The organism is Streptomyces sp. NPDC052109, from assembly GCF_040680195.1.
GTDB lineage: Bacteria > Actinomycetota > Actinomycetes > Streptomycetales > Streptomycetaceae > Streptomyces.
Window position 1 is genome coordinate 1 of the sequence record NZ_JBFAWF010000033.1, and the last position, 57671, is coordinate 57671.

Here is a 57671-nt window from a genome sequence, read left to right on the forward strand (position 1 = left end):
TCGCCGCGAGGAGTTCCTCCCGGGAGGCGAACCGCCGGTAGACCGTGCGGCGGTCCACCCCCGCCTCCCCGGCGATACTCGCGATGCTCGCGCCCCCCTGTGCCGCGTCGGCCCTCACGCCCCGAACAGGACTGCTTTGCGGAGGAATCAAGGCCTGCCATCTCATACATGTGTCGCTAGACCAGCGAAGTGCTACATTGGAGTGACAGTTAGCAAGTTCTCCGAGAGGGAGAGAGCACGTGATCATCTACGACCGGCTCTTCGTCGGGGGTTCCTGGGCAGAACCGAGTGACCCTGACCTGCTCGACATCGCCTCGCCGCACGACCAGTCTGTGGTCGGCCGCGCCGCCCAGGCACAGCCGAGGGACATCGACCGTGCGGTGGCCGTGGCGCGGGCCTCGTTCGAGGCGGGCGTGTGGCGATCCACGCCGCCGTCGGAGCGGATCGCGGCCCTGCGGCGGTTCAACGCGCTGCGCGAGGAGAACGCGGAGAAGATCGCGCGACTGATCTCGCTGGAGAACGGATCGGCGGGCTGGTTCACCCGGGCCGGGCAGCCGGGCCTCACCCGGCAGGCCAACGCCTATCTGAAGGCGGCGGAGGAGTTCGGCTGGGAGGAGGTGCTGGTGCCCTCCGACCCGGCGTCCCCGGTGCGCAGTGTGGTGCGCCGTGAGGCGGTCGGCGTGGTGGCCGCGGTGATCCCGTGGAACTCGCCGTTCTCCTCGGCCACGTCCAAGATCATTCCTGCGCTGGTCGCGGGCAACTCCGTGGTCCTGAAGGTGTCTCCGGAGAACTCGCTGAGCATGGGCTTCCTGGCCGAGCTGCTGGAGCAGGTGGGCCTGCCCGAGGGGGTGATCAGCGTCCTGCCCGCGGACCGGGAGACCAGTGAGTACCTGGTGTCGCACGAGGAGGTCGACAAGATCGCCTTCACCGGCTCGACGCGAGCCGGGCGGCGCATCGCCTCGATCGCGGGCGAGCAGCTCAAGCGGGTCAGCCTGGAGCTCGGCGGAAAGTCCGCCGCGATCGTCCTCCCCGACGCCGACATCGAGAAGGCGGTCGCGGGCGTGAAGTTCGGCTCGCTGCTCAACAACGGCGAGTCGTGCATCGCCCAGACCAGGATCCTGGCCCCGCGCAGCCGCTACGAGGAGGTCGTGGCCGCGCTGAAGGAACTGGTGGAGTCGCTGAAGGTGGGCGACCCGGCCGACCCCGACACCTTCATCGGCCCGATGATCCGCCCCGACCAGCAGGAGCGGGTGCGCAACTACATCCGGCTCGGCATCGAGGAGGGTGCCCGCCTGGTCACCGGCGGCCCGCAGATCCCCGAGGGCCTGGAGAAGGGCAACTACGTCACGCCCACCGTCTTCGCGGACGTCGACAACGCCATGCGCATCGCACAGGAGGAGATCTTCGGCCCGGTCCTGGTCGTCATCGCCTACGACGACGAGGACGACGCCGTCCGCATCGCCAACGACTCCGAGTACGGCCTCTCCGGCGGCGTCTGGTCCTCCGACGAGGCGCACGCCCTGGACGTCGCCCGCCGCGTCCGCACCGGCACCGTCACGGTCAACGGCGCCTCCCTCGCGTTCGACGGCCCCTTCGGCGGCTTCAAGGCGAGCGGCATCGGCCGCGAGTACGGCGCCGTCGGCCTCGGCACCTACACCGAGTACAAGACCATCACCCTCTGACCACCGTCGTAGGACACCCACCACGGACAGATCCGCCGGCGTCGGCAGGTGGCCGGCTGCCTGCCGCCGGCGTGGCGTTTCCCGTTGTCCCGCGGGAGCTGTGACGACGACGCTTCCCAGGCTTCCCGCCGTGCCCTGCCGTGCCGCACCGGCCGCGTCCCGCACGGAGACGACGAGACCGCGACGGGCCACGGCCGCTCGTCACCTCACGACCCGGTAGCCGGAATCAGCCATCGACCCAGTACCGGCCGTCCTCTCCGATCGTGATGCTCCGGCAGTCCGGATCCTGGCAGACGGCCCGCCGGGCGGCGCACCGCCCACCGCGACGACCCCGGGACCGGGCCCAGCCCTGCGGCGCCTCCGATCACACCGGCGGCAACGGGGCCGGCAAGTCGACACCGCTCGCGGTGCTCGCCGGACGTCTCCCGGCCGAGGGCGAGGTGCGCAGGCGGCGCCCGCTGACGGCGGGACTGCCGGCCCAGGACACCGTGTTCGAGCGACTCGAGCGCACGGTCCGCGACACCTACGAGCTGTCCCTGGGCCCGCGCCCCAGCCGCTCCTGCTCGACGAGCCCACCAACCACCTGTCCCCCACCCTGTGCGCCGAGCTGGAGACCGCGCTCGGCCCCGGCCCCGGCGCGATCGTCCTCGCGAGCCAGGACCGCCGACTGCGCCGGCGGCGAACGCGCACGGCTGTCCGAGCAGTTGCAGGAAGAGCCCGTGGCCGCGAAGGCGAAGCCGACTCGCTCCGGAGCCGCGTCGCGCCGTCCGGCGTCGGCCGGTACCGCTCCGTCGGGGAGCACGGCCAGGGCCGGTGCGAAGGGGAAGTCGCGCCGTCCTCTGCTCGGTGATCTCCTGGCGGAACTGCTCGGCGACCACCAGGAGCCGCGCCTGGCCAAGGAGGTGCGGGACGAGCTCATCGAGAGGTACCCGGACCGCAGCCCGACGCCGCAGGTGGTGCGGAACACCCTCGAGTCCCTGGTCGCCAAGGGGCGCATCCGGCGTCACAAGCAGCAGCATTCCGTCACGTACACCCTCGTGAAGCCCGGCAAGGCCGGCTGACAACCGCGCTTGTCCCGTGGGCGGCGGTCCCGACCCCGGATCGCCAGTGTGTGGCGTGGCGACGGGGCCCGCCATGGGGCCCATGCCGTCGGCGGTCGGGGTGAGCACGAGTTGCTCCACGGCGGCCCTCGCCCGGGCCCCGTCCGACCCGCCAGGCGGTCGTAGGGTACAGGCTGTTCTGCCGGCCCGGTCGCCCTCTCGAAGGAGCTACAGTCCCAGGTCGAGGGCCAGGCACGAGTAGTACTTCCACGAGCCCTCGGGGTCGTACGCGGCGTTCACCCCACCGCTCGGCACGGCTTGGGTCTCTTCCGTCATGTCCTCGAAGCGAATGCGCTCGGGAAGCCGGCCGTACCGCGCACGCCGTGCCGCCGCGTCTGCGTCAATCGCGAGTTCCCTGTTCATGACCATTCTCCACTTCGTCGATCGTGGATCACGTCCCGCTCGTCTCTCCGGACGCCTCCAAGCATCACCGGCGCTCCGTCACCTGTCAAGACGGTGACGACTTTGCGCCGTCGAACATCCGCGGTTCGAGGTCACGGCGTCGACACTTACCCTGACCACACAGGTGTGTGGCCGGTTTCATGGACGCGGCCCTGATCGGCCCGGCGCGGGGCGGCGAGCGCCGCCGGCCGGCCTCCCGCGCGGGAGGGCGCGCACCTCGGTCAGGGAGGTCACCGGCCTTCTGCCCGCAGGCTTCCGTGAGCCCGCGGGCGCAGAGTTCTCAGTGCGGCCGGCCGGCGCCTGCAGGGGGTGCGTGTGAGATTGGAGTTGGCGGCCTCACACGCCCCGGCCGCCCGCGCCACCGTCCGCCGACGCGCCCGGCCGGGTCCGGGAGGCAGCACGACACGCGAAGCGGCACACCGCGGTGAACCTCACACGCGGCGCCTCTCGCGTGTCCGGTGCGCCGCCCGTACGGCAACCGCGCACCGGGCCACCTCAGCCGGTCCTGGCGGGTCGAACGCGGTCCCGGGGACAAGCACGACGAAGCTCCTGGTGGTCAGGGGGTGGTCTTGGTCCTCCCCCTCTGCCAGGAGCTTCATCGCTGCGCACTGCCTGAGCGCCTCACCTCGGAGGCGGCCCCGTGCGTGAGCCGTCTCCCGCGGTCGGCGGGATCAGCAGGGGAAGGTGCCGCTGTAGACGGCGTGTCCGTAGGAGGAGCTTCCGGAGCCGAAGCCGTAGATGCCGTCGTCGCTCCAGACCGCTTCGCGGAAGCCGTTGACGCAGGTCGACGTCGGCGCGATCGCGAAGCCCTCCAGGTTGTCGGTCGGCATGACGGCCGGGTTCGTGTAGGTCACGTCCGGAACGATCGCGCCGCCGGCGTTGATCTTCATGAACGTGTGCGTCTCGCCGCAGGTGTTGTCGCAGGTGGCGATGATGCGCTGGGTTCCCGCGTCGAACGACACGTCCATCACGGAGACTTCTCCGGTCGCGATCGTGCCGAACGTGGTGAACGTGCCGTCGGAGTTCAGGCCGTAGACGTGCAGCGTGCCGTCCCACTCCAGACCGGCGAAGAACAGACCCGACCCGTGCAGCGGGTAGTTCGCCGGGTTGTAGGCGGCGCCGGTACGCGGATCGACCCAGCCGTTCGCGGTCAGCCAGCTGTCCGGCACATAGCCGACGCCCTCGAAGCCCAGGTTGGCGTCGTCCTTGCTGCCGGTGTTGAGCTGCGGGAACTGCGAGGTCATGTCCCACTGGTGGATCGGCGTCAGCGTCGATCCGGTCGCGGCCGGGTCGAACTCCATGATCGTGTCCTTGGGGACCGTGTTGTTGGCGTTGTCGCGCTCGGAGGTCACGTAGATGTGACCGTTACCGCCGACCGTCAGGCCCTCGGAGTCCGGCTCGCCGGAGCCGCCCGCGAAGCGGATCTGCTTGCCGGTCGCGCTCCACGACGGGTCCGGGATCCACTTGCCGTTGCTCTTGACAAGCTTGTACAGCCAGCTCTTGTTCTTGGCGGCCCACAGCACCGACGGGTTCGCCGGATCGAACGCCAGGCCGCTGAGGTCCCGCCCTTCAGGGCCGGTGGACGTGGTGAACGCGCAGACGTTGTCGGCGATCGTGACGTCCGGCCCACCCGGCCACGCCAGGGTGCCCGCCGGAGTGGAACCCGTACCGGTGGGCGCCTCGGGCGTGCAGCCGCTGGTGAGCGAGCCGCCGCCACCCAGCAACTGGCCGGGCTGACCGCCACCACCGCCACCGCCGCTGCCCGAGCAGGAGTTCGCGCTGCCGAGCGTCGCGGTCGTGGAGGTCTGGAACCAGCCGGTGCCGTTGGCGCAGCGCTCGTCCGACGGCTTGGCGCCATCGGTCGCCCAAGTCACCGAGTCAACGGTGTTGCCGTTGTTGTCGAGGAGGAAGACCGAATCGCCGTCGCCCAGACCGAGGGTGGAGTTGAACGTGACGTAGCCGCCCGCGGGGATGCTGGTCGCGCTCGGCGAGGAGGACGAGATCGAGACCGGAGAGTGGCTGGTGTCGTTGTCGACGTACTTCCACGACCCGATGCCGACCGCACTCGTTCCGCCGTTGTACAGCTCCACGGTATCTGCGCCGTTCGAGGTGACCTCATTGATCCTTACCCGGTTCGCCGCCGGTACGGACGACGGGCAACCCGAGGCGTTCGAGGTGCCGAACGTGGTTGCCGAGGTCGTGGTCACCCACGCGCCGGTGCCGTCGCCACCGCAACGCGCCATCGCCGGCTTCGCCCCGTTGGTGGCCCACTCGACGCGGTCGACCACCGTGCCATCGGACGTGTAGATCACCAGCTTGTCCGAGTCACCGAGCCCCTTGGGCGAGTTGAAGGTGACGAAGCCGCCGGCCGGGATCGAGCTGGAGGACGGGCTGAAAGTCTGCGGCGAGAAGCTGTCGTCGGACATCTTCCAACCGCTGATGCTCACCGCGGTCGAGCCGGTGTTGTACAGCTCCACCGTGTCGTTGTTCGACGAGGTGACCTCGTTGATCCGAACGTTCTGGTAGCCGGCCGGGTCCGCGGCAGCCGCCGGATGGGCGGCGAGCACCCCGGTGACGACCAGTCCTGAAAGCGTCAAAGCCGCGGCGCACACAGAGGCGACGCCGGCACGCGAGTGTGAGGTAGGCACGAGACCGGACTTTGGTTAAACGACCTTGAAACAGCGTGTACTCGAGCTGAACGTCGCCTGCTGCCCACCGGTACGCCAGGGGCACACCGTCACCGCGCGACGGGACGGCACCGCCGAGGCGGTCAAAGAACACCGGCCTGGACCACACCGATCAACGTATGGGGGACCGGCTCTGCCCACGCGCCCTGCCGCTCGGCCCCCAAGTCCCCCGCGTCGTCGGCACGTCTGCCCGCGCACGACCCGTCGCCGTAGTCGGCACGGTACCGCGCCCCCTACCCCCGCTTCGGCCTGACAGCCCCTCTCGCGAAGCGGATGGGGTTTCCTCGGCCTGGCAGGCGTACGGGTACGACCTCAGCTGTCTGACGCCGCTGGGCAGCTGTCTACGGGCACGCCTCGGCCCGGAGCCAGGAGCGAAAGTGCGCTCGACCACCCACAGCGCCTCGCCCAGCCCGGAGCCGGGACCGACGGGCTACCGTGCCCCGCCCTTGCGCAACGACAGGCCCGCCGCGTCGGTTCGTCCGTGGGCCTCTCCGCGTCATGGTGGACTGCGCGGGCAGGTCCCGCACTTGGTGCCGCGGACGCGCGCGCCGGGGTCACAGCGCGTCCTCGCCCAGAGTGCGGAGGGCGGCGCGGGTGAGGTCGGCCTTGTTGCCGACCTGGAGTTTGCGGCGGATGCGTTCCACGTAGGTGTTCACCGTGGCTTTGCTGACGCCCATGCGCGTCGCGGTCTGGGCGTGAGTGAAGCCGCGGGCGATCCAGCGCAGCGCCTCCTCCTCGCGCGGTGCCAGCGACGGGCGTGGCCGGTCCGCGAGGGCAGGGATGCCGGTGAGGGCGCCGCAGGAGGCGTCTGCCTCCTCGGCGGCCTGAACCTCGGCGAGGTCGGTCTGGAGCAGGCCGGCCAACTGCGGGGAGAGTGCGAACCCGCCCGCGGCCACCGTCCGGAGCGCCGAGACCATCAGTTCGGGCTCGCAGTGCTTGGTGAGGTAGCCGCCGGCCCCCGCGCGGATCGCGCCGAGCACGTCACCCGGCCGTCGCGAGGCCGACATCACCAGCACCCTTGTGCGCTCGGCGAGTTGGGCGACGAACGGCAGTCCGGGCGTGTCGCCCTCGAGGTAGAGGTCGAGCAGCACGACATCCAAGGGCACGTCGCTCGAGGGCAGTTCGGCGGGGTGCGCCACCGCGCACACCACGTCCACCGACCGCGCGGCGCCGAGCAGCGTCTCGATGCCGACCCGAGTCACCGGATGGTCGTCCACGATCGCCACCCGCACCGCCGCCGCAGCGTCCACCGCCCCCGTCGCGTCCCCCACGGGTGCATCGTCCTCCACCATGTGAAGGGCTGTCCACCGCGAAAACAGGACGGCGCGCGGGAGCCCGCACGTGGATCGGGCTCCCTGCGCACCGCGGTCGCCTCCTCCCCCATGGGGTTCACGTGCCGCCGTCCGGAGCGTCACTCCCGGTCGCATCGCCGTGCGAGGCGCCGCCGTCCGAGGCACCGGCGGCCCGGTCGGGGCGCAGGAACTCGAACAGCCGCAGGATCGCGGCCAGTTCACCGATCACGAGGGTCACGTCCGCGCGCAGCGCCTCCGTCTGGCGCCGCTGGTCGGACACGGCGCGTTCCAGCCGCTCGATCCGTTCGAGCAGCGCGTCCCCGATCTCGTGTTCCGGTGGGCGGCGGCGTCGTCTCATCACCCGATCCTGCCGAGCTACGCACGCCGCGCACGAGTCGTACGGATGTCATGCGAAGGGACGACATGGCGCTTCGGTACGCCCCCGGCGGCCGCGCCGGCCCGGCCGCGGCCCCGGGTCTCGGGCCACCGGTCAGTCGCCGACCTGGCAGCGCGGGATGGACGTGGTGAACTGCCCGTCCGGCGCGGGGGTGGTGATGTAGTAGTCGTACACGTAGGAGCCGTTCTGCAGCTGGTCCCACACGTGGTACGGCAGGCCGTCGACGGTTCCCTCGCTCCACACCTGGCACACGATGCCGACGGTGGTGCCGTTGCCGTAGATCCAGCCCACCACGTTCCCGGGAGTCGGCGTGAACTGCTCGGCCAGCGTGCCGTCGGTGCGCCAGGTCTTGTAGTAGTACACGCTCGCCGCATCCGCACTGCCGGCGGACAGCGTGCCGGTCAGCACGGCGGCGGCAGTCACGGCCGCCGCCGCGAGCGCTCCCAGACGTCGGGTCATCGGGTATCTCCTCTTTTGTGGGATTGCGGGGGCGTTCCGCCGGCGCGGCACCGGTCGGTGTCACCGCCCTGTTGCCACTGTGCTGTGGCGCGGACCCGCGGTCATGTCGGGCGATGGCACCCCGCGAGGCCGCACGGAGGACGTCACCCGCGAACGTCGTCCAGGGCGTCGGCGGCGGCTGTCGTACGCGAACTTCCGTGTGACGAAACGAATGTGATGGCCCGTCGGACAGCGATGGTCCGGCTTTTCACCGACATGACGCCGCGGTCGGCCACCCCCGACGCTGGACCAGCCGACCCGGCCGCCCCGCGCGGCTCGCCGTGATGCCACAGGCGGCGGTCGGCGATCCCGTCCACGTCATCGAGGAGGTACCACGTGAGATCCGTCCACGGCACGCCCGGCCCCGCCGGCGCTCGGGCCCGGGGACTGCCGCTGCTGGGGTTGCTGTTGGCGCTGGCGGTCGCCCTGCCGCTCTGGACCCGGCCCGCCTCGGCCGCGGAGACGGCCGCCACTGCGTCACCGAAGCACGCGTCCACGACGTCCGCCGCGTCCAGGATGCCCACGAGTTCCTCGAGGTCCTCGACGTCGACGACGGCGGGGGTGTCCGCGACGGCCCGAGCGGCTTCGGCCCCCGTGACCGGCCGCGCCCGCCACATCGGTAACGACTACCCCTGGGAGACCTTCGGCCAGTTCGAGCACCAGGACCAGGGCACGGACCCGTGGCGGGAGTACTACGGCCAGTGCGACTCCTTCGCCGCCTGGAAGGTGTACGAGAACCTGCACGGCCCGGGCGCGGCACCACGTCCGGCGAGCTACCCGGCCCCCGGCTGGGCACCGTCCGACAGCTCCCTCAGCCCCGTCGACCAGGACACCTGGGGCAACGCCGGTGACTGGCCGGCCACCGCCCCCGCACACGGCGCGCGGGTCGACACCACCCCGGTGCCCGGCTCCGTCGCCGTCTGGGCCGACGGCACGCTGGGACCGGTCGGCCACGTCGCGTACGTGGACGACGTATACCCCGACGGCTCGATCACCGTCGAGAACTACAACCTGCATGTCAACGGCGAGTACTCGCGCTTCCACCTGCCCGCCGGAGGCGGCACGGAGACCAGCTTCGGCGCGACCTACCACATCCCGTGGCCCAGCGCCTTCGTCCACCTCGGCGACGGCCCGGCCACCGCGGCCGACGGCAGCGTCCTGCCGCCCGAGCCCGCGCCGACCGCCACCCAGTACGGCTACGCCTACTCCCCCGACGTGTCCCTGACCGGTCCAGGCTCACCCGACGCCCAGTTCGCCGTCAGCGGCGGCTGGCAGACACGCGCCGGGCACGGCGAGCTGGGCACGATGCGGTACATCGCGACCTCCGGTTCCACGACTCAGGGGCGGGCCACCGCCACCTGGAGCCCCGTCGGTCTGACGCCCGGCGTGTGCTACCGCATAGACGCCTTCGTCCCCGACAACTACTCCGACAATGCCGCCGCGCACTACACGGTCACCACCGGCGGCACCTCCGCCCAGGCTCGCGTCGACGAGAACGCGTTCACCAACGACTGGGCCCGCCTCGGCGTGTACCGCGCCGGGCCGTCCGGGGCGGTCACGGTCCAGCTCGACAACCGCGGCGCCGGCGGGCTCTACGTCGCCGCCGACGCCCTGCGGGTGTGGCAGCAGCCGGACTGCTGACGCGCACGGCTTCCCCACCACCACCTCCGCGATCCACCGCGCCGGATCGTCCGGCGCGCCCGAAAGGAGATGCACCATGCGCATCACGACCGCACGGAAGACCACCCGCCAGGCCGGAGACGACAACGGGACGGGGCCGGCGGCGCCGGCCGGGACGGGCAGGGCCGCGCGCCGAGCCGGCGGCCTGGTCCGCCTCACCGCCGCCCTGGCGCTGGCGACCGGATCGATCGCGCTGACGGCCGGTTCGGCACACGCCGCCACCGCGTACAAGGTGCAGGGCACCGACGGCACGCTCGCCGAGCAGAGCCAGCCGGCCACCAACCACTTCGTGCGCTGGCTCCACGAGGGCGACACCGTCAACGTGGTGTGCCAGGTCAACGACGGCGGCACCGACATCGGCGACGGGGGCACCTTCCCCTGGCAGAACAGCCGCACCTGGGACAAGCTGACCGACGGCACCTGGGTCTACGACCACTTCATCACCACCCCGCCGCAGGGCGCCGACGGCTACTCGCCGGGCGTCCCGCACTGCAACAGTTCCTCCACGCTCGACCCGAACGCCTACCCCTGGCGCGTGGGCCCGGACCAGTGGGTGAGCGACGGCCACGGCTACTGGGAGGGCGAGTGTGTCTCCTTCGCCGCGTGGGCGATACGCAGCGACGGCCGTCCGCACACCAAGAGCCCGGACTTTCTCGGCAACGCCAACCAGTGGACCGGCGCCAGTGTCTCGTCCACTCCGCACGTGGGCGACATCGCGCAGTGGGACCCCAAGGTGCACCAGGCGAGCGACAACGGGCACGTGGCGTACGTGGCCGCCGTCAACGGCGACGGCACCATCACCGTCTATGAGTACAACTGGCTGGACGCGTACGACGGTTACACCCTGCACCGGCTCAGTGTGCGCACGATTCCCGCCAGCGACCCGAGCCGCTATCTGCGGTTCTGAGGGCGCGCTCGTGCCCTGGGTGCCCCGGGCGGTCCGCGGCTGCGGATCAGCCCGGGGCGCCCGGGGTCCGGCGAGAGCCTCGGGTCCGTCGGGCGCCTCGGGTCCGGCGGGCCCCCTGATTCCCCGGCCCCACCAGCCCCACCGGCCCCACCGGCCCCACCGGTCCCTCCTCCGCCTCGTCGGCCTCGTCCACCTCGGCCGACCGGCTGATGGGCGCGCGCAACTCGACGCTGGTGCCCTCGCCGGGGGCCGAGTCGATCCGTACCGTCCCGCCGACCTCGGCGAGGCGGCCGCGGACCGAGTGGAACAGCCCGATGCCCTCCGGCCGGGCCGCACGGTCGAAGCCGCGTCCCTGGTCCACGACCCCGACCGCCACCTCGTCTTCCTCCACCGCCGCCCACAGTGTGGCCCGGTCGGTGGCCGCGTGCTTGACGACGTTGGTCAGCGCCTCGCGGCAGGCGGCGACCAGGGCCTCGGCGACACGGGCCGGTATCCCGGCGAAGCCACCCTCGGCACCGGGCGCCAGGGAGACCTCCACGGTGAGGCCCTGGCGCCCGCGCTCGCGGGCCAGGGCGTGCAGGGCGGCACCGAGGTCCCTGCCACCGGTGGCGCCGCTCGGCGCTTCGGGTCCGGCGAAGGGCGCGGTGCTCACCCCGTCCGGGCCGCTTTCGACCAGCCGCCGCAGCCAGCCGGCTTCCGCCCGCACCTGGTCCCGCATCCACGGATCGGTGACCCAGCTCCCGCCACCGAGGGCCTCCAGCGTCTGCAGCACCCGGTCGTGGAGCAGCCGCGAGGCCTGCGTGCGCTCGCTCAGCACCGCCTCACGCGCGGCCAGTTCGAGGGCGACGGCGCGGGAGGCGTCCAGTTCGGCGCCCAGTCGCCGCAGTTGGGACGCGACGAACCACACCACGGGCGCGACACCCAGGTAGCTCGCCGCGTTCGGCACGATGTTCCACCACGGCAGGCCGCTGCCCAGCCGGTCGCACACCGCATACACCGAGGCCAGACACACCGACGCGGCCAGCACCTGCGGCAGACGCCGCAGCAGTAGCCCGCACGCACAGGAACCCACCAAGGTGTACGGGTAGGCGAAGAAGCCCCACGAGTGCATGTACGGCCCCCTGACCACCGTGGCGTTGAGGACCAGGGCCGCGCAGCCCACGGCGAGGTCGCCCCAGCCGGTCCAGGGCCGCAGCCGTCGCCCATGGCGGAGTGTGGTCACGCCCAGCAGCGCGGACTGCGCGGCGAGCCCGGCGGCGAGGGCGACGGCCCCGTCGAACCTCCGCTCGCTGCCCGCGCCGGCCACCAGCGCGACGACGACGTTGAGCAGCGCCGCGGCCCTGCTTGCCAGCAGCGCCCACCCCTCCATCCGCACCACCCGCTGCCCCGCTTCACCCGGCGCCCGAGTCCCGCCCCGACCAGCCGCCCCCGCGCCGATTCCCCTCCTCATGGCGACCAGTGTGGGCCCTGGACGCGGAACCCGCTCCGATGCGGCGCTGTTGGGTGCCCAACCGGTCGGGTTCCCGTGGCCCGACAACGCGCCGTGCAGGAGCGAGCCGACCGGACCGCCACCCCGGAGCACACCGCCCGGCCGGCTCTCCGCGCCGGGGATGGGTGCGGAATCCGCCGGACTGATGACCTCGCTGACCGGCGCACTGGTCGTCTGACGCCGACCGGCGGAAATGTGAGTGGGTAGTGGTCCGGACACACCCTCAGGTCCCTGCTCGTCCGGTGCGGGCACCGCCGACGCGTCCTGACGGCGAAGACTGCCGGCCTGTGGATGTGCGCGGTCGCGGTCACGGCCGCCGGCTGGCTCGCCCTCGCCGGCGTCGGGCCACGGTCGCCCGGGACGGTGAGCTGCGCACCCACTTCGAAGGTCCGGTCCACCGAGAGGGCAGCACCCCCCGACGGCCTCCTCGACCTCATGCGCCGAGTGGGGTTCGACTTCGAAGCCGGCGGCAACGACCACCGGCAGGTTCATGAACAGCACCGGGAACGCGGAACCGGGCGCGGCATGAAACAGCACACGCAGCACCGCTTCGCCCTGCACCTACGCCCCCACCCGCGCGGACGCGCGACCTGTTCGCCTCGGATACACGAAGTTAACTCCGGCGACTCGAGGGTGAGACCGGTCCAGCCCACCATCGCAATACCTGTCGATCGACAGGTAACCCTCGACCGACCGGAGGTATGGTGATGAGCCGGCCCGAAATCCCCCGTGGGCAGAGCCCTGACGGCGGTGTCACGACCCTTGCCGCCCCCCTCGGCTACCAGCAGGAACTGCGCCGCGGAGTGGGCGGCTTCGCGTCGTTCGCCGCGGGCTTCTCCTTCGTGTCGATCCTCACCACCGTCTTCCAGCTCTTCGGACTCGGCTACGGTCTCGGCGGCGCGGCCTTCTTCTGGACGTGGCCGCTGGTCTTCGCGGGTCAGTTGCTGGTCGCGCTCTGCTTCGCCGAACTGGCGGCGCGCTGGCCCATATCGGGGGCGGTCTACCAGTGGTCGAGCCGACTGGCCGGCACCACGGTGGGCTGGTTCGTCGGCTGGATCATGATCATCGGGCAGGTCCTCACCGTCGCGGCGGCCGCCATCGCGGCGCAGGCCGTACTGCCGGGCATCTGGTCGGGGTTCCAGATCGTCGGCGGACCGGGCGCCGATCCCTCGGTCGGGTCCCCGACCGGCGCGCAGAACGCGGTGCTCCTGGGCTGCGTCCTGCTGGTGATCACCACGGTGGTGAACATCCTGGGCATCCGCCAGATGGCCGCGGCCACCAGCTTCGGCGTGACGGTCGAGATCATCGGTGTGGTCGCGCTGGTGCTGGCTCTGTTCTTCCTTCCCGAGCGCGGACCGCAGGTGGTGGTCCATGACACCGGCTGGGCCGGCCACGGTGGCTATGCCGGGGCCTTTCTCGCGTCCTCTCTGATGGCGGCGTACGTCATGGTCGGCTTCGACTCGGCGGGCGAGCTGGCGGAGGAGACCCGCAGTCCACGCCGGACCACGCCCCGGACCATCCTGCGGGCGCTGGTCACGTCGGGCGTCGGCGGGGCGCTGCTGATCCTCGCCGGGCTGATGGCGGCACGCAGCCTGGCCGACGGCAAGCTGGCCGCGGGCGGTCTTTCCTGGGTGCTCACCGACCGGCTCGGCGGGGTGCTGGGCCGGCTGCTGCTGTGCTGCGTGGCGGTCGCCGTGTTCGCATGCACCCTGGCCGTGCAGACCTCGGGGGCACGGATGATGTACTCCATGGCGCGCGAGGGCGCCCTGCCGTTCCACCGGCGCCTCGGAAAGGTCTCAGCCCGCACGGGCACGCCGGTCACCGCGTCGATCGTGGTCGGCGCCGGCGCCGCGATCGCGCTCCTGGTCGACGTCCGGCAGTCGGCGATCTTCACCGCCCTCTCCAGCCTCTGCATCGCCATGCTGTACCTGGCCTACCTGGGCGTGACGCTTCCGCTGCTCGTCGCGCGGATCCGGCACCGGGGCGCGGGCGGGCTTCCGCGCGGTGTCGACGAGACGGGGCGGCCCCTGTTCTCGCTGGGCCGCTGGGGAGTTGCGGTCAACGCGGCCGCGGTGCTCTACCAGGCCGGTATGACGCTCAACCTGATCTGGCCCCGCCCCGAGATCTACGACCTCACCGGCGACACGTGGTGGCTGCGGTGGAGCGCCCTGCTCTTCATCGGGCTGAGCCTCGCCGCCGGTGCCGTCTACTTCGTCGCCCGCCGGCTGCACCGCCGTATCGAGCTGAGGCACGTACCCCACACGCACACCGAGCCGCCCGCCGGGGCCCGCCCCGTCGCCGAGCCGGCCTGACGGATCCGGTGGCGGCGCGGGCGCCCCACCCACCGACGACCCACCGACGACCCACCGACGACCCACCGACGACCCACCGACGACCCACCGACGAGAGGATGACGGGACATCCATGACCACGCGCGATCTGCACCTGACCGACAGCGTCCGCAGCGCCCGCGACGACGCCCGTGCCCAGAGCGGCCAGGGCAGTGCGTGGATGCCGTACCTTCCGGCGTCCAGCAGCCCGTACCGCCCTCCGGGGGTGGAACCGGCGGCGCTGGTGTGGGCGGAGACGGTGGCACCCGGCGGCTACACGCACAAGGTCCTCGCCCGCGGCAGCCGACTGCGGTTCGACGACCCGACCGGTGACGCCTGTGCCCACCTGCTGCTCTTCAACGCGCTGGAACCGGTCGAGCGGCTCAACGTCGCCGACACCCTGAAGATCCCGTGGCAGGCCTACCTGGGTGAGAACCACCCGCTGCTGTCCGGTGACGGACGGGTCCTGGCCGTCGTCAGCGGTGACTCCTCGGGCCGGCACGACGCCTTCTGCGGCACCACCACCGACGCCTGGAACGAGCGCAAGTACGGCGACGCCCGGCCCGAGGGGCCGTCCCCGTCCGGCCGTTCCCTCTTCCTGAAGGCCGCCGCCAAGCACGGTCTGGGCCGACGCGATCTGCCGCCCAGCCTGTCCTTCTTCCAGGGCGTACGCGTCGAGGCGGACGGCGCCCTCGCCTGGCGGGGCGGCGCCGGCCCCGGCACGCACGTCGAACTCGTCGCGGAGATGCCCCTGCTGGTGCTGGTCGCCAATGTGGCCCACCCGCTGGATCCGCGCCCGGACTACGTCGTCGGGCCGCTGCGGGTGCACGCCTGGCGCGGCGCCCCGACCGGCCCGGACGGCCCGCGGTTCACCGCTGCCGCACCGGAACTGCGCCGGGCGTACCTGAACACCGTCGACTACTGCGAAGCCCGGGGGCTGTGACATGGCGACCACACGGATCGAGAACACCCCGACCGTCCACCCGACCGTCTCCGGCGGCACCCTCGCCTCCACCGTCCCGGTCGGCGCGGTGTACGCGGAGGGCTCCCGGCTGGAGCGGGGAGCGAGTCTCGTCGAGGGCACCGTCGTCCTCGACGAGACGGTGGCCCCCAACGCGCCCTGGTCGGCGGTGGTGAGGAAGGGGCACGTCCTGACGATCGTCGACGTCGGCGGCAACCAGTCGGCCGACTGCCTGCTCTACGACGCCGACGACCCCGAGGAGCGCTACAGCGTCCCCGACACGCTGGCCTGGCAGGGCAACGCCTATGTGCGTACCGGCACCGTGCTGCGCAGCAACGAGGGCCGCCCGCTGATGACCGTCGTCGCCAACGAGATCGACCGCCAGGACACCATCGGCGGCGCCTGCGGCAAGGAGTCCAACACCCTGCGCTACGGCCACCATGTGATGTTCCAGCACGGCTGCCGCGAGAACTTCCTCGCCGAGGCCGGCCGGCGGGGCCTCGGCGTGCGGGACCTCGTCTCCAACCTCAACTGGTTCATGAACGTGCCCGTCGAGGCGGACGGGGCGCTGGGCATCGTGGACGGCATGTCGGCGCCGGGCCGGCGGGTCGCGGTGCGCGCCGAGCGGGACGTCCTGCTGCTGGTGTCCAACTGCCCGCAGATGAACAACCCGTGCAACGACTTCAACCCGACCCCGCTGCGGATGCTCGTCGTGGACCCGGTTCCGGCCGCCTGCGGCCCACGGTCCGCGGCGGCCGTCCGCACTCCGGAGGGAGCCGCGTGACCCGTCCCGCCGCCGTTCTCGTCGCCAACCGCGGTGAGATAGCCCGCCGTGTCATCCGTACCGCGAGGAAGATGGGTCTCGGTACGGTGGCCGTCTTCTCCGACGCCGACCGGGCCGCTCCGCACGTCCGCGAGGCCGACCACGCGGTGCGCCTCGGTCCGGCGCCCGCCCGCGAGTCGTACCTGCGCGGTGACGCGATCATCGAGGCCGCGCTCGCCCAGGGCGCCGGGATCATCCACCCGGGCTACGGCTTCCTCTCCGAGAACACCGCCTTCGCCCGTGCCGTGGAGGACGCGGGCCTGAGATTCGCCGGGCCGACCGCCGACCAGATCACCGCGTTCGGCGAGAAGCACACCGCCCGCGCCCTGGCCAAGGCGGCCGGAGTACCGCTGCTGGCCGGGACGGAGCTGCTCGGGAGCGCCGAGGAGGCCGTCACCGCGGCCGGAGCGATCGGGCTGCCCGTGATGGTCAAGGCGACGGGCGGTGGCGGCGGCATCGGCATGCAGGCCTGCGCCACCACCGAGGAGGTGCGCGAGGCCTTCGCCCGGGTCGCGGCGCTCGCGGAGTCCCACTTCGGGTCGGCCGGGGTGTTCCTGGAGCGCCTGGTGCGTCCCGCCCGCCATGTCGAGGTGCAGGTCTTCGGCGACGGCACCGGCCGGATCGCCGTCTTCGGCGACCGCGACTGCTCGCTGCAGCGCCGCAATCAGAAGGTGATCGAGGAGGCCCCGGCCCCGGCCCTGCCCGGCCGTGTGCGCGCACTGCTGCACGACTCCTCGCGCCGGCTGCTCGCCTCGGTCGGCTACCGGGGCGCGGGGACCGTGGAGTTCGTCTACGACCCGGTGCGCGAGGAGGCCGCGTTCCTGGAGGTCAACACCCGCCTCCAGGTCGAGCACCCGGTGACGGAGGAGGCGTACGGCGTCGACCTCGTCGAACTCATGCTCCTGCTGGCCCGCGACGGCAGGGTGGACGACACGGTGTTCGAGCGGGAGTGGGAGCCCGCCGGGCACGCCGTGGAGGCCCGCGTCTACGCCGAGGACCCCGGCAGGGACGCGCTGCCCAGTTCGGGTCTGATCACCCGGGCGGTCTTCCCCGGCCAGGGCGCGGACGGCATGCCCGGCGTCCGGGTCGACGGCTTCGCCGAGACCGGTCTGGAGATCTCGCCGTACTACGACCCCATGCTCGCCAAGGTGATCGCCAAGGGCCCCACCCGCGACGCCGCGTTCGACGTGCTCCGCCGGGCGCTGGCCGGGAGCCGGGTGGACGGCATCGTCACCAACCTGGGCCTGCTGCGCGCCCTGACCGTGCGCGGTGAAGTGCGCGAGGCGGTGCACAGCACCAGCACGCTCGACACCGCCTGCGACCCCGAGCCGCGCATCGACGTCCTGGTGCCGGGAGCGATGACCACGGTCCAGGACCTGCCCGGCCGGCTCGGCTACTGGCACGTGGGCGTGCCGCCGAGCGGCCCCTTCGACGCCATCTCCTTCGCCGAGGCCAACCGGGCCGTCGGCAACCCGGCCGAGGCGCCCGGCCTGGAGGTCACCGCGGGCGGGCTGACGCTGCGCTTCTCGCACGCCACCGTGGTCGCCGTCACCGGCGCTCCGGTCCCGGTCACCGTGGACGGCACCGCCGTGGCCCTGTGGGAGCCGGTGCCGGTCCCGGCCGGCTCCACCCTGGTGCTCGGCGCCTGCCTCGGCCCCGGCCTGCGCAGCTACGTGGCCGTCCGGGGCGGCATCGACGTGCCCGGCTACCTGGGCAGCGCCTCGACCTTCACCCTCGGCGGCTTCGGCGGGCACGGCGGGCGGGCGCTGGTCGCCGGGGACGTCCTGCGCCCCGGGGCCTTCCGGACCGCCGGCGGCGGCCCGGTCCCGGCCGTGCGCCGGCCCGCGATCACCTCCCACTGGCGGATCGCCGTCACCGAAGGCCCGCACGCGGCGCCCGAGTTCTTCACCCGTGAGGACATCGACACCCTCTACGCCACCGACTACCAGGTGCACCACAACTCGGCCCGCACCGGCATCCGTCTGATCGGGCCCAAGCCCCGGTGGGCCCGCCAGGACGGCGGCGAGGCCGGACTGCACCCCTCCAACATCCACGACACGCCGTACGCGGTCGGGGCCCTGGACTTCACCGGCGACACCCCGATCGTGCTGGGCCCCGACGGGCCGTCCCTCGGCGGATTCGTCTGCCCCGCGGTGGTCGCCGGCGGCGACCTGTGGAAGCTCGGCCAACTCCGTCCCGGCGACACCCTCCGCTTCGTACCGGTCAAGGAAGCCGAGACGGCCGGCCTCGACGCCCGCCGGGCCTCGCCCGCGCTGATCAGCACCGGCGGCGACGGCGACGACGGCGTGCTCGGCCGACTGGAACCCACCGACGACCGTCCCGGCGTCACCTACCGCCGCGACGGGGACGGCAATGTCCTCGTCGAGTACGGTCCCATGGCGCTCGACCTCGGCCTGCGGATGCGGGTGCACGCGCTGCAGAAGACGCTGGCCGCCCACGCGCCCGCCGGCGTCCTCGACGTCACGCCGGGCATCCGTTCGCTCCAGATCCACACCGACGGACGGCACATGAGGCCACGTCAGCTCGCTTCTCTGTTGCGCGAGTTGGAGGAGGAGGTGCCGCCCACGCACGAGCTGGTGGTCCCCTCGCGGACGGTGCGGCTGCCGCTCAGCTGGGACGATCCGGCGACCCGGCTGGCCATCGAGCGGTACATGGCCGGGGTGCGCGACGACGCCCCGTGGTGCCCCTGGAACATCGAGTTCATCCGCCGGGTCAACGGCCTGGACACCGCCGACGACGTCTATCGCACCGTGTTCGACGCCTCCTACCTGGTGCTCGGCCTCGGCGACGTCTATCTCGGCGCCCCCGTCGCCACCCCGCTCGACCCCCGGCACCGCCTGGTGACCACCAAGTACAACCCGGCCCGCACCTGGACCGCGGAGAACTCCGTCGGTATCGGCGGCGCCTACCTGTGCGTCTACGGCATGGAGGGCCCCGGCGGCTACCAGTTCGTCGGCCGTACCGTGCAGATCTGGAACCGGTTCCGCAAGGGCGGCCTGTTCCAGGACTCGCCGTGGGCGCTGCGCTTCTTCGACCGCATCGAGTGGTACCCGGTCGGCGCGGAGGAGCTGCTGGAACTGCGCGCGGAGACGGACGCCGGCCGCGGTCGCTTCGAGACCGAGGAGGGCACCTTCTCGATCGCCGAGTACAACGCCTTCCTGGCGGCCGAAGCCGACTCGATCGCGGCGTTCCGGGAGCGGCAGAGCGCCGCGTTCGAGGCAGAGAAGCAGCGCTGGCGGGCCGCGGGCGAGTTCGACCGGGACGACGCGCCTGAGCCCGTGACCGCCGGCGTGGACGCCGCCGCCGTCCCCGTCACCGTTCCCGACGGCGCGTTGCCGGTCACCGCGCCGTTCACCGCCACCGTCTGGCAGACCGTCGCCGAGCCCGGCGCCGCCGTCGCCGAGGGCGACCCGATCCTCTCCCTGGAGGCGATGAAGATGGAGTCCAAGGTCAGCGCCCCGGCCACCGGGACCCTGCTGGAGATCTACGTCAAGCCCGGTGAGCAGGTCGCCTCCGGCCAGATCCTCGCGGCGGTGCGGGCATGACCGCCGGGACACCGGCCGCACGCGTCGAGGCCGCCTACGACCGGATGGCGAGCGCCGAACGGCCCGAGATCTGGATCCACCTCAGGCCGCGCGAGGAGGTGCTCGCCGAGGCGGCCGGGATCGACCCGGCGCTGCCGCTGGCCGGCCTGACGGCCGCCGTCAAGGACAACATCGACGTGGCCGGCCTGCCCACGACCGCGGGCGCCCCGTCGTACGCCTACGTCCCGCGGGCCGACGCGCCCGCGGTGGCGCGGCTGCGCGCGGCCGGCGCGGTGGTCCTCGGGAAGACGAACATGGACCAGTTCGCCACCGGCCTGGTCGGCACCCGCAGCCCCTACGGCGCGGTGCGCAACGCCTGGGACCCGGCCCGCGTCTCCGGCGGGTCGTCCTCCGGCTCCGCCGTCGCGGTCGCGCTGGGCATCGCCGACCTCGCGCTCGGCACCGACACGGCCGGCTCCGGCCGGGTGCCCGCCGCCCTCAACGGCGTCGTCGGGGTCAAGCCCACCAAGGGCCTGGTGCCCGTGACCGGGGTGGTGCCAGCCTGCTACACCCTCGACTGCGTGACGGTCTTCGCCCGGGACCTGCGACTGGCCCGCCTGGCCGCCGAGTTGGCCGAGGGTGCGGACCCCGCCGACCCGCTCTGCCGCACCGGCGCCCAGCTTCCGCCGCCCCCTGCCCGTCCCCGGGTCGCCGTCCCGGCTCGGGAGCATCTTCAGGGCATGGCCGACGGCTGGGGCGAGGCCTTCGACGCGGCGGTCGCCCGGTTGGCGAGCACCGGCGCGCAGATCGTCGAGGCCGACATCACCCCGCTGCTCCAGGCCGCGGAACTGCTGTACGGCGGCGCGTTCGTCGCCGAGCGGTACGCCGCCGTGGGCGCGCACCTGGAGAAGCACCGCGATCTGATCGGCACCGACCTCGATCCCACCGTCGCCGCCATCGTGCTGGCGGGCCGGAAGAAGACCGCCGCCGACTGGGCCGCCGACACCGCCCGGCTCGCCGCGCTCGCGGCGGCCGGACGCGCGGTCCTGGACGGCTGCACGGCCCTGTTGACCCCCACGACGACCTGGCATCCCACCCTTGAGCAGGTGGCGGCCGATCCGGTCGGCGCCAACGCCCTGTTGGGGCGCTTCACGAACTTCGCCAATCTGCTGGACTGCGCGTCGCTCGCCGTTCCGGCCGGCTTCGTGGACGGCCTGCCGTTCGGCGTGATGTTCACCGGACCGGCCTTCTCCGACCGCGCCCTGGCCGTCCTGGCCGAGCGGTTCGCCAACCCGGGGCTCGACCTGTTCGTGGCCGGCGCCCACCTCACCGGGCAGCCGCTCAACGCCCAGGTGGTGCAGGCGGGCGGCACCCTGGTGGGCCCGGCGCGCACCACCGGCGACTACCGGCTGTACGCCCTGGCCACCCAGCCGCCCAAGCCGGGCCTGGTCCGGGTCGCCGGGATCGCATCAGGCGGTGGGGAGCCTGGCATCGAGGGTGAGGTCTGGCGGCTTCCGGCGGCGGGGTTCGGGGCGTTCACCGCCACCGTTCCCCCGCCGATGGCCATCGGTACGGTCGAACTGGCCGACGGGCGGCGGGTCAGCGGCTTCCTCGTCGAGCCGTACGCCGTCGAGGGCGCGCCCGACATCACCCGCCACGGCGGCTGGCGGGCCTATACGGCCTCCACGTGACGGGGAGCGGCGGCATGCCGGGGTGGTGGCAGGATGGGGCCATGACGACGACGCGTCCCCGTCAAGGCAGGCCCCGGCACACGCCGCCGTCCGACCCCGGTACGTCCGCCCGGGAGCAGATCCTCGACGCGGCCGGGGCGCTCTTCGTCGAACGCGGGGTCGCCGGTACCAGCACCCGGATGATCGCCGAGCGGGTCGGCATCCGACAGGCCTCGCTGTACTACCACTTCGCCACCAAGGAGGACATCCTCGCCGAGCTGCTGGCCACGTCCGTACGGCCCAGTCTGCAGATGGTGGAGCGGATCCGGGCACTGGTGCCGGAGCGGGCCGACGCGGCCGCCGCGCTCTACGCGGTGGCCGCCGTGGACGTACGCACCCTCTCCCGCACCCCCTACAACATCGGCACGCTGTACCTGCTGCCGGAGGTGCGGGCCGAGCGGTTCGACGCCTTCCGGACCGAACGGGGCCGACTCCAGGCTGACTACGGCGCCCTCGGCGCCCTCGCGGCAAGCGAGGACGTCGCCCGGAGCATGCCCGCCGAGCGGCTCGGCGAACTGCTGATCCAGCTGGTGGAGGTCGTCATCCAGGTACGGCGTTCCCGCGAGCCGGAAGCGGCCGACGCGGATGCCGTCGCGTCGTCGTGCCTGCGGCTGTGCGGGCTGGCCGAACCGGCCGTGGCCGCCGCCAGGGACCAGGCCCGGATTCTGCTGCAAAACTGCGACTGAGCGGGCATGAGAACGGCACCCCCGGTAGAAGCTCGGTGATCGCGCGTCCGTAGGTGCAGGTGACCGGCGACGCGGTACGCGGGCGGTGCCGCGGGCAGGAGTCTGGTCAGGTCGTACCGGCCCCGCCGCCCGACGCGACATGACGTCGTGCCGTACCTGCTGCGGGAGTTCAGCGCGCGTCGGCTCCCTTGGTTCGAGACAAGGCGGCCGCCCTCACGCCCGCAGCCACCCCCCGCAAGCCGCTGACAAGCAGCAACAGGCAACGGCAGACCTATCTACGGCTGCCGTATCTGCTACCGGCGGGCTTCACTCGCGCCGCCGCTCGGCCAAGCCGCGCTCGCGGCAGGAGCGAGGAAGGAACGGAGGCGGAGGTCGGGGGCGGGGGCGATGATGACGTCGCCCAGGGTGACGAGCCGCGGAACGGGTCCGATGAACTCGGTTGGACGGGCTGTCCCCTTCGAGGGCTGGTTCTGCCACAGGGCACCGCCGGTGTGCCGGTCCAAGGCGATGACCGTTCCGTCCTGGGACAGGAAGTGGACGCGGTCACCGTCGACCGACGGAGCGGAGAGTCCGTCCTGCAGTGTGGTAGAGGACCACATCCGTCTTCTCGCGGAGATGTCATAGGCGCTGACCACACCCGTGTCGCTACGGGTGTAGAAAACGTCCTCCACCACGCCGAGCAGCTCCTCGGGAGCCCCCAGCTCGAGAGACTTCACTCCGCCGGTCCCGCGGTCGATCCGGATCAGCCGGGTCACCTCCGTGCCGGAGGTCGACGATCCCGTGGCGTACAGGTAATTCCCGGAGACAGTGACGAGATCGGCTCCCTGAGGGACATCACGAAGCCAGAGGAGCGTTCCGTCGCCCTGCGTGATCTCTCCGACCTGCGTGGGGCGTCCGCTTGCGTCACGCTTCGCCACGTAGACCCTGTCGAAGGGGTCTCCGGTGCCCGGGGACAGCAGGTCCCAGCCCGGATCAGCGGTCCACACGCGTTCCATGCCGACCGGCTCCCATGCGGTGATTGCTCCGTTCTTCGAGCAGAACAGGGTGTCCTCTGCAACGACGCACGTCTCGGCGCCGGCGATCTTCTGTTCACGCATGGGCCTGCCGGTCTTTGCATCGAACGTCCAGACCCTGTACGAATCAGTCTGCTCGGTGCCGAGACGTTCGCCGACGACGACAGCCTCCTGCGTCACACCGAGGAGGACGGGGAGTCCGTGTTCGTTCGTGGTCCGCCGCCAGAGCACCTTCCCCGTGCGCGGGTCCAGCCGGGCCGCCAGAGTGGCGCCCTCGGTGCACCAGAGAGCGGCGGACCGGTAGGTGCAGGTGGGCGAGCCGTCGGGCAAACCGTCCGCCAACTGGGTGCTCCACGGTTTCCAGCCCGGCAGACGGACCGGTGTCGGCGCCGGTCGTGAGGTGGAGGCGGACGGCCGAGCTGCGTCCGCCTCTTCGCCCTCGGACCGGGGCCACCACAGCCATACGCAGGCCACCAGCGCCGCGCACACCGTCGCCGACAGCGCCGACGCGCCGCGGCGCAGGCGTTTACGACGTGTCTGCGCGAGGGCCGCATCTCGGGCCAGCGCCTGTTGGGTGCGCCGCTCACGCCGAGACGACAAGAGAGCCAGCAATGCTTCCGGATCGGGCCGTGCGGACGGCTCCTTGCGCAGGCACGGTTCCACGACCACACGGAGTGACTCCGGCAGCCCGGAGAGGTTCGGTTCCTCGTGGACCGCGTTCCAGGCGATCGCGTATGGGGTGTCGGCGTCGAACGGACCATGCCCGGTCGCCGCGTAGACCAGCACCGAGCCCAGGGCGAAGACGTCGGCGGACGACGCGGCTTCACGGGGATCCCGGAACTGTTCGGGCGCCATGAACAGCGGAGTCCCCATCATCTCGCCGCTCTGTGTCAGAGCAGTCGCGTCCACGAGGCGGGAGATTCCGAAGTCGATGACCTTGGGCCCGTCTTCGGCCAGCAGGATATTGCTCGGCTTGAAGTCCCGGTGCACCAGACCGACTCGATGGATGTCCCGCAGCGCCTCGCACAGCCCGGACGCCAGTTGCCAGACCTCGTCGGCGGGTAGGGGACCTCGCTCCTTCACCGCGGTGTCGAGAGAGGGACCGGCAACGTACTGGGTGGCCATCCACGGGACGTCACCGGTCGTGTCCGCATCCAGCACCGGCGCGGTGAACGCGCCGCTGACTTGCCGGGCCGCCTGGACCTCACGGGCGAACCTCTCGCGGAACCCCGGTCTCGCAGCCAGGTCCTCACGGATGACCTTCACGGCCACCGCTCGTCCGGACGGAGAGTGGGCGAGATATACCTCCCCCATCCCGCCGGCACCCAACAACTCAGCCACCTCGTAGTGCCCCAGCGCGGTGAGGCGCCTCTCCCCCGTGCCCATCTCTCCCCCGGAGCCAACGATCACGCACAATGGCTCGGCCACGATAGCGGCGATGGGGGCGCCGCATGAAACCGCCGTCGGCGGCGGCTGATTCCTGACCCGGTTTGGGCGGTTGAATTCTGACCCGCAGGGTGGGTTGTCGCCGGTCAGTTACGGCAGCTGTGGACAGCCCCGCCGTTGCTGTTGCTGCTTTTCAGCGGCTGGCCGGGGGGTGGCTGCGGGCATGAGGGCGGCCGCCTTGATCATGACGTGGTGTGGCGCGACATCAGAACGAGACGGCCGCTTCGACGACGGTAGACCGCGAAGGCCACGACATCGCGTTCGGGGGCCTGTTGGCCTCGGTCGCCGACTGCTTCGCCCGCTCCGAAAGACGGGAGACGTTCGTACGGACAACCCTCGTTCCACGAGCCTTCGGCCCCCCGCGATGTTCGAGGAGACGTTCGCATGCGTCACTGGAGCACCTCGGGGCTCCGGTCGGCCGCGACCACAGTACGGAGGGGAACGCGATGAGCAGCGCGACCGCGCCAAGGAGCCCGCTCGCCCGCCAGCGGGCCGAGGTCCCCGACCGCGGCGCCGAGGGTGATCCCGGCGACGAGTGGTCCGACGGCGGCCCCGACGTTGAGTGCGGCAGTTACTCCCGAAAAGGTGCCTGCGGCCGGGATGTTACTGGCTGGCCCCGCCGCAGGAACGGGACGGCCGTCCTCCCACTCTTCCCCGATGTGAGAACGGCCGGCTCCCTCAGCTCTTCGGACATGTCCGTCACACGAGCCGACATGCGGAAAGGGTTCACATCGGCGGTAGCTGTGGGGCAAGAGTGAAGGATGTGACCAACCCCACCTTCTCTCCTCCATGATTGCGCCGATCGCACCGGCACGGCAGAGTGTTCCAACTGCCGGGATCGGCAAGGGAGATACCTGCGCTCCGTCACGTCATCGACGGAGCGGACGAACCGGAGGGGAAACGCGTGAGTCGGATGTCGGTCCGGGGAGTCGCGGTGGCCTCGGCCACGGCGGTCACCGCTGTGGGAAGCGTCGTCGGAGTCGCCTCGGCGGGCACGGCCCAGCCGAACGACGCCGAGGCGGCGGCAGCGGACACCACGCTCCTCGCGGACATACCCATGGGGCAGCAGGCCGAGGTCCAGTCCGCGTCCCTGACGGAACAGGCCGACGCCCAGGCCATCGCCGCGGACGCGGGCGCCAAGAAGGACGCCGAAGAGGCGGCCCGCAAGGCAGCCGCCGAGACGGCGATCGCCAAGAAGGCGGCCGCGGAGAAGGCGGCCCAGCAGGCCAAGGAGCGCGCCCAGGCCAAGACCGAGGCCGCCAGCCGGGACAGCACCCGCGGCTCCACCGACTTCCCCGTCCAGAGCAGCTACACCGTGGCGCAGATCCAGGCGATGGCGCGTCAGATGGTGGCGGCCGGCCAGTTCCAGTGCTTCAGCAACATCGTGGACCACGAGTCCGGCTGGAACTACCACGCGGTCAACGCCTCCTCCGGTGCCTACGGCCTCTTCCAGGCCCTGCCCGCCGGCAAGTACGCCTCCGCCGGCGCCGATTGGCAGACCAACCCCGCCACCCAGATCAAGTGGGGCCTCAACTACATGAACGCCAGTTACGGCAGTCCCTGCCAGGCCTGGTCCTTCTGGCAGGCCAACCACTGGTACTGAGGCTTCCTGTGCCGGCCGGCCGATGGATCACCGTGCGTGCCCCGGGACACGTCCCTGGGCCGCCGCCGGGCCCCGTCGGACGGCCTGTACGTCCTGGCCTTCTTCGTGATCCTGACGGTGCTGTGGGACGTCGGCGCCGCCCTTACCGGTCGACGTGGACGGCCGCGCGCACCGGTGACCAGGTAGGGACGGGGACGCGCCCCTGGCGGCTCGCGGCCGGCCTCTGCCTGGGACTGACGGCTTCCACCCAATGGTGGCCGGCATCGCGTCGGGTTCCTTCGCCTCGTCGCGCAGCCGGACGAAGTCTCCCGCGGCCTACGGCACGGACTTGCCGGCCGCACCAGTGGACGTGAGCTACGCACAGGGGCCCGACAGGGCCGAGAGGCCGATGTCGTTGCCGCCGATGGCGAGAAGCGGCTTCCTCGAGGCTTGCGTTCTTCCGCTGCACCGCGTGCGCTCACGTGACTGCGGGCGCGCATCCACCACTCACACGTGTCCGAACGCGGTGAGGTCCCGGTTGCGCCGGTACGCCCGTGTCCGACGCCGACCGCGCCAAGGCCTTCTACGTGGAGCGGCTCGGCCGGCCCCTCGACGCCGGCTTCCCGATCGACGACGGTTACCGGAACGCTCATGTGACTCCGCCCGGTTCCGGGTGCTCGATCATCTTCGGGGAGGGTCTCACCGAGCAGGCGGCGCGCACGCTCCACGGCCTGCAGCTGACCGTCACCGACATCGTCGAGGCCCGGCAGGAGCTGACCTCTCGCGGTGTGCGGGTCTCCGGCCCGTTCCGCGACGAGAGCGGCGCCTTCCACCACGCCGGTGACGCGCACCGCGTGCCCGGCCTGCACCCCGAGCGGGCCGGCTACGGCACGTTCGCCGCCTTCGCTGACCCGGACGGCAACGAGTGGTTCCTGCAGGAGGTCACCGAGCGCGCCCCCGGCCGTTGATCCCCGGCCACGGCGCCGAGGACAGAGGCGTCACATCTTGGCGCCGAAGTCCTGGGTCCACCAGGGACCGCCCGCGCCCTTGTGCACGCCCACGCCGATGTCCTTGAACGAGCAGTTGAGGATGTTCGCCCGGTGGCCGGGGCTGTTCATCCAGGACTGCATGACAGCGGCGGCGGACTGCTGGCCCTGGGCGATGTTCTCGCCGTAGGTGGACCAGCGGTAGCCGGCGGCGGTGATGCGCTGCCCGGGATCCGCGCCGTCCGGGTTGGTGTGGTCGAAGAAGTCCCGCGCGGCCATGTCGTCGGAGTGGCCCTGGGCCGCCTTCTGCAGTTGCGGGTCCTCCGTGAGCGGTCCGCAGCCGGCGGCTGACCGTTCCTTGTTCACGAGCGCGACGACCTGGCCGACGTCGGTCGGATCCGCCTCAGCCTGCGGCGTGTTCCCGGCGGCAGGAGTCGTGCGAGCGGATTCCGGGGCTGCGGGGGTGCTCCTCCTGGCAGGACTTCCCGACTTGGCGGCGCGCGTCCTTTTCGGCTTGGTCACGGACGGGGACGGAGAAGGCGAGGACGACGGCGATGCGTTCTCGGTGCCGGGCGTGGAGAGGTCCAGGATGGGCACGGCTGTACTTCGCTCGGCGTTCGCGTCGGTGCCGGGGCCGGAACCTGTACCGAAGTACCACAGGCCGCCGCCCGCCACGCAGGCGGCGACGACGGCGCCGCCGACGGCCCGGCGGCGCATGCGCCGACGCCGACGGGACTGCCTGCGCGAGCCGGTCCGGCCCCGTACGCCACCCCGTCCGGTGCCGGAGCCCGGTCCCGCGCCACCCCCGGGGCCGGCGAGCGGTGCGACGGCACCAGCCGGGGCAAGCCTTCCCGCGCCGGAGGACATCACGGCGAGCAGTGCGGGTGACGCCGCGATCAGCGCCAGACCGGCGAGCAGCCCTTCTGCGGGCATCAGTCCGCTCCACAACCCGCCGCAGCGGGTGCAGCCGCGCGCGTGCCGGGCTATTCGCTTGCGCCACAGCGCCGAGGGCCTGCCGTCCCAGGTGGCCAGCACGGTCCGGAGTTCCTCGCACAGCGGCCGTGCGTCGAGCGCTCGTACCACCACGCGGGCCGCCTCCAGCTGTGCCTTCATCCGCTGGACCCGGACGGCGGCGTGCTGCGGGGAGAGGTCCAGAGCCGCGGCGACCTCGGCCCGCGTGAGCTCGCCGGCGCACTCCAGCCACCACAGGGACAGCAGTTCCCGGTCGTCGGGCTCCAGCCAGCGTGTCGCCCGCGCGGTCTCCAGGCGCTGCCCGGTGAGCTGGAGCTGGACGACGGTCAGATCGACGAAGTCGGCACCCGGATCGGCGAGGTCCTCGGCCTCTTCCACCCCGCCGGGGGCGGAGAGACGATTCTGCCGGTGCTCCCGGACCTGGTTCATCGCGATGGCCACCAGCCAGGAGCGGAAACGCTCGGGGGCACGCAGTCCGCCCAGCCCGTCCAGGGCCCGCAGCATGGTCTCCTGAACCACGTCGTCGACATCCACCGAGCCGTTCAGGGCTCGGCCCACGATGTTGTAGACCAGGGTGAGGTACGCGTTGACCAAGGCGTCCTGTGCCTGTGTGTCGCCCTCTCGGGCGGCCGTGACCAGTGCCGCCGTCTCCATCGCGTCCTGCGTGCTCATACCCATGCTTCCTGTCCTCGAGACCGCACGATTGTGTCCGATACCTGGGAGACCGCTCGCCGCGCCTCGGATAACACTTCCTCGGCAGGGAATCCGGGTCGGCCCGGGGACCACTGCCGCTCGGGTGCCGCACGACGTCGTGCCGGCCGGCGCCCGCTGAACGGGCCCGGAGACGCACGACGGCGGATCCCGGGATTTTCCATTCCTCGGATCAGCCGGAGCCGTATTCAGGCCATGGAAAGGATTGCCGGGAAGCGGATTTCCATAAGGTTTCCTTGAGTCACCCTCAAAGCACGGTTATAGGTGACAGTTTGGGTGTGATCACCGTCTCCGGTCACCTGGGAACCGAAGGTCCCCACAACTCGTCCGCGAGGGCTCAATGCCCCTTCCACGGGTGGCCAGTTGGCGCAAGGCCGTTCCGAATGGTGAGATAAACTCGCCTCCGGACGCGCCGTTCGCCACGCGCGTCCGTTCACTCACACTTTCAGCGACGAAGTCCACGTCAGTGGGCCTGCCCCGTCGCACCCTGCCGGCTTTCTCGCGCCGGCGGTCCACGCCTTCGAGCAGGAATCGATGCCCGTTCAACCAATTGCGGAACTCATAGGTTTCGCCCGGAACAACTCGCCCTTCTACCGCCACCTCTACGCCCACCTCCCTGACCACGTGACGCGGCTCACGGATCTCCCGGTGGTGCCCCAGGCCGATTTCTGGCGAGCCAACACACCCCGCGCCAACCGGCTGCTGACCGCCCCCCTGAACGAAGCCGTCGTATTCCGCAGCGGCGGCACCACGGGCTCGCCGAAGTTCTCCTACTACACTCGCACCGAATGGCGCGAATTCACCGCCGCGTTCGGCGCCGGGCTCGTCCGCGCCGGGCTGCGGCCCGGTCTCCGAGTGGCGGACCTCTTCTACGCGGGCGACCTGTACGCGAGCTTCAGCTTCGTCCTCGACTCCTTGCACCGCTCGCCCGTGGCCAACGTCCGGCTGCCCATCGGCGGCGCGACGCCCTGGGAATCCACCGCTGCGACCTTGGAGGAGTTCCGGGTCCAGGTCGTTGCCGGCACCCCGACCACCCTGTGCTCGCTCGCCGAACGCCTGGCCGGCGCCGACCGCAGCCTGCCGGATGTGGAGCTGCTCTTCTTCGGCGGGGAGTGCCTCTTCGGAGACCAGATTCCGCTGCTCCGGGCCGCGTTCCCGAATGCCGAGCCGCGCTCCCTGGGATATGCGAGCGTCGACGCGGGACTTCTGGGCGAGGCCGTGCCCGGCGGCGATCCACGCATCCACCGTGCGTTCACACCGCACACGGTGGTCGAGATCCTCTCGGACGAGAGTGACGAACCTGTCGACGGCAACGGTGCGCCGGGGCGGCTGGTCGTCACCGATCTCCGCCGACGGCTCATGCCCGTGCTCCGCTACCCGGCGGGCGACAGGGCCGAGTGGGTGGACCGGGACGCGGGTGTCTTCCGAATCCTCGGGCGCGCCGAGGAGGGCGTACGGGTCGGCCCCGTGTCCCTCTACACCGAGGACGTCCACGACGTCGTCACCGCCGCAGCCATCCGCGGCGAGGTGACCGGCCTGCAACTGGTGGTGCGGCGCCGGGACGGCCGGGACGGCCTGGTGCTCAGACTCGCGGTCGCCGATCCCGCAGAGGTGCCTGCCGCGTTGCGGGAGTCCGTGGTCGCGGCGGTCCTCGCCGCGCGGCCCTTCTACGCGAGCGCGACCGCCTCCGGGCACGTGAACCCGATCGGCGTCGAGTGGGTGCGGCACCAGGAGCTCGCGGTCAACTCCCGCTCGGGCAAGCTCATCCGGGTCGTCGACGAACGGCCGCACACGTGAGGGCGGCGACCACGCGCGTACGGCGCCTGCCGCTCGTCCTGCGCAATCCGTCCTTCGGCAGGGTCTGGACCGGTCAGCTCCTCACCCAGGCGGCGAGCCGCATGTTCCAGGTCGGCACGGTCTGGTGGCTCGTGGGGTTCGCGGGCGGCGCGCACCGGGGGCTCGACTCGGGCCTGTTCCTCGTGGTGAGCACGGTGCCCGCAGTGGCACTCGCCCCGGTGATCGCCCGCATCGTCGCACGGCACGCGCACCGCAGGGTGCTGGCGAGCGCGGCAGCGGTGGCGGCTGCGGTGGCCGTGACGGCGGCCGCCCTGGCCTGCGCCGGGGCCCTGCCCATGACCGCGGCCTACGCGGTGGGGCTGGTACTGGCCGGCTGTCAGGCGGTCTTCGATCCCTGTCTGACCACCTCGGTTCCGGAACTCGTCGAGGACGCCGACATCGAGTCGGCCACCGGCTTCGAACTGTCCACCCAGTCCGTCGCCGGACTGTGCGGGGGGCTGCTCGGCCCCCTCGTCGTCGATGCGGGTGGACCGGCCGGCGTCACCGCCACCTGCGGTGGCGCTTACCTGCTCGCTGCCCTGCTGATCGCCTCCACGCGCTTCCCGCGCCGGGGGGCCGGAAACGGCCCGGTCGCCGAGCCGCGAACCCTGCGTTCGGTACTGGCGGGTCTGCCGTTCATCCGTCGTGTGCTGGTCTGCTTCGCCGCCGCCAACGTGTTCACCACCGCCGTCTACGTGGTGATGCCGCTGTACACCCAGGAGGTGCTGCACGCGACCGGCTCGACCGTCGCCTCACTGGAGACGGCCCTCGGTGCGGGCACCCTGCTGGGGTCGTGCACGGGCGGCCGTCTGCCCGGCCGTCCCGTGGCGGTCGGCAGCGTGTGCCTGACCGTGACGGCCGCCGCCCTGGCTCTGCCGGGCCTGTGCGCCGGACACGCGGCGGCCCTCGCTTCGATGGCCGTGACCGGCTGGTGCGTCGGCGTGATCGGCGTCCGGTTCGTCGCCCTGTTCCAGCGGCTGGTGCCCGCGGACGACAAGCCGGGCTTCTTCGCGGTCATGCAGGCGGTGCTGGGCGCCACGTTCCCTGTGTCCGCGCTCGTGTTCGGCGCGCTGGGCGACCGCCTGACGGCCGGAACGCTGTGCCTGGCCCAGGGCACAGGGCTCGTGCCGGTCGCGCTGGCGCTGTGGTGGCTCGGCGGCCGCGCGGACACCGCTGGGCAGCACAGCCCGGACGCACCGACGCCCGTGCTCACGGGAGAGTCCTCGTGAGCGCCGTCCTCTCCCCCGCGTCCGTCCAGGACATCGCCGAGCTGAGGCAGTTGTACTTCGAGGTGTACGGGCACGGCTACCCGGTGCCGCTCGGCAGCGACCCGGTGGTCATGCGCCGACTGATCACCGACGGCGGCGCGCACTGGCTCGTCGCCCGCGCCCCCGCGGGCGACCTGGTCGGTTCCGCGGTCGTGCTGACCGAACCGGGCGGCCGCATCGGCAAACTGGTCGGCCTCGCGGTGCACCCCGGCCATCGCGGCGGCGGCCTGGCCTCCCGGCTGACCGGCGCGGTCTGCGACGCGGCCTTCGCCACCGGACTGCTGGACTCGGTGTACGCCACCGTCCGTCTCGTCACCGAAGGTCCACAGCAGGTCGTCGTACGCAACGGGTTCCGGCCGCTCGGGCTGCTGCCGAACGCCGTCGAGGTCGAGGGCTGCGAGACGCTCGCGCTGTTCGCCCGCTACGGCGACGGTGTGCTGGCGCGCCGCGCACCCGTGGCGAGCGTGCCCGACCGGCTGTCGGCGCTGCTGTCCGCCGCCTCACACGGCGTCGGCATCGACTACACCCGGACTCGGCCCGCCCCCTGCCGCGGTGCGGCGGCCCCCGGCGACGCCGAACCGCTCGAGCTGGTCGCGGCCCCGGCCTTCGTGCGGCGCCGCTTCCTGGAGCTGTTTCCCGCGGCCGACGACCGCTTCTTCCCGCTGCACACCCCCAACGCGGTCCTGGTGGCCGTCGACGGCCGCTTCGAGGCGTACGCCGACCTCGATCCCGTGGCGGGCAGTTGCGCGCTGGTCGCGGTCCATCCCAGGCCGTCCGCGGTGGCGGGCACCCTGGAGGCGCTGATCGCGTCGGTCACCCGGGCCGGGGCCGACTATGTCGAGGCGCTGCTGCCGCTGGCCGACACCGAGGCGCTGGAGGTGTTCCTCGCCTCGGGATTCGTACCGAGCGCGGTCTACCCAGCGATGCGCCGCATCCACGACCGGCTCCACGACTACGTCGTGCTCTCGCGCACCAGCCGTCAGATCGACTTCCGCACGACCGCCGTCAGCCCGCTGCTGCAGCCGTACCTCGGTGCCTATCTGAGCGCCTGGACCACCACCTACCTGCCCCTTCACGAGGTGTCCCGATGAAACCCCATCTCGCTCCCGTCGAGGTTCCCGACCCGGCGGCGCTCGGCCAGGTGCAGCGCCTGTGCGACCTGGCGGAACCGTACGCCGCCGGCCCCGGCACCGACGCGCTGTTCGCCGCCGCCATGGCGGAGACCAACGCCTGGCACGCCCGCCGTTCCCCCTTCTTCGCGGCCCTGCTCGAGGACCCGGCCGAAGCACCCGCTGCCACGGTCGGCGACGGAGTGCGCACCCCCCTGGTGCCGGCCGCCTTCTTCAAGCGTCACGAGGTGCTCTCGATCCCGCGCGACGAAGTGTTCCTGCATCTGACCTCCTCGGGCACCACGGGCCAGAAGTCCCAGATGTTCTTCGACGAGTGGACCATCCGCGCGGCACAACGCATGGTGGCCCGGATCTTCGACCACTACGGCTGGATCACCCCCGAGCAGCCGGCGAACTACCTGCTGTACAGCTACGAGCCGGCTCCGGCGATGAGACTGGGCACGTCGTTCACCGACAACTATTTGTGCGATTTCGCCCCGGCCCGGCACACCACGCACGCTCTGCGGCACACCGGCGCCGGCCACGAATTCGACGTGCACGGCTGCGTCGCCGCGCTCCAGCGCTACGCCGAGGACGACGTGCCGGTCCGCATCCTGGGCCTCCCCGCGTTCTTGTGCTTCACCCTGGAGCGGATGCGGGCGATGGGGCTGCCGCCGCTACGGCTGCCCGAGGGATCGCTGGTGGTGCTCGGGGGCGGCTGGAAGGGGCACGCCGACCGGGAGATCGGCAAGGACGCGTTCTACGCAGAGGTCACCGACCGCCTCGGGATTCCAGGAGAGCGCGTCCGCGACACGTTCGGCTCCGTCGAGCACTGCGTGCCCTACGTCGAGTGCGCCCATCACCGGCTCCACGTGCCGGTGTGGTCACGAGCGGCCGTCCGCGACACCGGGACCCTGCGTCCCCTGCCGTACGGCGATCGTGGCTTCCTGCACCTGGTCAGCCCCTACATCACCTCGGTGCCCGCGCAGAGCGTGCTGATGGGCGACCTCGCGTCGCTGCACCCCGGCGAGGAGTGCCCCTGTCCGCTGTCCACCGACTGGTTCACCGTGCACGGCCGTGCCGGGGTGAGCCGCAACCGCAGCTGCGCGGTCGCCGCCGCCGAACTGATGAAGGGAATGTCGTGATAGCCCCCGTACTCCATTTGTGGCAGGGCGAGTTCGTCGACGACGCCGAGGCCGGCCGGCGCCTCGCCGGTCTGCCCGAGCTGGCCGGGCGGGTCCTGTCGCGTCCGCTGCCCACCGACGTGGTGCTCGGCGCCTGTGCCGCGCTCAGCCGTGATCTGGCCGATCCCGCCTCCGCCCGCTACGGCCGACTGGCCAAGCAGCTGCCCGCCGACGAGGCCGCGGGCGTGCTGGCCGAGCTGGCGGCCGCACTCGGCCGGGAGGCGCTGGAGCGCAAGCTGCGGCGGGAACTGGGCGGCCTGCGCCCGGAACGGCTGACCCGGCCGGACGCCCGCGAGACGGTGTACGAGGCCTGGGCGCCCGTCGGCCTGCTGGTGCACATCGCACCGGGCAACGCGGCGGCCGTGGCCCCGCTGAGCGTCGTCGAGGGACTGCTGGCCGGCAACCTCAACGTGCTGAAGACCAGCGGCTCCGGCTCCGCACTGGCCCTCGACGTACTCGCCGCGCTCGGTGCGGCCGACCCGTCCGGACTGATCGCCGAGCGCGTCGTCGCCCTGCGCTTCCCCTCCGCGCGCCGTGAGTGGCTGCAGGCGCTGTGCGGGCCGGCGGACGCGATCGCGGTGTGGGGCGGCGAGGACGCGGAGCGCGCGGCGGGCGAACTGGCCCAGCCCGGGTGCCGGGTGGTCGCATGGGGCCACCGGATCTCCTTCGCCTACCTGACCCGGCAGTCCGCGTCCGAGGACGCGATTCTCGACGCGCTCGCCGAGGACGTCTGCCGGCTCGAACAGCAGGCGTGTTCCAGCCCGCAGGTGGTGTATCTCGACACCGACGCCACCGAGGAACTCTTCGCGTTCGCGGGCCGGTTCGCGCAGCGGCTGGCGAAGGTGTCCGACACGCGTCCGGCCCCTGCACCGCATCCCGCCGAGCAGGCGGAGATCACCACTGTGCTGCAGCTCGCCCGGCTCGAACAGCACCTGGGCCTCACCCGTGTGTTCGCCGCCGAGGACGGCTCCTGGCGGGTCCTGGCCGACACGCGCTCCGCCCTGGACGCCTCCCCGTTGCACCGCAGCGTCTGGGTCAAGCCGCTCCCCCGGCACGCGATCACCGCGGTCCTGCGGCCCATGCGCCGCTACCTGCAGACCGCTGCGGTCGCCGGCGACCGTGCTGACGTGGCCGAGTTCTCCCGCGCGATGTTCGCCGCGGGCGTCACCCGCGTCACCCCGGTCGGCTCCATGCTGGACGGCTACGACGGCGAACCGCATGACGGCGTCTACGCGTTGCAGCGCTACAGCCGCAGGGTGAGCGTGCGCACCGCGGACGCTGACTTCCGTACGGTGCCCTGCCTGGACGATCTGGTGGCGCCGCCGGTACCGCCCCCGGTCCCGGACGCGCCGCTCCTCGGCAAGGAGGGCGTGCAGCGCGCGCTCGCCACCCTGGATCCGCGCCACGCACACCTCTACTTCCGCAGCGGAGGCTCCACGGGCGCACCCGCCCTGTCGGTGTTCACCTGCGACGACTACGACAACCAGATGCGCGCCGCGGCGGACGGGCTGCTCGCGGCCGGCTTCGACCCGGCACGGGACCGGGCGGCCAACCTCTTCTACAGCGGCGGCATGTACGGAAGCTTCATCAGCTTCTTCTCCATCCTGGAACGGCTGAACGCCACCCAGTTCCCGATCGCCGCAGGACCCGACCACGCCATGGTCGCCGAGGCACTGGTCGCCCACCGGGTCGACACCCTCTTCGGTATGCCTTCCTACGTGTGGCAGCTGCTGCACGCCGAGGCCGGCCGGTTGCGTGCCTACGGCGGCATCCGGCAGGTGTTCTACGGCGGCGAGCACTTCACCGCCGAACAACGCAGGGTGCTCAGGGACGACTTCGGAGTGGAGGTGATCCGCTCCGCGGCCTACGGCAGCACCGACCTCGGGCCCCTGGGCTACCAGTGCGCGTCCTCCGACGGCTCGGTCCACCATGTGCTGACCGACCTGCACACGCTGGAGATCCTGGATCCGCTGCTGGACCGGCCGGTGGCTCCGGGAGAACCGGGACGGCTGGTGTTCACCTCCCGGGCCCGCGCCGGTCAGCGCCTGGAGCGCTACGAGATCGGCGACCTCGGACGCGCGATGGAGGGCACGTGTGCGTGCGGCAGCACCGTGCCTCGCCTCGAACTGCTCGGGCGCTACGGCGACGTGGTACGCGTGGGCACGTACTTCGTCAACTACCGGCGGATCGTGAGGGTGTTGGAGGAACGCCTCGCCTACCACGGCGAGGTGCAGCTGGCGGTGGCGCCCGGCGCCGACCGGGAGGAGCTGACGGTCCGGCTCGACGAGCAGTACGCCCCCGCCCCCGGCGTCACGCGCGCCGCGGTCACCACCGAGATCCCGGAGGTGGCCTCAGCGATGGCGGAGGGCCTGCTGTCCCTCGCGGTGCGGAACGTGCGCAGGGAATCCTTCGAGCGCACCCCGGCCAGCGGCAAGCTTCGCACGGTCGTCGACCTGCGCTGAGACCGAGGAGATCCACGCCACCGAAGGTACGGGCCGGGGCACGGTGGAGCGCGGGGCGGGTCGGCGGTGTCGGGGGCGAGCACCTGCTCGCTCGTGCTGCCCGTCTCGCTCCAGCCCCGGCGCGCCTGCCCGTCGGCGATCACTCACCGGGCCGGAACCGGAGCGCCGACCAGGTGTCGTCGATGGCGATCTGGCGCACGGGACGCACACCCCGCTCGGAGAGCGCGGCGGCCAGGGTGTCGCGGTTGAGATCCGTTCCGAGCCTCCCGCCCTTCGGGTAGGCCACCCAGGCGAGGGCATCGCGCTGCGCGGCGGCCAGCGCCGCCCGCGCATTCGCCCCGAGAAGGTCACCGGAGGTGGTCACGAAGGCGAGGACCGCGTCGGCCGAAGCCGCATCGCCTGCGGCCTCGATCTCCAGGTGGACGTCCTCGGGCTTGCCCAGGACCACGACACTCTGCCCCGGCTTGATCTGCAGTTTGCTGATGACGGACACGCCCTGATCCTGCCATCCCGGCTGCGGCTCCGCGTGGCAGAGCGGTTGATCACCCAGGCTCCACACCGCGCCCTCCGCCGTCTGTACGCGGAGTGTCCGCCCTGCTCCGTACAGTGCGAGCCGCCCGGCGACGGTCCCGAGGTGTACGGTCCGCTGTCGGCCGCCAAGATGGAGGAGTGGCGCGGGAAGACGGGCGACGTGGGCGCGGGCACGTGATCAGTGGCCCCGCTTCCGCCGCGTGCGGCGGGAGCGGCCGAGGTCGTCGCGGTCGCTCGGGACATGTGTTTCCGCACCGCGGAGGCCGCCGCCGGGCTGAGGGCGGTGCCGGCATGCCGACCGCCCGGGCCCGGAGACCGGCGACACCGTCATGACCGAGGCGCCCGTTCCCGCCGCCGAGCCGGCCGTCCGGCCCGGCAGGCGCTCCCGGGCACCGCTGCTGGCGGTGTGTACGGGGTACTTCATGGTGATCCTGGACGTGACGATCATCAACGTCGCCGTGCCGGTGGTGGGCCGGGATCTGTCGGCCTCGCTCACCGGCATCCAGTGGATCACCGACGGGTACACCCTGGTCCTCGCCGGATTCCTGATGACGGGCGGCGCGCTCGGCGACCGGCTGGGCAACCGGCTCGTCTTCTGCTGGGGTGTGGTGGTGTTCACGGTGGCGTCGGCCGCGTGTGCGGTCGCCCCCAGCGCTTCCGCCCTGGTGGCGGCCCGGCTGCTGGAGGGGCTCGGCGCTGCGCTGATCGTGCCTGGTTCGCTCGCCCTGCTGCAGCAGTCCTTTCCAGAGCCCGCGGCCCGCTCGTGGGCCTTCGGCCTGTGGGGCTCGATGGCGGGCATCGCCGCCTCGGCGGGACCGCTGCTCGGCGGGCTGCTGGTCACCACGGTGGGCTGGCGGTCGGTGTTCCTCATCAATCTGCCCGTCGGGCCGGCATGTCTGCTGCTCACGCTGCGGCACGTGGATCCCTCCCCGCGACGCGCCGCCCGTTCACCTGACTGGCCGGCACAGTGCGCGGTGGTCGCGGCGGTGGCCCTGCTCACCGCCGCGCTCAACGAGGCGGGCCGCCGCGGCTGGTCCGACCCCGCCGTCCTCGCCGGACTGGCACTGGCGGTCGTGGCCGCGGCCGCGTTCGTCGTGCGCGAGCGGTGGGCCCGCTCCCCGATCCTGCCGCCGGCTCTTTTGCGCTCCGGCACGATGAGTGGCGGAGCCGCCTTCGGCCTGCTGTTCAACTTCGGCTTCTACGGCATGGTGTTCACCGCCAGCCTGTACTTCCAGCACCAGCGGGGCTTCAGTGCCCTGGCGGCCGGCGCGGCGCTGTTCCCGGCGGTGGGGATGACCATGTTCGCCTCCGTACTGTCCGGGCGGCTGTCCCGCCGTACCGGGGACCGCCCGCTGGTCGTCTCCGGAATGCTGGTGGCGTCGCTGGGACTGGCCGGTTGGGCGGCGGCCGGGGCCGAATCCGCCTACGCGGTTCTGGTGGCTCCGATGATGGCCGCCGGCTTCGGCACGTCCTTCGCCCTCACCGGCTCGACCGCCACCGTGATGGCCGCCGCGCCCCCGGGGTACTCGGGGGCGGCTTCCGCCCTGTTCAACACCACCCGCCAGATCGGCAGCGCCACGGGCGTGGCTCTGGGCGGCAGCCTGCTCGCCACCGGCAGCGATTACAGCACCGGACTGCGCACGGCCATGGCCGTCGGAGCCCTCGCCTACCTGAGCGCAGCCGGCCTCGCCGTGAGGTGCGTGCCCGCGAAAGCGAGTACGTAGAGCGTCGACTTTGTCGACACCCCGGGGATCACCACCGCCCGTCGGGCACTCCCGCCCGGTTCTCGAGCCTGTCATCCGCTGGGCTCCGTGCTCCTCGGCGACGAGTGACTCAGACGGGTTCGGGTTGAGGTTCCGGTTGCCGCACTGGTACGGCCTTCGGTTCCCACCGTCTGGTGGTTCGTACGTAGCCGTGGACCACCGAGGACATCGCCAGAATCAGAAGCGGTCCGAAAACCCATGGATGCGCGGCCATCTCCATCGGCAGATAGCGATAGGACACCAAGAGCGCGGCAAAGACTGCTGTGCCGTGGAAGACCAGCTGCGTTCCTGACCGGTCCCAGCCACGTTCGAGCGAGCGAAGCGCTGCCTCGACCGTGAGCGCGAACACCACGCCGGCGATGAGATCCACGCCGTAGTGATAGCCAAATCCCAGTGTCGCACCGAGCGTTGCGATCAGCCAGAACGCGCCTGCGAACCGCAGAATGCGCGGGCCCTTGCGAGAATGAATGAAAATTGCGGTAGCCCACGCCGTATGCAGGCTGGGCATGCAGTTGCGTGGGGTGATCTCGTCGAACGGTATGGGGTGCGGGGTATTCATCGGCGGAGTGTCCGGCCACAGGTTGGCCACGGCCCAGTGTCCGCCGTCGGCGCCGTAGGCGAAGACCGGTCCGACGACAGGGAAGACCATGTAGACGGCTGGGCCGAGGAGGCCGATGGCCAGAAAGGTACGCACCAGATGATGGCGCGGGAATCGGCGCTCGACCGCCACGTTGCGCAGTTGGTACAGCGCGACGACGACCGCGGCCACCGCAAGCTGTATGTACACGTAGTCGAGCACATGCGCGCCGATCGGACCGGTGGCCCTGACCATCCGGCCTGCCAGCCATGACGGGTTGCCCAGCGCGTGATCGGCGGTTGCCACATACTCGTCGAGCACCGCCGGCCGGGTGTTCGACGTGATGAACAGCCAGGTATCGCCGGCCTTGCGGCCGGCCACCAGCAACAGGCCGAGGCCGACACCTTTCAACAGCAGGACGCGTTCCTGACCTTTGCGACGCGTGACAGCGATGACCGCATAGCCCAGAATCACCCACAAGGCGCCGTTGCCGAAGGGATGGCCGTCGGTGACCTTGACACCGAGCGCCCACCGCACCACCAGGAAGGCGACGTCGATGCCGATGGCGACACCGGCCGCGACGAGCCGCTGCCGCCAGGTGAGGACCACCATCATCAGCGCCATGCTGGCGTACAGCAGGAAACCCGACTTGGGGGGCAGTATCACTTCTCGCAGCTGATTGGTGATCGGCCCCGAGAGGCCGTAGCGTCGTGCGGCGATCTCCAACGCGACGAGAAACACGAGGGTCACCGCACCCGTCGTGGCCCACATCAACGCCCGCGGTTGACGCCACGCGGCACATTCAGTTCTGCAGTTGTTTCGCGACAACACCCGCGATGCTTTAGGTATCAATTGTTTGGCCGATTTTCAGATGTTGATAAATGGTCACTTTTCATGCCAGATGCCACAGTTCTCCGGTCAAGGGCGCGTACCGAGGGAGCCCCTGGTGAGTTCGATCATGTTACCGGAGCGGTACGGACGGATTTCGCTGGTCGCGAGTGACGCGAAGGCTCGCCGAACTCGGCTCGCCCATCCAGCGTGACGGGATGCTCACCGACTCCCGGCGCCTGCGCTCAAGGCCGCCAGCTTGGGGCCGCGAACGGGGACGTCGGCTTGACGACCGCACGCCGACGGACAAGTGCGCTTCCGCTCGGCCGCCCCTCCCTTCCGAGTCGACCCGGACCGGTCGTTCGGTGGCGCCACCGAGCAACGGCACATCAGCCTGTCGCGCCTGCACCGCCCCCCAAGGAATGACCGCAAGGCCCGCGGTCATGGTGATCGACACCGTCAGCCGTCCGCCCCCGTTTGGTCACTCTCCGTTGCCCCCCGGCCCCTCCGTACAGCCCTGCGGCGCCGCCGCGGGCCTGGACCGGAGCCGAAATGCGGCCCACGGACATCCGGCCTTCTCCCCCACCGAGCTGCGCTGGGAATGCGAGGGATATTTCCGCGGAATTCCGGTGGGCGTATCGCGCGCGAGTCGGGGCACTCGGACGACAAGAGCCATTCATCACCAGGAGGCCCGCCATGATCGCCCTCGGTGTCATCCTACTCGTCATCGGTTTCGTCACAGGGATATCCATCCTGTGGACCATCGGCATCATCCTCGTGGTCGTGGGAGCGGTCCTGTGGATCCTGGGCTCGATGGGACACGCGGTCGCCGGCCGACGGCACTACTGGTAGGCGTCAAGGCTTCTCTCCGGCTGCCGGGGCCGAACCTCCCGGCCGGCGTCCGAGGGATCGTCCAGGCAGGCGCAGGGAGCAGCCGCCTGCCGGCCCTCGGACGCCCGTCGGCCCCGGTACGCCGGCTCGACGAACGACGGCGGCATCCGCGGCAAGCCGGACATGAGGCGCCCCAGGAGGCCGCCGCAGCTGAACGAGGTACGCCCTTCGCAATACTTCGTGTCTAATGATCACATAGGCCCGTCATGTTCATATGCTTCCGGCGATTGCGTTCCCCCGACCGGGAGACAGAGCATGCTCAAGACGGTACGAATCTGGGGTGCCGGAGCGGTGGCCGCAGCCGTGGTCGCCGCTTCCGTCGGCACGGCTGTCGCCGTTGCCGCACGCCCCTCGCCCCACCGCAAGCCGACCGCCACGGCTTCGGCTTCCCCCTCGGTCGACGTTTCGGCCGACAACGTGCGCGCGTGGCAGCATTTCAGGCTCCGCGGCACCGCCGACGTGCCCGCCGGCAGCCGGGTCATCCTCCAACAGCAGGTGGGCGGGCAAGGCTGGATCAGTCTGCCGGCGTCGATGAACACGGACGCGCACTCGACGTACAACATGCGCGTCGCGCTGGGCATGAAGGGCCACAACAAGCTGCGTCTCGTCGACAGCAGGATGCGGGCCGTGTCCCCAGTGATCGACGTCTGGGTGCGCTGAAATCGCCCGTCGCTGCGGCACATCGAGGTGTCTCCCGCGTGCGGGCCTGGGAGACACCGGCATGCCGGGGTGCAGTCGGTCACCGCGTCCACCGCCGGGCGCCGCCGGCCGCTCCGAGCGACGGCTCTCAGGGTTCCCCGGTGCGACGGGCCGGTCCGCGGGCCGGCAGCCGTGCCGGTGCACCGAGCACCTGAGCGCGATCCGCATCAGCCGGGGGCTGTCCGGTCCGGCGGGCGTACACGCCCGGGCTCACGGCCCGGGGAAACAGGAAGTGCCCCCAGCGTGCGGTTCCCGGCTTGTTCACCCGTTCGGGGTAAGACTTCGGGACACGCAGGAGCTGGAGGCACTCGGAGGGAAATCAGCAGGCGGGTCGGCCGCGGAACGACCGGACGGCCGCCCGGGCACCAGGTGAGCAGGGCCTGGTGCCCCGTTATGGCACGGTGCACGCGGCACGTGCGTTGCCAGACAATGGTCGGGGACCGGAGCCCCGGCCCGATTCCGGCGGGCCGGGGTTCCTCACACGCCTCGCGCCTAGTAGTCCCAGGGGCAGACCACGCGGAAGCTGGCCACCACTCCGTCCTTGATCTCGATGCCCTCGGGGTGCCGCACGCGCACACCGTAGCTGGAGCTGTGCGGTCCGACGGTGGCGATGGGAGCGCCGTTGTCGCAGACCGCCCCTCGGAAGACCTCGACGGACTTGTGGCTGTCATTGCGGATGTTCAGGGTCTTGGCGCCCAGACCGCTGACCACGGTGATGCAGTCGCCCGGGTGGGACGAGTACGACCGCTCGTTGACCAGGATGCGGCCCTCGTGGTGCTCACCACCCTCGCGGTGCTCACCACCCTCGTTGCCCCTGCTCCAGCCCTCGTTGCCCTTGCCCTGACCGGCCTCGCCGCCGAGGGGGGCCGCGGCGGCCGGGAGCGCCGACGTTGCCTGGGGAGCGGAGGAGGAGGACGTCGAGGCGTAGGTGATACCGGTCGCAGCCAGGGCCGCGGCGCCCGCTACAGCGGCGGTTACTACGGTAGATCGGGGGACCTTCATGGTGCTCTCCTGTCTGCTCTGTCACAGAGACGCCGGCCCTTCAGCCAGCTGCGATCAACATACCCAGAGCCGACATACCGGTCATATCGGATTACCGGAGGCGGGAGCCGTTCGAGGTATTCGCGGCCCCACGCGCCCCCGACGCAAGCCGCTGACCGCACATCAAGTGAGCGAGAAAAAAAGAGGATTGACGTACTATTAGGCCTTTTGAGTGATCTTCTGACGTCGCCTCACCTCACGTGTCGCAGCGTGTCGCTACGGCACGTGAGATGAGGCGTGTTAGGACCTCGCCGCCGCATGAGAGGAGCGGTGCCCGCCTGTGCGGGTCGGGTCCCGTCGCGCGGTACCGTCACCGGCCGGCCAACTGTGCTCCCGGCCCGCACGGGAAGCGGTCCACCGGTCTTCTCGGATGCTGAGTCCGGCCCGGGAGGCAGTGCGGCTCCGGAGGGCAGCGAGGACAGAAGGCCCGTTACCCGACAGGGAGTTGGGGCGGAACTGCGACGGCGGGCGGGGCGCTGCCAAGTGGGCAGGAGGCCGCACGTGCGCGGATTCGCCGGCATTCGTCGCGCTTGCTCCACCGGCGCCGACCGCGTGTGTCGCAGATCTCCGCGGCGAACAGGTGGCCCCGAACTCCGTTGGCCCGGGCAGCGGTACGGTGTGCCCCTGACTATCGCCAGGCCAGTGGCCTGTGATCACCAGGGGAGTTACATGCAACACCGCAGACCGCGTCACCGCCACAGACTCATATCCCGAGCAGTCGGTACCGCAGGTGTGCTGGCCGTCGCCCTGAGTGCCGGAATGACGCCGGCGATGGCCGCGGGGAAGACGCCCAACGAGCAGGCGGCCACCGGAGCGTCGCCCGACCAGAAGGCTCCCTGGGCACCCGAGAACGACAGCGCGACCCTGCCCAAGGGCACGCATCCGGCTCCCGCGCTCAGCCGTGGCCGCTCGGCTGTCCAGCTCTCGCTTCCCGCGCCGAGCGGGCCCTACCAGGTCGGCACCTTCAGCCAGCACCTCGTCGACAAGTCGCGCACGGACCCCTACGTCCCGGGCAACAGGGCGCGCGAGTTGATGGTGACGTACTGGTACCCGGCCTCGTCCACGTCCGGGCACGCCCAGGTGCCGTGGATGCCGTCGGTCTCGGGGGCTCACTTCCTCTACTCGCGCGGCCTGTCGCCGCAGCAGGTCACGCTGCCGCAGACCGCCGGCCACGACCTCGCCCCCGTCACCACCAAGCTCGGCAAGCTGCCCGTGCTCCTGTACTCGACGGGGCTGCACTCGGACCGTGCCATGGGCACCGCCCTCGCCGAGGATCTCGCCAGCCGCGGTTACATCGTCATCGCCGTCGACCACACCCACGACGCCAGCGAGGTGCAGTTCCCGGGCGGACGGCTCGAGGTCAACACCATGCCGGCGGGCGCGCACTCCTCCGACACGCTCAACGTGCGCGCTGCCGACATCCGCTTCGTCATCAACCAGCTCGGCACCATCGCCAAGGGCGGCAACCCGGACGCCGACCACGCCAAGCTCCCCTCCGGTCTGTCGAAGACCGTGGACACGTCCCGCATCGGGATGTTCGGCTGGTCGCTGGGCGGCGCCGCGGTCGACACCGCGATGCAGCTGGACCACCGCATCGACGCGGGCGCCAACCTGGACGGCCAGTTCTTCGGCACGGCGCCGAGCAAGGACCTGAGCCGCCCGTTCATGCTCTTCAGTTCCGGCACGCACAACCGCAACAACGACTCGTCGTGGCGCAAGCTGTGGCCGCACCTGAAGGGGTACCGGGTCGACATCCAGCTCCACGGCTCGAGGCACCTGTCGTTCAGCGACAACGAGTGGCTGGTGCCGCAGGTGGCGAGCATGCTCGGGATGTCCCCGGCGCAGGTGCAGGAGCAGTACGGCACGATCGACCCCGACCGGGCGATCAAGATCCAGCGCGTCTACCTCGCCGCCTTCTTCGACCAGGAGCTGCGGAAGAAGCACAGCACGCTGCTGGACGGACCCGCGCGGAGCTACCCGGAGATCTCCTTCGTCCGCTGACCGGACCGCGGAAAACGGGCCCTCGCGTGGGGCCCGGCTCGGCCCGTCCGGCCGGGTTCATCCTGGTCACCGGGTGAACGACTGGCTCAGGGCCTCCTGAGCCAGTCGCCGGATCGTCCCCTGTCGAAGACGGACCGGGGACACGGGTGTGATGGTTGCGTGATCCCATGCGGCTACAGTGTGCGCTTGTCGAACGTTCGAGCGCTCGCCACCGGTCGAGAGAGGATTCGCCGCCCTGCCCGCCCTGTCCCGGACGCCTCATCCCGGCGCGGCCTGCGCGCCGTCGCCCCGCCGCTGCCCGGCCTGCGCACCCGCCGGGCGTCCTGCCCGTCGTGCCGCCGCCGGTGGCAGCCGTCCGCGCCGTCGCCGGACCGGGCGGCATCCGAACCGGGCGGGTGCCAGGAGCCGGGTCGGCCGCTGGGGACCGGGCGGGCGCGGACGTCCCTCCGTCGGCAACCGCCGTTGTCGGCAGCGGAGTTCCGGCGACGCGCCGCGCCGTCGACGCGTCCGTGGCGACCGACATGTCGGCTCCGGGCGCGGCCGACGGCATGGCACCCCCGGCCACGGCCGTTGACCACCACGGGGGTATGGGCACGAGCCGCCTCGACCGCCAAGGCCGCCCCGGCTTCGGCACCAGCCGTTCCGCCGCCAACGCCGCGACTGTCAAGGATTCGTGGGGCGGCGTACCGCTGGACGGCCCGCGCCCCGTGTCCGCGGCTGCCGGGCAGCCTGCCGCCTGTAGTCCGCCACTCCGCCTGACCACTGATCCAAGGACCACCGCCATGGCCACCATCCCCACCGCCCCCACCGCCGGCCCCCAGGGCCGCCGTCACCGGGCATCGAACCGCCGCAGCGGCCGGCCGGAAGCTCCGGCACGCTGGGAGCGCCCGGCGCTGGCCGCGGTGCTGGTCGCCGCCACACTGCTGTACGCGTGGGGCATCGGGCACGCCGCGATCCACCCCTACTACAGCGCGGCGATACGGTCGATGGCCACCAGCTGGCGGGCCTTCTTCTTCGGCGGTCTCGACCCGAGCGGTTCGATCACCCTCGACAAGCTGCCCGGCGCCTTCTGGCCCGAGGCCATCGGCGTCTGGCTCTTCGGCCCGCACACCTGGGCGGCCGCCCTCCCGCAGGTCATCGAGGGTGTGCTCACCGTGTGGCTGCTCCACCGGATCGTACGGGCCTGGGCCGGGCCGTTCGCCGCGCTGATGGCCGCGCTGGCGCTGACCCTCACCCCGGTCACCGTGGTACTCAACAGGGCCACCATCCCCGACACCGCACTCACTCTGCTGCTGGTGGCAGCGGCCGGAGCCCTGCAGAAATCGGTGCGGACCGAGCGGCTGCTCCCGCTGATCACCTGTGGCATCTGGGTCGGGCTCGCCTTCCAGACGAAGATGCTGCAGGCCTGGCTGGTGCTGCCGGTCTTCGCCGTCGTCTACCAACTCGCGGCTGGCGGAACGCGGTTGCAACGGGCTCTGCGCCTCCTGCTCGGTGGCGTGGTCGCGCTGGCCGTCTCCTGCTCGTGGACCCTGGTCGCCTGGGCAACGCCCGCCGCCGACCGCCCGTACGTCGACGCCACCTCCAACAACAATCCCTTCAGCCTGGTCTTCGGTTACAACGGCATGAGCCGGTTCAGCGACGACGACACCGCGTTCGGTGCCGTGTCGGCGACCGCCGCGAGCCGGACGTCCGGCAACACGGGCTGGGGCATGCTGGTCAACCACACCGTCGGCCCCCAGGTCGCCTGGCTCCTGCCCCTCGCCGTGCTCGCGGGCGTACTGGGCGTGGTCTGGCGTGCCCGCCAACCGCGCACCGACCTGCAACGCGCCGGTTTCCTCCTCTGGGGCGGTTGGCTGGCCGTCCATGCCGTGGTGTTCAGCGTCTCCAACGGCAATCACCCCTACTACACGGCCGTGCTCGCGCCGTCGATCGCCGCACTCGCGGGCGGCGGGCTCGCGCTCTTCCGGTCCGAGTACGAGGCAGCCGGCCGGCGGCGTTGGTTCCTGCCGGCGGCCATCCTGCTGACGGTGGCCTGGGCGCTGGTTCTCGACTTGTCCACCGAGTTCGCTGCCTGGCTGGTGGTGCTCGCCCTGCTCCTCGGCGTGGGCGGCGCGACAGGCCTGTGGGCCAGCGGGTCGCGCCCCTACGGAGGGCTGGTCCAGGGCTCGCTGGCCGCCGGAATCGCGGCCACTCTGCTCGTGCCCGCCGGCTGGGCCGCCTCCAGTCTCGACCCGCTCTACGCCGGCGCCTCCACATCGCCGACAGCCGGTCCGGTGGGCAAGGCCTACCTCAGCGCCGTCCACCACCGATCCGCGCTGCGCCGGGTCGGTCTCGACGAGCCCAGCGCCCGCGACACGGCCCTGCTCGACTACCTCACCAAGCACCGGCACGGCGAGAAGTACCTGGTCGCCACCCAGGCCGCGTATCCGGCGGAACGCCTGCTGCGCGCCCGGTCCCAGCCGATCCTCGTCATGGGCGGCTTCACCGGGCTGACCCCCTTCCCCACCGCCGGCCGGCTCGCCACCCTGGTCACCACTCACCAGCTCCGCTACGCGCTGCTCACTCCCCTGCGTCCCACCACTCCCGCCACGACCTGGGTGAAGTCTCACTGCACACGCGTCCGCTCCGGTGACTACGGCTGGCGCACCAAGGGCGGCTTCCGCCTCTACGACTGCGGCCGACAGCGCTGAGGGCGGCCGCTTCGGCCCCCGAAAGCCCGCGGCGCCGTCCCGTCACGGCGAGGGCGCGCGGGCGGCCGCCTGCCGTGACGCGCAGCGCCGCGGATGAGGGGGCACGTCATGCGATGGCCGCCGCCACGGCCAAGGCCTCGTGGCGGCGCGCGGACCCGGGCATGGCGGCGACGATCACGCCGTCGGCGGCTGCCTGCCTGCCTGCCTGCCTGAAAACGGCGGAGGCGACGTGGGGCATGGCCCGGCGGGAGACGCGTTCGCTCATGCCCGTCAGTACGAACTCCGTCGCCGATCGGCGTGATGTCGCCGCCTTCGAAGGTGCCCCGGCCCCGCGTCGGATGCCACCGGCGCGGCGCCCGCAGCTCAGTGGGCGGCGCTGCCCTGTGCCGCCGCGGCGAGGCCCGGCTGGAGGCGGCGGGCGACATCGACGTGGTCGTTGGTCCAGATGACGCGGACCGCGGTGGCCGTGGCCTGACCCCGGCCGTCGACGAGGTCGGTGCGGACGGACTCCACGAGCTGCGACGCGGCCTTGGGCAGGAGCGGCACGGGGTCGGGGATGGGCGCCTGGCGGCCGAGGCTCGCCGCGAAGCGGCAATACCACTCCATGACGCGGGACGCCGTACCGACGACGGCACGGTCGGCGCCGGTACGGGCGGCGTTCGCGTGCGCCGGACCGACGCCCCGCCACAAGGAGAGGACCGCGTCGGCGGCCAGACGCAGGGCGGCCACGCCCGTGACCAGTGTGGTCATGTCCGCCAAGGACACGGGTTTGGCGCCGCGTTCGGCCAGGTAGGTGCGGAAGGCGTCGTCGAGGCGGCGGGCGGAGGCCGCTGCCTGACGGTTCCGCTGCAGCGGGTCGCCGACGGACGCGCCGGGGTCCGACGGGTCGGAGAGGCCCAGGGCGTAGTGCACCGCGTCGACAAGGTAGTGGGCGCTGTCGGTGTACGCCTCCGCGAGAGCCCTGTGCACGGCCGCCGCGGCGCCTCGGGGCCAGAAGAACAGCGCGACGACGATGCTGACCGCGCAGCCCAGGGCGATGTCCTGCACGCGGAACAGGACGATGTGCCAGTCGGGGCTGTGGCCGATGTTGAACAGCACGACGAGGGTGACGGTGAACGCGGCCTGCCCCGCCGTGAAGGAGATGGCGGCGGGAGCGATGCCGGCCACCAGGATGGCGAGGGGCAGCAGGAACCACAGGGCGGTGCCGTGGTGCCCGATCAGGTGCAGCAGCCCGGTGCCGATGAAGGAGCCGACCACGGTTCCGAGCACCGCCCGCAAGGCGTTCTGGCCGGTGTTGAGCGCGTTGGAACGCAGCACGGACAGGGTGCCGAGCAGCACCCAGAAGGAATGCTGCACGCCGGTCAGATCGGCGAGGAGCACCGCGATGCCCAGTCCGACGGCGCCGCGCAGGCTGTTGTGCAGCCACACCGAGCGCGGTCCGAGATGCGCTGCGGCCCGTTCGCGGGCCAGTGCCAGCGGTGCGGTCAGCACGCCCGGTTCACGGCCGAGGAGCCGGTCGAGCCAGGGGCGTTGCCATGCGGTGGCGGCCAGTTCGACATTGCCGGCGATCTGCAGGACGGCGAACCCGAGCTCTTGGGCACGGAAGGAGAGGTCGAGCGTGGCGATGAACCCGTAGACGTCCGCCGCACCGGCGCCGACCGGGTGGTCGGCGGGGAGGCGGACCGTGGAACTCCGCTCCATTCCCCTCATGGTCGTCCGCAGTTCCGCCATGGCCGCACGCAGCGGGCCGGCGTCCCCGCGCATGCCCGTCAGGAGGTCGGCGGCGTGATCCAGGACGTCGGCGGCGACCAGGCGCACCGTACGCGCGGCCGGGTCGCAGGCCGGGGGCCTGTCGGTGTACGCGGGTCGGTCCGCCAGGATGGTGCTCAGCCAGGTCAGCTCGTCGACCAGGCGGACCAGGGCGCGCGAGGTCGTGGACAGCCCGGTGGGACGGTACGGGGTGGTGTCGAAGGCGCGCCGCAGTTCCGCGCTGGTGTCGGCGGTCCGGTCGGCCGCGGCCCGGCGCTGCGCGGCATCGGGCACCGGTCCCTGTCCGCCCAGGCCGGAGGCGTCCGTGCGCAGGTGTGTCGCGGCGCTGCGGCAGACCTGGGCCGCGGGCGCGCTGAGCGGATCGGCGACGGGCCGCGGCCACAGCAGGCAGACCGCGGGCAGCGCCGCCGCTGCCGCCAGCCCGGCGCCCGCGAGGCGCTCGGGCAGCTGCGACAGCGGCACCGGTGCCGTGACCGGCAGGACGAACGCCAGCAGGAGCGCCGTCGTACTGCCCGCCAGCAGTGAGCTGACGACGCCGCAGAACAGCACCGCGAAGCCGACCAGCAGTGTCGTGACGACGGCCAGCCAGGTCACGCGCGCCACCAAGGTGCCCACACAGATCAGCACCCCCCAGGCCAACGCGAGGCCCGTCTGAGCCCGCAGCCGCTCCACCATCGGGCCGCTGAAGTCGACCAGCAGCAGCATCGAGAAGGACCCGAACGCGGCGAAACTCGCCATCGTCGGGGAGTGGAAAACCTGACTGCACAGCGCGAACAGGGCCGGCATCACGATCGCGGTCCGCCCGGCCCGCCGCGTCGCCGCCAGATCAGGGTCGCGGTCGCACAACCACGTCACCCAGCGGGGCACGGCCGGGTTCGGTACCGGGATCCGCACGGACATGCACACCTCCCGCCGACAGTGCCCCGGCCGCCACGACACCCCCGCCCCACACATTCATATGCGAACACGAAGCCGGCCTCCTCAACCCAGTGTGCGGCGGCGGTCCCCCGGAATCACCTTCCCGTCCCCAGCGGTGCGCGATCACCCGTGGCTGGGCGCGGCCCCGGGCATCCGGTTCGGACCTGGCCCGCTGCCTCGAGCCCCGGCATGAGGGTGTCGTCGTCGGAGGGCGTTGCGGCGGCAGACGTGCAAGGGCAGCGGCCCCCTCTCCCGGTCAGGAGGGGGACGTGCCCCTGCGCCTCCGGATCAGCAGCACCGCGGCGGCGGCGCCGAGAGCGACGGCTCCGGTGGCCGCACCCGCCCACACGGCGGCCGGCGGTCCGCCGTCGTCGGCGTGACGGGGGGAGCCCTGCGTGACGGTGAGGTAGCTGGTCTTCTTCACCCGCCCGCGGTGGCTGACGACGGTGACGGGATACGAGCCCGGTTCCAGGTCGGGCCTGACCCGCGCAGGACCCCAGAAGATCGGGTCATCGCCCTCACGTCCCTTGAGGAGATCGAAGCTCAGCTTGGCCGGGCCCTGGAAGGCCGGGGATGTCGCGGTCATCCGCTCCTCCTCCCCGGGGTCCGGATGCGCGTCCTGCCACCTGACGTACATCGTGGTGCCCGGCGCGATCGTGAATCCCTTGGCCCGGGCGTTGAGCAGATGGTCCGCCTCCCCGAAGAACGCGGGGCCCTCGGCTTTGCCCACGTAGTCCTCGTCGCCGGGGCGGGCGGAGCGGACTTCCAGCCGGCTCACGGCCTTCCGCCGCCCGTGCGCGTCGGTCACCCACACCGCGTACGTCCCGTCTTTGAGAGTGTGCGGCAAGCGCACGTTCAGGGCGTTGAAGGTGCGGGTGTTGTTCCAGGACCGCTCGTCGTGTGCGAGGCGGACCGGCGAGGCGAATGCCGGTGAGTGGGCCGTGAAGAAGTCGCCGGTCTCGCCGGGATACAGGTCGTCGAAGAACAGGTTCACCTTGGTGCCCGGCCGCCCCGCGCCGTCTTCGTCCACGTCGATGGAGGGACGCTTCGGCGGCTTGACCTCGATGGTGTCACGGGCCACGACCCTGCCGCGTGCCCTCACGACGAGCGGATAGAAACCGGGTTTGACCCAGGCGGGGATACGCGCCTTGACGCCTTCCCCGTCGGTGTCCCCCGCGGGGCCGTCCATCCGGATCGGGGCCGCGAAGACCGGGGACTCGGCCACCAGGCGCACCCCCGGCCTTCTTTCGTAGTTGAGCAGGTCGATACCGATGGCCTCTCCGGGGCGTGGTCCCGCAAAGGCCTGGCTGATCGTCGGGGGGTCCTGGTCGGCGGCGGCCGGCCGCGCCAGACCCCCGCAGCTCAGCACCCCACCGCACACGCCAACGGCCACCATCCGCTGCCAGCCGGCCCTCATGGCGCCCCCCTCTCGCTCACGGAGGAAGAGGGAAAGACCGACGCGGTGGTTGTCCGGCCGGGCCCCCCGAGCCGTACGGGCTGCTGGTCGGCCTCTTCCGTACCCGGGTGCCGAGCCTGCCGCCGGACTGCGGGCGCCGATCTCCCACGCGGATCGGGGCCGGCCGGTCCCCCACCGGTACCGGCAAGGCGCACAGCAACCGTCGTACGCCGGCCCAGCCGACGTTCCTGGCGGCGCAACACCGGTGCGGAGGGCCGTCGCTCCCTGGCCATCAGCCGGTGATCTCCACCTCGGCGGAGACGAGGGCAGGCCGGCCGAGCGGCGGGGCGGTGGCGGTGAGCCGGTCCAGGCCCCGCCGGGCCGGGCGCAGGTCGCTCGGCACGGACAGGGTCGCCTGGCGGCCGGATTCCCGGGCGGCATCCGGTACCAGCCCGCTCGGCACGCTCCCGTACGGACCGACGGGGGCTCCGTCAGGTCCGAGCGCCGCGTGGCCGCGGACGCAGGCGCGGTCGCCGTGGACACGGAACGCGGTAAAGGGGAGTTCCTGCCCTGGAGACACCTTCGCCGCGGGCGGCAGCGCCGATCCCAACTCGGCCGACCGCTGATCAATCGACATGGGCTGCTCCGAGTTCGGGCTTCCCAGTCTGCCGCCGGCACGTCGGCAGCACCCCGCAACACGCGGGTCACTACCCCGTCCGGCCACCATCACCGACCGGCCGGCGGCCCAGCCCCCGTCAGTCGAGGTCGGGCAGCGGGCGCCAAGCGACAACGCGGGCGCCCGCCGACGGGACACCCCATCACCTCGCCGAGGTCGGCTGTTGACGATCAATCTGTCAAAGCTGCTGATTCCTCACTGTCGCACTGTGCCTGGAGGTGTCGCGGGTCCGCCGTCGCCGCACGCACGAGCCTCTCGCTTGACCGGCCCGGCGTTCGCGCGGCGGAACGTGCCGACCTGGACCGGCTGGCCCCGGCAACGGGCACGCCCGTACGGGACGCCGGCGTCCCGGGCGGCGGCAACGCCGTCGATCTGCTGGATCCCCCGGGTTTCCCGGTGCGCGTGGTGTGCCGCGGTGAGGAACCTCCGCCGCTGTGCGAGCTCATCGCCGCATGGCCGCCGGTCCCGTACGACGGGGACTTCGAGGTCGCCCGCGAGACGGAGTACACCTTCCGGGCGCGCGTCGCCGAACGGTGGCGCGACGGACGGGCGTTCCCCGGTGAGGACGCGGCGCACCTCACCCCGCCCGTCATCGGGCAAGGGCTGTGTGCGGGGCTGCGGGACGCCTGCGACCTCACCTGGAAGCTCCCCCGTCCACTCCAACGGGGCGGCGACGAAAGGTTGCTGGACACCAACGGGAGCGAGCGCAGGCCGCACACCCGGCATGTGATCCGGCTCGCGGCCGCCCGGGGCTGGGCCGTGACCGGCGGCCAGGACGGCGCCGCCCCGCGCGCCGCAGGCTCCTCGCCGCCGCCTGCCGCATACCCGGCCTGACCAGGGCGGCCGGCCGTGATCTCAGCACACCCCTGACCGGCGGGCCCTTCGTACGGCGCGGTCCCCGCCGGGGGGGGCGAGCACCCACCGCCCGCCACCGCGGATGAGCGGCGACGGCCGCCGTACCCGTCTCGACGAGCCGCTCGGCGACTCCATCACCGTCCTGACCGCCGCCGATCGCTCGCCGCCGCCGACCGCGCTCGCCCTGGGGTTCGGCGTCCGCGCCGTCCCGGTGACCGGGCTCCACGACGACGGCACACTCGCCGACGGGCTGCGCACCGGCCGGGCGGACGCCGTACTGCTGCGGCCGGACCGCGTCGGCCCCCCGCCTGACGGAGACGCCGGGACGAGCCCGACGGCCGGACGACGGGCTCAGGTTTCCCCGCTGTTGAGGGTGCCGAGCGAACCATTGGCGACCCGGTTCCCGGGCCTGGACCCGGCCGACGCCCTCGCCGTCAGACGTGACGATCTCGAGCGACGGCTGACCGGTCCCTCCACCCGGCCGCACCGTCCTGGCGAGCCTCCCGACCACCGCCCCCTTCGCCGGCCACGGCCGACGGATCGAGGCATGCTTCAGCGCCCTCGGGCCCGGCATCCGTGTCCCTCACCCGGCCTGTCGCGGGGGCGTGTGCTCAGGCACCCGCGAGACGGGGGAAGAGGATCTCGGCGCTGCCGCGGTTGATCGCGTCCAGTTGGCCGGGCTCGAAGCCCGCGTAGCCGTCCAGCATGGAGTCGAGGAGAGCGCCGAACTCCTCCGGAGCGAAGGGGAAGTCGCTGCCGTAGAGGATGTGCCCGGGGGCGGCGAAGGCGAGGAGCGAGGGCAGGGCGGACGGCGTGGAGGACAGCGCGGTGTCGAAGTAGAAGCGCTGGAGGTCGGTCAGGATGCCCAGTGGCGTGGTGCCGGCGTTGAACGGCGCGCCGGCGGTGAACCGCCAGGCCGCGTAGGGCAGGAAGCCACCCGCGTGGGAGAGGATCACCTTCATCCGGGTGTGCCGGCCCATCACGCCGTTGAGCGTCATGTGCACCGCGGTGCGGGTGGTGTCGAAGGGGAAGTCCACCAGGGGAGCGGGCATGCCCTCCAGCATGGGCATCGGGGGTACGTCGGGGTGGACGAAGACCACTGCGCCTCGGGCGTCGAGCTCGGCCCACAGCGCCCCGTACTCCTTGTCGCCGAGGTAGCGGCCCCGGACGTTGGACATCAGCACCACGCCGTCGGCGCGCAGTTCGTCCAGCGCGTAGGCCGCCTCGGCGATCGCACCGTCGACGTCCGGCAGCGGGAGGGCGGCGAAGAACCCGAAGCGGTCGGGCCGGTCCTTGGCCAGCTCGGCGGCGTACTCGTTGGCGTCGCGCGCGACCGCTCGGGCCTCGGTGTCGTCGCCGAAGTGGGTGCCCGGCGCGCTGATCGACAGGATGCCCGTCGCGATCGACCGGCGATCCATCATCGCGATCGCGCTCCGTGCGTCCCAGACGGGAGTGGGCCAGCCGCCGGCCGTGACGCCGTGCCGGTCCATCACCTCCCGGTAGGCCGGCGGGACGAGGTGCTGGTGGACGTCGACACGGCGAGGAGAGGACATGTTCTTCGCCTCCTAATATTTAGCTCGCTAATCATTACTCTGTTAAGTTACCAACCATGGGTGACAGCAGCAATGGCGAGCGGATGGCGGCGCGTGAGGACGTGGCCGCCGAGGAGATCGCACAGGCGGCCGACGCGCTCTTCGTCGCCATGCGGCGGGCTCGTTCGGCAGGGGCCGAGCACTTCGGCGGGCTCTCCATGGCCCAGGTCTCGCTCCTCGAACCCCTGGCCGCGGAGCCGGACATCCCGGTGGGCCGGCTGGCGAGCAGTGCGGGTGTCAGCGTCCCCACCGCCACCCGCATGCTGCAGCAGCTGGAGGCCAGGGGTGTCGTGGTGCGCCGCCGCTCCCCCGAGGACGAGCGGCGCGTCCTGGTCAGCCTCACCGACGACGGAGCCGGCCGCCTCGCCCTGCTCCGGTCCCTGCTGCGGGAGCGCCAGACCCGGGCCTACGAGGCGTTCACACCCACCGAGCGAGTCCAGTTGGTCACGCTCCTGCACCGCCTGACCGAACTCGTCTCGGAGTCGGACACCGGTACGGACTCCGCCTGATCCGGCGGCCGGAGTGGCAGGGCACAGGTCCGGCCGCAGCAAAAAGGACACTGCCGGGCGTCCCTACCCGGCCCTGTCCGGCCCGTGCGCCGCTCACGGCGCCGTCCCGAGGATCCGCACGGCGGAACCCTGCGAGGTCCGGCCACTCGGCCGGTCGGGCATGGCAGCGAGCATCTCCAGCGGCGGGTGCGCGAGGAGGTCCGCCCAGAAGTCCTCCCCGAACTCACGGATGCCGGCCTCGGACACCCGCAGCGGAACCCACTCCAGCTCGCTGAACCCGGCCGCCCGCAGACACTTCTCGTAGACCTCGCGGCGCGGGACCGCACTGATGATGCTGATCGGCTGCGGGGCGAGGAGAGCCGTGACCCGCACCCGCAGTCCCGTCTCGATCTCCCCGCCGGTCGGCTCGCAGCGGAACCCGTACTTGTCCAGGGACGGACAGTCGAACCGGTAGTCGGGCTTCTGGGCGAGCACGAGGAACTCCCCGCCCGGCACCAGGCCTCGGTGGATGTTGCGGCACATGCGCTCCATCGCCGCGACGTCCTCGGCGTAGTTGAGGCACTGCACTCCCAGCGCGATGTCGAAGCGCGCGTCGACAGGACGCGGTTCGGCCACGCACCGACCTCGTAGCGCACACCCATCGGGGCACGCTGCTCGCTCTCCCGTGCGGCGGCGATCATCTCGACCGAGATGTCGACTCCGAGGACATCCGTGGCGCCGCGCCGCTGGAACTCCCTGCTGTAGAAACCGGTGCCGCAGGCCAGGTCGAGAACCGACCCGCCGCTCACGTCCCCGACCAGGGCCAAAAAGCTCGGCACCTCCCCGTAACGCGTCAGCGGCAGGGACTTGAAGCCCTCGAATGCCTCGCCGATCTCGTCGTACTGCTGCACGCTCACGTGTCCTCCCCGTCCCGTGCTTCATCTCGTACCTGGCCATGCCGGCCGCCCGGTCACGGAGGTCCGCCCGGCGCGGTCGCGGCACAGCGTCTTCTCCGCCCGTCCGGCGGCCGTACTGGCAGATGACACGAGAAGTCGGCCGGAAGGCCCTCCTATCGACCAACAGCGGGTCCGGACGCGCCCGGTCACACGGCGAGCGCCGACGTCACCGCGGGCACGGCACACCGCGTGCTCGAGGCCCCCGCGCGGTCCGCTCACAGGCTGCCCGGGCGGACCAGCCCGGTTCTCTTGACCCCCGTCAGGATGGGCGTGACCTCGATGGTGGAGATGTGGGACAACGCGCCGACGGTGTCGGTCAGGAAGTGGTAGAGCGCGTCGAGGTCGGCTGCGGCGACGGCCACGAGGAGGTTGGCCGGGCCGGTGGTGGCTGAGGTGAAACGTACCTGTGGGTGGCGGCTGAGCTGCCGGCCCGTCTCCTCCAGGACGCCGGGTGCCACCGTGATCCACAGGAGTGCCTCGGTGCGGATGCCCAGCCGGGCGAGGTCGACTTCGGTCGCGAGTCTGAGGACCTGGCCGCCCACCAGTGCCTCAAGCCGGCGGCGGGCGGTGAGCGGGGTGGTGTCGGCGCGGCGCGCCAGATCGGTGTAGGAGGCTCGTCCGTCCTCGATCAGCGCGGCGATCAGCGGGCGGTCGACGGGCAGGAGGGAGGGCCGGGCAGGTGCCGCCGGCGTCTCCGGCCGGAGGCCGGTCAGCTCCGCGTCCGACAGCAGACCACCGCTCCAGTGGAAGGCCGCCGGAAAGACCCGCAGCAGAACATGCGAGGTCCAGGACTGGACCGCTGGTGTGGCCGGAAGGTCGCGCAACAGCAGCGCGTTGCGCGCCTCCGGCCCGTCCAGGAAGAGGATCGTGCAGATCTCGTCGCCTCCGCCGAGGACGTCCACCCAGAGGGTGTCGGGGCGGCGCGCCAGGGTGGCGGCGATGGCGCTGATCCTGTTCGGGCGGCACCGGATGCGCAGGGCCAGTGGAATCAGATCGGGGAACCACACCGGGTTGCGTACGGCTGTGGCACGCAGCGTGCCGTCGTGGAACAGCGGTGCCGCACGCCGCACCACGGTGCGCTCCGACAGGCCCAGGACTCGGCCGACCGTGCGCCACGAGGCGCGCGGGGAGGCCAGCATCGCGGCGGCGATGCGGCTGTCCGTGTCGTTGAGTCGATGACCTGTTTTCTCCATATCGCGAGATCGTATGTCCTTCTTTCAC

The 57671-nt window shown here is 71.9% G+C and carries 42 protein-coding genes and 4 pseudogenes; 26 read left to right on the forward strand and 20 right to left on the reverse strand.

What is annotated here, in order from left to right; all coding sequences use genetic code 11:
• The coding region (locus AB0L59_RS38750; RefSeq protein WP_365592029.1) for a TetR family transcriptional regulator at window positions 1-166 on the reverse strand (166 nt) is incomplete at its 3' end.
• A 73-nt stretch (window positions 167-239) separates the two neighbouring features.
• Here AB0L59_RS38750 and AB0L59_RS38755 point away from each other — a divergent pair.
• The 3 genes and pseudogenes from AB0L59_RS38755 to AB0L59_RS38765 form a co-directional block, all read left to right on the forward strand.
• Window positions 240-1682: an aldehyde dehydrogenase gene (locus AB0L59_RS38755; protein WP_365591885.1), complete on the forward strand. Its 1443-nt coding sequence runs from the start codon at window positions 240-242 to the stop codon at window positions 1680-1682.
• Window positions 1683-2050: 368 nt separating this feature from the next.
• Window positions 2051-2532 (forward strand): annotated as a pseudogene (locus tag AB0L59_RS38760) (hypothetical protein); the annotation flags it as partial.
• Window positions 2498-2743: pseudogene (locus AB0L59_RS38765) on the forward strand (hypothetical protein); the annotation flags it as partial. The pseudogenes AB0L59_RS38760 and AB0L59_RS38765, both read left to right, overlap by 35 nt.
• 207 nt (window positions 2744-2950) lie before the next feature.
• Here AB0L59_RS38765 and AB0L59_RS38770 read toward each other — a convergent pair.
• From AB0L59_RS38770 to AB0L59_RS38790, 5 genes are all read right to left on the reverse strand, one after another.
• Window positions 2951-3145 carry a hypothetical protein gene (locus AB0L59_RS38770; protein WP_365591887.1) on the reverse strand — a complete coding sequence of 65 codons (195 nt, stop codon included), beginning with the start codon at window positions 3143-3145 and terminating at the stop codon, window positions 2951-2953.
• Between the two features lie 710 nt (window positions 3146-3855).
• The gene (locus tag AB0L59_RS38775) at window positions 3856-5781 is read right to left on the reverse strand and encodes a lamin tail domain-containing protein (protein ID WP_365591888.1); all 1926 of its coding nucleotides are present in this window, start codon (window positions 5779-5781) and stop codon (window positions 3856-3858) included.
• 644 nt (window positions 5782-6425) lie between these two features.
• A complete protein-coding gene (locus tag AB0L59_RS38780) occupies window positions 6426-7142 on the reverse strand; it encodes a response regulator transcription factor (RefSeq protein WP_365591890.1) in 717 nt (238 codons plus the stop codon).
• A gap of 118 nt (window positions 7143-7260) precedes the next feature.
• Entirely contained in the window at window positions 7261-7521 is a 261-nt protein-coding gene (locus AB0L59_RS38785) for a hypothetical protein (protein WP_365591892.1), read from the reverse strand.
• Window positions 7522-7653: 132 nt separating this feature from the next.
• Window positions 7654-8019 carry a hypothetical protein gene (locus tag AB0L59_RS38790; RefSeq protein ID WP_365591894.1) on the reverse strand — a complete coding sequence of 122 codons (366 nt, stop codon included), beginning with the start codon at window positions 8017-8019 and terminating at the stop codon, window positions 7654-7656.
• A gap of 375 nt (window positions 8020-8394) precedes the next feature.
• Between AB0L59_RS38790 and AB0L59_RS38795 the strand changes: the two genes are divergently transcribed.
• On the forward strand, window positions 8395-9699 hold the full coding sequence (locus AB0L59_RS38795) for a CHAP domain-containing protein (protein ID WP_365591897.1): 1305 nt from the start codon (window positions 8395-8397) through the stop codon (window positions 9697-9699).
• 76 nt (window positions 9700-9775) lie between these two features.
• Window positions 9776-10645 (forward strand): CHAP domain-containing protein, encoded by an 870-nt coding sequence (locus AB0L59_RS38800; protein ID WP_365591900.1) that lies wholly within the window; start codon window positions 9776-9778, stop codon window positions 10643-10645.
• Between the two features lie 46 nt (window positions 10646-10691).
• Here the strand turns inward: AB0L59_RS38800 and AB0L59_RS38805 are convergent, their stop codons facing one another.
• Complete coding sequence (locus tag AB0L59_RS38805) at window positions 10692-12095, reverse strand: ATP-binding protein (RefSeq protein ID WP_365591903.1); 1404 nt, start codon at window positions 12093-12095, stop codon at window positions 10692-10694.
• Window positions 12096-12841: 746 nt separating this feature from the next.
• On the opposite strand from AB0L59_RS38805, the gene AB0L59_RS38810 reads away from it, so the two are divergent.
• The 6 genes from AB0L59_RS38810 (at window position 12842) to AB0L59_RS38835 (ending at window position 22209) form a co-directional block, all read left to right on the forward strand.
• Window positions 12842-14446 (forward strand): amino acid permease, encoded by a 1605-nt coding sequence (locus AB0L59_RS38810; protein WP_365591905.1) that lies wholly within the window; start codon window positions 12842-12844, stop codon window positions 14444-14446.
• 112 nt (window positions 14447-14558) lie between these two features.
• The gene (locus AB0L59_RS38815; protein WP_365591907.1) at window positions 14559-15407 is read left to right on the forward strand and encodes an urea amidolyase associated protein UAAP1; all 849 of its coding nucleotides are present in this window, start codon (window positions 14559-14561) and stop codon (window positions 15405-15407) included.
• Window position 15408: 1 nt separating this feature from the next.
• Window positions 15409-16209, forward strand: coding sequence for an urea amidolyase associated protein UAAP2 (locus AB0L59_RS38820; RefSeq protein WP_365591910.1), 801 nt, complete (start codon window positions 15409-15411; stop codon window positions 16207-16209).
• Window positions 16206-19814, forward strand: coding sequence for an urea carboxylase (uca, locus tag AB0L59_RS38825; RefSeq protein WP_365591913.1), 3609 nt, complete (start codon window positions 16206-16208; stop codon window positions 19812-19814). Before AB0L59_RS38820 ends, uca begins: the two co-directional genes overlap by 4 nt.
• A complete protein-coding gene (locus tag AB0L59_RS38830; protein ID WP_365591916.1) occupies window positions 19811-21484 on the forward strand; it encodes an allophanate hydrolase in 1674 nt (557 codons plus the stop codon). The genes uca and AB0L59_RS38830 overlap by 4 nt, the downstream gene beginning before the upstream one ends.
• A gap of 41 nt (window positions 21485-21525) precedes the next feature.
• Window positions 21526-22209 carry a helix-turn-helix domain-containing protein gene (locus tag AB0L59_RS38835; RefSeq protein ID WP_365591918.1) on the forward strand — a complete coding sequence of 228 codons (684 nt, stop codon included), beginning with the start codon at window positions 21526-21528 and terminating at the stop codon, window positions 22207-22209.
• Between the two features lie 293 nt (window positions 22210-22502).
• Here the strand turns inward: AB0L59_RS38835 and AB0L59_RS38840 are convergent, their stop codons facing one another.
• On the reverse strand, window positions 22503-24608 hold the full coding sequence (locus tag AB0L59_RS38840) for a protein kinase (RefSeq protein WP_365591920.1): 2106 nt from the start codon (window positions 24606-24608) through the stop codon (window positions 22503-22505).
• Between the two features lie 964 nt (window positions 24609-25572).
• Between AB0L59_RS38840 and AB0L59_RS38845 the strand changes: the two genes are divergently transcribed.
• The 3 genes from AB0L59_RS38845 (at window position 25573) to AB0L59_RS38855 (ending at window position 27218) form a co-directional block, all read left to right on the forward strand.
• Window positions 25573-26271 (forward strand): lytic transglycosylase domain-containing protein, encoded by a 699-nt coding sequence (locus AB0L59_RS38845; RefSeq protein WP_365591922.1) that lies wholly within the window; start codon window positions 25573-25575, stop codon window positions 26269-26271.
• Window positions 26272-26307: 36 nt separating this feature from the next.
• Window positions 26308-26457, forward strand: a complete 150-nt coding sequence (locus AB0L59_RS38850) for a hypothetical protein (protein ID WP_365591925.1) — start codon at window positions 26308-26310, stop codon at window positions 26455-26457.
• Window positions 26458-26804: 347 nt separating this feature from the next.
• Window positions 26805-27218, forward strand: coding sequence for a VOC family protein (locus tag AB0L59_RS38855; protein ID WP_365591927.1), 414 nt, complete (start codon window positions 26805-26807; stop codon window positions 27216-27218).
• A gap of 30 nt (window positions 27219-27248) precedes the next feature.
• On the opposite strand, the gene AB0L59_RS38860 is transcribed toward AB0L59_RS38855, so the two are convergent.
• Complete coding sequence (locus AB0L59_RS38860; RefSeq protein WP_365591929.1) at window positions 27249-28880, reverse strand: sigma-70 family RNA polymerase sigma factor; 1632 nt, start codon at window positions 28878-28880, stop codon at window positions 27249-27251.
• Between the two features lie 573 nt (window positions 28881-29453).
• Between AB0L59_RS38860 and AB0L59_RS38865 the strand changes: the two genes are divergently transcribed.
• The 5 genes from AB0L59_RS38865 to AB0L59_RS38885 are packed head-to-tail and all read left to right on the forward strand — an operon-like array spanning window position 29454 to window position 36778.
• Window positions 29454-30716: a phenylacetate--CoA ligase family protein gene (locus AB0L59_RS38865; protein ID WP_365591930.1), complete on the forward strand. Its 1263-nt coding sequence runs from the start codon at window positions 29454-29456 to the stop codon at window positions 30714-30716.
• The gene (locus tag AB0L59_RS38870) at window positions 30713-31984 is read left to right on the forward strand and encodes an MFS transporter (protein WP_365591933.1); all 1272 of its coding nucleotides are present in this window, start codon (window positions 30713-30715) and stop codon (window positions 31982-31984) included. Before AB0L59_RS38865 ends, AB0L59_RS38870 begins: the two co-directional genes overlap by 4 nt.
• The gene (locus tag AB0L59_RS38875; protein WP_365591935.1) at window positions 31981-33114 is read left to right on the forward strand and encodes a GNAT family N-acetyltransferase; all 1134 of its coding nucleotides are present in this window, start codon (window positions 31981-31983) and stop codon (window positions 33112-33114) included. Before AB0L59_RS38870 ends, AB0L59_RS38875 begins: the two co-directional genes overlap by 4 nt.
• Window positions 33111-34277: an acyl-protein synthase gene (locus AB0L59_RS38880; RefSeq protein WP_365591937.1), complete on the forward strand. Its 1167-nt coding sequence runs from the start codon at window positions 33111-33113 to the stop codon at window positions 34275-34277. Before AB0L59_RS38875 ends, AB0L59_RS38880 begins: the two co-directional genes overlap by 4 nt.
• On the forward strand, window positions 34274-36778 hold the full coding sequence (locus AB0L59_RS38885) for an acyl-CoA reductase (protein WP_365591940.1): 2505 nt from the start codon (window positions 34274-34276) through the stop codon (window positions 36776-36778). Before AB0L59_RS38880 ends, AB0L59_RS38885 begins: the two co-directional genes overlap by 4 nt.
• A gap of 139 nt (window positions 36779-36917) precedes the next feature.
• On the opposite strand, the gene AB0L59_RS38890 is transcribed toward AB0L59_RS38885, so the two are convergent.
• Window positions 36918-37271 (reverse strand): hypothetical protein, encoded by a 354-nt coding sequence (locus AB0L59_RS38890; protein WP_365591942.1) that lies wholly within the window; start codon window positions 37269-37271, stop codon window positions 36918-36920.
• A gap of 367 nt (window positions 37272-37638) precedes the next feature.
• On the opposite strand from AB0L59_RS38890, the gene AB0L59_RS38895 reads away from it, so the two are divergent.
• Window positions 37639-39033 carry an MFS transporter gene (locus tag AB0L59_RS38895; RefSeq protein WP_365591944.1) on the forward strand — a complete coding sequence of 465 codons (1395 nt, stop codon included), beginning with the start codon at window positions 37639-37641 and terminating at the stop codon, window positions 39031-39033.
• 109 nt (window positions 39034-39142) lie between these two features.
• On the opposite strand, the gene AB0L59_RS38900 is transcribed toward AB0L59_RS38895, so the two are convergent.
• A complete protein-coding gene (locus tag AB0L59_RS38900) occupies window positions 39143-40420 on the reverse strand; it encodes a phosphatase PAP2 family protein (protein ID WP_365591947.1) in 1278 nt (425 codons plus the stop codon).
• Between the two features lie 753 nt (window positions 40421-41173).
• On the opposite strand from AB0L59_RS38900, the gene AB0L59_RS38905 reads away from it, so the two are divergent.
• The gene (locus tag AB0L59_RS38905) at window positions 41174-41329 is read left to right on the forward strand and encodes a DUF6131 family protein (RefSeq protein ID WP_365591950.1); all 156 of its coding nucleotides are present in this window, start codon (window positions 41174-41176) and stop codon (window positions 41327-41329) included.
• A 294-nt stretch (window positions 41330-41623) separates the two neighbouring features.
• Window positions 41624-42028 (forward strand): hypothetical protein, encoded by a 405-nt coding sequence (locus AB0L59_RS38910; protein WP_365591953.1) that lies wholly within the window; start codon window positions 41624-41626, stop codon window positions 42026-42028.
• A 531-nt stretch (window positions 42029-42559) separates the two neighbouring features.
• On the opposite strand, the gene AB0L59_RS38915 is transcribed toward AB0L59_RS38910, so the two are convergent.
• A complete protein-coding gene (locus AB0L59_RS38915) occupies window positions 42560-43069 on the reverse strand; it encodes a hypothetical protein (RefSeq protein WP_365591955.1) in 510 nt (169 codons plus the stop codon).
• An 810-nt stretch (window positions 43070-43879) separates the two neighbouring features.
• Between AB0L59_RS38915 and AB0L59_RS38920 the strand changes: the two genes are divergently transcribed.
• Both AB0L59_RS38920 and AB0L59_RS38925 read left to right on the forward strand, forming a co-directional pair.
• Window positions 43880-45109: a hydrolase gene (locus tag AB0L59_RS38920; protein ID WP_365591957.1), complete on the forward strand. Its 1230-nt coding sequence runs from the start codon at window positions 43880-43882 to the stop codon at window positions 45107-45109.
• 782 nt (window positions 45110-45891) lie between these two features.
• Entirely contained in the window at window positions 45892-47799 is a 1908-nt protein-coding gene (locus AB0L59_RS38925) for a glycosyltransferase family 39 protein (RefSeq protein ID WP_365591959.1), read from the forward strand.
• A 106-nt stretch (window positions 47800-47905) separates the two neighbouring features.
• Here the strand turns inward: AB0L59_RS38925 and AB0L59_RS38930 are convergent, their stop codons facing one another.
• The 4 genes from AB0L59_RS38930 to AB0L59_RS38945 form a co-directional block, all read right to left on the reverse strand.
• A complete protein-coding gene (locus AB0L59_RS38930; RefSeq protein ID WP_365591961.1) occupies window positions 47906-48064 on the reverse strand; it encodes a hypothetical protein in 159 nt (52 codons plus the stop codon).
• 98 nt (window positions 48065-48162) lie between these two features.
• Window positions 48163-50469, reverse strand: a complete 2307-nt coding sequence (locus AB0L59_RS38935; RefSeq protein ID WP_365591963.1) for an FUSC family protein — start codon at window positions 50467-50469, stop codon at window positions 48163-48165.
• 274 nt (window positions 50470-50743) lie between these two features.
• Window positions 50744-51904 (reverse strand): hypothetical protein, encoded by a 1161-nt coding sequence (locus tag AB0L59_RS38940; protein ID WP_365591966.1) that lies wholly within the window; start codon window positions 51902-51904, stop codon window positions 50744-50746.
• A 271-nt stretch (window positions 51905-52175) separates the two neighbouring features.
• Window positions 52176-52520, reverse strand: a complete 345-nt coding sequence (locus AB0L59_RS38945; protein ID WP_365591968.1) for a hypothetical protein — start codon at window positions 52518-52520, stop codon at window positions 52176-52178.
• Window positions 52521-52991: 471 nt separating this feature from the next.
• On the opposite strand from AB0L59_RS38945, the pseudogene AB0L59_RS38950 reads away from it, so the two are divergent.
• Window positions 52992-53712 (forward strand): annotated as a pseudogene (locus tag AB0L59_RS38950) (FAD-dependent monooxygenase); the annotation flags it as partial.
• Between the two features lie 313 nt (window positions 53713-54025).
• Here the strand turns inward: AB0L59_RS38950 and AB0L59_RS38955 are convergent.
• Complete coding sequence (locus AB0L59_RS38955) at window positions 54026-54967, reverse strand: amidohydrolase family protein (RefSeq protein ID WP_365591971.1); 942 nt, start codon at window positions 54965-54967, stop codon at window positions 54026-54028.
• A 56-nt stretch (window positions 54968-55023) separates the two neighbouring features.
• Here AB0L59_RS38955 and AB0L59_RS38960 point away from each other — a divergent pair, with 56 nt between their 5' ends.
• Window positions 55024-55515 carry a MarR family transcriptional regulator gene (locus AB0L59_RS38960; RefSeq protein WP_365591973.1) on the forward strand — a complete coding sequence of 164 codons (492 nt, stop codon included), beginning with the start codon at window positions 55024-55026 and terminating at the stop codon, window positions 55513-55515.
• 93 nt (window positions 55516-55608) lie between these two features.
• On the opposite strand, the gene AB0L59_RS38965 is transcribed toward AB0L59_RS38960, so the two are convergent.
• The 3 genes and pseudogenes from AB0L59_RS38965 to AB0L59_RS38975 all read right to left on the reverse strand — a co-directional run bounded on the left by AB0L59_RS38965 (window position 55609) and on the right by AB0L59_RS38975 (window position 57643).
• Entirely contained in the window at window positions 55609-56130 is a 522-nt protein-coding gene (locus tag AB0L59_RS38965) for a hypothetical protein (protein ID WP_365591976.1), read from the reverse strand.
• 59 nt (window positions 56131-56189) lie between these two features.
• Window positions 56190-56411 (reverse strand): annotated as a pseudogene (locus AB0L59_RS38970) (class I SAM-dependent methyltransferase); the annotation flags it as partial.
• 254 nt (window positions 56412-56665) lie between these two features.
• Window positions 56666-57643 (reverse strand): Lrp/AsnC ligand binding domain-containing protein, encoded by a 978-nt coding sequence (locus AB0L59_RS38975; RefSeq protein WP_365591978.1) that lies wholly within the window; start codon window positions 57641-57643, stop codon window positions 56666-56668.
• Between the last annotated feature and the right edge of the window lie 28 nt (window positions 57644-57671).

Coding starts and splice junctions, on each gene's coding strand:
- AB0L59_RS38770 (WP_365591887.1), bottom strand. CDS start 3,145: ATGAACAGGGAACTCGCGATTGACGCAGACGCGGCGGCACGGCGTGCG.
- AB0L59_RS38785 (WP_365591892.1), bottom strand. CDS start 7,521: ATGAGACGACGCCGCCGCCCACCGGAACACGAGATCGGGGACGCGCTG.
- AB0L59_RS38790 (WP_365591894.1), bottom strand. CDS start 8,019: ATGACCCGACGTCTGGGAGCGCTCGCGGCGGCGGCCGTGACTGCCGCC.
- AB0L59_RS38800 (WP_365591900.1), top strand. CDS start 9,776: ATGCGCATCACGACCGCACGGAAGACCACCCGCCAGGCCGGAGACGAC.
- AB0L59_RS38805 (WP_365591903.1), bottom strand. CDS start 12,095: ATGAGGAGGGGAATCGGCGCGGGGGCGGCTGGTCGGGGCGGGACTCGG.
- AB0L59_RS38810 (WP_365591905.1), top strand. CDS start 12,842: ATGAGCCGGCCCGAAATCCCCCGTGGGCAGAGCCCTGACGGCGGTGTC.
- AB0L59_RS38815 (WP_365591907.1), top strand. CDS start 14,559: ATGACCACGCGCGATCTGCACCTGACCGACAGCGTCCGCAGCGCCCGC.
- AB0L59_RS38820 (WP_365591910.1), top strand. CDS start 15,409: ATGGCGACCACACGGATCGAGAACACCCCGACCGTCCACCCGACCGTC.
- AB0L59_RS38830 (WP_365591916.1), top strand. CDS start 19,811: ATGACCGCCGGGACACCGGCCGCACGCGTCGAGGCCGCCTACGACCGG.
- AB0L59_RS38835 (WP_365591918.1), top strand. CDS start 21,526: ATGACGACGACGCGTCCCCGTCAAGGCAGGCCCCGGCACACGCCGCCG.
- AB0L59_RS38840 (WP_365591920.1), bottom strand. CDS start 24,608: ATGGGCACGGGGGAGAGGCGCCTCACCGCGCTGGGGCACTACGAGGTG.
- AB0L59_RS38860 (WP_365591929.1), bottom strand. CDS start 28,880: ATGAGCACGCAGGACGCGATGGAGACGGCGGCACTGGTCACGGCCGCC.
- AB0L59_RS38865 (WP_365591930.1), top strand. CDS start 29,454: ATGCCCGTTCAACCAATTGCGGAACTCATAGGTTTCGCCCGGAACAAC.
- AB0L59_RS38880 (WP_365591937.1), top strand. CDS start 33,111: ATGAAACCCCATCTCGCTCCCGTCGAGGTTCCCGACCCGGCGGCGCTC.
- AB0L59_RS38895 (WP_365591944.1), top strand. CDS start 37,639: ATGACCGAGGCGCCCGTTCCCGCCGCCGAGCCGGCCGTCCGGCCCGGC.
- AB0L59_RS38900 (WP_365591947.1), bottom strand. CDS start 40,420: ATGTGGGCCACGACGGGTGCGGTGACCCTCGTGTTTCTCGTCGCGTTG.
- AB0L59_RS38905 (WP_365591950.1), top strand. CDS start 41,174: ATGATCGCCCTCGGTGTCATCCTACTCGTCATCGGTTTCGTCACAGGG.
- AB0L59_RS38910 (WP_365591953.1), top strand. CDS start 41,624: ATGCTCAAGACGGTACGAATCTGGGGTGCCGGAGCGGTGGCCGCAGCC.
- AB0L59_RS38915 (WP_365591955.1), bottom strand. CDS start 43,069: ATGAAGGTCCCCCGATCTACCGTAGTAACCGCCGCTGTAGCGGGCGCC.
- AB0L59_RS38920 (WP_365591957.1), top strand. CDS start 43,880: ATGGCCGCGGGGAAGACGCCCAACGAGCAGGCGGCCACCGGAGCGTCG.
- AB0L59_RS38925 (WP_365591959.1), top strand. CDS start 45,892: ATGGCCACCATCCCCACCGCCCCCACCGCCGGCCCCCAGGGCCGCCGT.
- AB0L59_RS38930 (WP_365591961.1), bottom strand. CDS start 48,064: ATGAGCGAACGCGTCTCCCGCCGGGCCATGCCCCACGTCGCCTCCGCC.
- AB0L59_RS38935 (WP_365591963.1), bottom strand. CDS start 50,469: ATGTCCGTGCGGATCCCGGTACCGAACCCGGCCGTGCCCCGCTGGGTG.
- AB0L59_RS38940 (WP_365591966.1), bottom strand. CDS start 51,904: ATGAGGGCCGGCTGGCAGCGGATGGTGGCCGTTGGCGTGTGCGGTGGG.
- AB0L59_RS38945 (WP_365591968.1), bottom strand. CDS start 52,520: ATGTCGATTGATCAGCGGTCGGCCGAGTTGGGATCGGCGCTGCCGCCC.
- AB0L59_RS38955 (WP_365591971.1), bottom strand. CDS start 54,967: ATGTCCTCTCCTCGCCGTGTCGACGTCCACCAGCACCTCGTCCCGCCG.
- AB0L59_RS38960 (WP_365591973.1), top strand. CDS start 55,024: ATGGGTGACAGCAGCAATGGCGAGCGGATGGCGGCGCGTGAGGACGTG.
- AB0L59_RS38975 (WP_365591978.1), bottom strand. CDS start 57,643: ATGGAGAAAACAGGTCATCGACTCAACGACACGGACAGCCGCATCGCC.